62 protein-coding genes and 3 tRNA genes (1 of these 65 only partly in view) are annotated in these 55463 nt (G+C 52.1%); 36 read left to right on the top strand and 29 right to left on the bottom strand.

The features are described 5' to 3' along the window. Positions 1 to 691, top strand: partial view of an MFS transporter gene (locus OGV50_RS08415; protein ID WP_200090728.1) — the 3' portion only. It extends 521 nt beyond the left edge of the window; 691 of the gene's 1212 nt are visible here — the last part of the coding sequence; its start codon lies off the left edge, out of view; its stop codon occupies positions 689 to 691. A 15-nt stretch (positions 692 to 706) separates the two neighbouring features. Further along, on the top strand, positions 707 to 1603 hold the full coding sequence (locus tag OGV50_RS08410; protein ID WP_199972274.1) for a siderophore-interacting protein: 897 nt from the start codon (positions 707 to 709) through the stop codon (positions 1601 to 1603). Positions 1604 to 1667: 64 nt separating this feature from the next. Here the strand turns inward: OGV50_RS08410 and ompC are convergent, their stop codons facing one another. Beyond that, positions 1668 to 2849, bottom strand: a complete 1182-nt coding sequence (ompC, locus tag OGV50_RS08405) for a porin OmpC (protein WP_200090727.1) — start codon at positions 2847 to 2849, stop codon at positions 1668 to 1670. A 408-nt stretch (positions 2850 to 3257) separates the two neighbouring features. On the opposite strand from ompC, the gene OGV50_RS08400 reads away from it, so the two are divergent. The 3 genes from OGV50_RS08400 to OGV50_RS08390 all read left to right on the top strand — a co-directional run bounded on the left by OGV50_RS08400 (position 3258) and on the right by OGV50_RS08390 (position 5910). Continuing rightward, positions 3258 to 3953, top strand: a complete 696-nt coding sequence (locus OGV50_RS08400) for a phosphohydrolase (protein ID WP_200090726.1) — start codon at positions 3258 to 3260, stop codon at positions 3951 to 3953. Positions 3954 to 4025: 72 nt separating this feature from the next. After that, positions 4026 to 5459: a DNA cytosine methyltransferase gene (locus OGV50_RS08395; RefSeq protein ID WP_071258789.1), complete on the top strand. Its 1434-nt coding sequence runs from the start codon at positions 4026 to 4028 to the stop codon at positions 5457 to 5459. Continuing rightward, on the top strand, positions 5440 to 5910 hold the full coding sequence (locus OGV50_RS08390) for a very short patch repair endonuclease (RefSeq protein ID WP_200090725.1): 471 nt from the start codon (positions 5440 to 5442) through the stop codon (positions 5908 to 5910). Before OGV50_RS08395 ends, OGV50_RS08390 begins: the two co-directional genes overlap by 20 nt. Here the strand turns inward: OGV50_RS08390 and yedA are convergent. Beyond that, a complete protein-coding gene (gene yedA, locus OGV50_RS08385) occupies positions 5899 to 6819 on the bottom strand; it encodes a drug/metabolite exporter YedA (RefSeq protein ID WP_200090724.1) in 921 nt (306 codons plus the stop codon). The two genes, OGV50_RS08390 and yedA, sit on opposite strands and share 12 nt — an antisense overlap. Before the next feature lie 177 nt (positions 6820 to 6996). Between yedA and OGV50_RS08380 the strand changes: the two genes are divergently transcribed. The 3 genes from OGV50_RS08380 (at position 6997) to dgcQ (ending at position 9983) form a co-directional block, all read left to right on the top strand. After that, entirely contained in the window at positions 6997 to 7908 is a 912-nt protein-coding gene (locus OGV50_RS08380; RefSeq protein WP_071259069.1) for a DUF808 domain-containing protein, read from the top strand. Between the two features lie 78 nt (positions 7909 to 7986). Further along, the gene (locus tag OGV50_RS08375) at positions 7987 to 8169 is read left to right on the top strand and encodes a YodC family protein (RefSeq protein WP_024130230.1); all 183 of its coding nucleotides are present in this window, start codon (positions 7987 to 7989) and stop codon (positions 8167 to 8169) included. Positions 8170 to 8267: 98 nt separating this feature from the next. Then, complete coding sequence (gene dgcQ, locus OGV50_RS08370; protein ID WP_286488462.1) at positions 8268 to 9983, top strand: cellulose biosynthesis regulator diguanylate cyclase DgcQ; 1716 nt, start codon at positions 8268 to 8270, stop codon at positions 9981 to 9983. 170 nt (positions 9984 to 10153) lie between these two features. On the opposite strand, the gene yodD is transcribed toward dgcQ, so the two are convergent. Continuing rightward, positions 10154 to 10381 carry a YodD family peroxide/acid resistance protein gene (yodD, locus tag OGV50_RS08365; RefSeq protein ID WP_024130232.1) on the bottom strand — a complete coding sequence of 76 codons (228 nt, stop codon included), beginning with the start codon at positions 10379 to 10381 and terminating at the stop codon, positions 10154 to 10156. 130 nt (positions 10382 to 10511) lie between these two features. Here yodD and dsrB point away from each other — a divergent pair, with 130 nt between their 5' ends. Further along, entirely contained in the window at positions 10512 to 10700 is a 189-nt protein-coding gene (gene dsrB, locus OGV50_RS08360; protein WP_012131894.1) for a protein DsrB, read from the top strand. A gap of 55 nt (positions 10701 to 10755) precedes the next feature. Here the strand turns inward: dsrB and rcsA are convergent, their stop codons facing one another. The 14 genes from rcsA to fliF form a co-directional block, all read right to left on the bottom strand. After that, the gene (rcsA, locus tag OGV50_RS08355; RefSeq protein ID WP_047462896.1) at positions 10756 to 11379 is read right to left on the bottom strand and encodes a transcriptional regulator RcsA; all 624 of its coding nucleotides are present in this window, start codon (positions 11377 to 11379) and stop codon (positions 10756 to 10758) included. A 280-nt stretch (positions 11380 to 11659) separates the two neighbouring features. Further along, complete coding sequence (gene fliR / locus OGV50_RS08350) at positions 11660 to 12454, bottom strand: flagellar biosynthetic protein FliR (protein WP_012131896.1); 795 nt, start codon at positions 12452 to 12454, stop codon at positions 11660 to 11662. A 6-nt stretch (positions 12455 to 12460) separates the two neighbouring features. Beyond that, positions 12461 to 12730: a flagellar biosynthesis protein FliQ gene (gene fliQ, locus OGV50_RS08345; RefSeq protein ID WP_012131897.1), complete on the bottom strand. Its 270-nt coding sequence runs from the start codon at positions 12728 to 12730 to the stop codon at positions 12461 to 12463. A gap of 9 nt (positions 12731 to 12739) precedes the next feature. Then, on the bottom strand, positions 12740 to 13477 hold the full coding sequence (fliP, locus tag OGV50_RS08340; RefSeq protein WP_012131898.1) for a flagellar type III secretion system pore protein FliP: 738 nt from the start codon (positions 13475 to 13477) through the stop codon (positions 12740 to 12742). Continuing rightward, positions 13477 to 13851 carry a flagellar biosynthetic protein FliO gene (gene fliO / locus OGV50_RS08335; RefSeq protein ID WP_058669300.1) on the bottom strand — a complete coding sequence of 125 codons (375 nt, stop codon included), beginning with the start codon at positions 13849 to 13851 and terminating at the stop codon, positions 13477 to 13479. The genes fliP and fliO overlap by 1 nt, the downstream gene beginning before the upstream one ends. 2 nt (positions 13852 to 13853) lie before the next feature. Further along, complete coding sequence (gene fliN, locus OGV50_RS08330; RefSeq protein ID WP_012131900.1) at positions 13854 to 14267, bottom strand: flagellar motor switch protein FliN; 414 nt, start codon at positions 14265 to 14267, stop codon at positions 13854 to 13856. Beyond that, positions 14264 to 15268 (bottom strand): flagellar motor switch protein FliM, encoded by a 1005-nt coding sequence (gene fliM, locus OGV50_RS08325; RefSeq protein WP_012131901.1) that lies wholly within the window; start codon positions 15266 to 15268, stop codon positions 14264 to 14266. Before fliM ends, fliN begins: the two co-directional genes overlap by 4 nt. Before the next feature lie 4 nt (positions 15269 to 15272). After that, a complete protein-coding gene (gene fliL / locus OGV50_RS08320; protein WP_012131902.1) occupies positions 15273 to 15740 on the bottom strand; it encodes a flagellar basal body-associated protein FliL in 468 nt (155 codons plus the stop codon). Between the two features lie 104 nt (positions 15741 to 15844). Further along, positions 15845 to 17059 (bottom strand): flagellar hook length control protein FliK, encoded by a 1215-nt coding sequence (gene fliK / locus OGV50_RS08315; RefSeq protein ID WP_200090723.1) that lies wholly within the window; start codon positions 17057 to 17059, stop codon positions 15845 to 15847. After that, on the bottom strand, positions 17056 to 17499 hold the full coding sequence (gene fliJ / locus OGV50_RS08310; RefSeq protein ID WP_012131904.1) for a flagellar export protein FliJ: 444 nt from the start codon (positions 17497 to 17499) through the stop codon (positions 17056 to 17058). The genes fliK and fliJ overlap by 4 nt, the downstream gene beginning before the upstream one ends. Before the next feature lie 21 nt (positions 17500 to 17520). Continuing rightward, complete coding sequence (fliI, locus tag OGV50_RS08305) at positions 17521 to 18891, bottom strand: flagellar protein export ATPase FliI (protein WP_012131905.1); 1371 nt, start codon at positions 18889 to 18891, stop codon at positions 17521 to 17523. Beyond that, positions 18891 to 19595, bottom strand: a complete 705-nt coding sequence (fliH, locus tag OGV50_RS08300) for a flagellar assembly protein FliH (protein ID WP_047462909.1) — start codon at positions 19593 to 19595, stop codon at positions 18891 to 18893. The genes fliI and fliH overlap by 1 nt, the downstream gene beginning before the upstream one ends. Further along, a complete protein-coding gene (gene fliG / locus OGV50_RS08295; RefSeq protein WP_012131907.1) occupies positions 19588 to 20586 on the bottom strand; it encodes a flagellar motor switch protein FliG in 999 nt (332 codons plus the stop codon). Before fliG ends, fliH begins: the two co-directional genes overlap by 8 nt. After that, positions 20576 to 22252 (bottom strand): flagellar basal-body MS-ring/collar protein FliF, encoded by a 1677-nt coding sequence (gene fliF, locus OGV50_RS08290; protein ID WP_286488461.1) that lies wholly within the window; start codon positions 22250 to 22252, stop codon positions 20576 to 20578. The genes fliG and fliF overlap by 11 nt, the downstream gene beginning before the upstream one ends. 216 nt (positions 22253 to 22468) lie before the next feature. Between fliF and fliE the strand changes: the two genes are divergently transcribed. Beyond that, the gene (gene fliE, locus OGV50_RS08285; protein WP_012131910.1) at positions 22469 to 22783 is read left to right on the top strand and encodes a flagellar hook-basal body complex protein FliE; all 315 of its coding nucleotides are present in this window, start codon (positions 22469 to 22471) and stop codon (positions 22781 to 22783) included. 63 nt (positions 22784 to 22846) lie between these two features. Here fliE and yedF read toward each other — a convergent pair whose 3' ends face one another. Together yedF and yedE are read right to left on the bottom strand one after the other, a co-directional pair. Continuing rightward, on the bottom strand, positions 22847 to 23080 hold the full coding sequence (yedF, locus tag OGV50_RS08280; protein ID WP_000790504.1) for a sulfurtransferase-like selenium metabolism protein YedF: 234 nt from the start codon (positions 23078 to 23080) through the stop codon (positions 22847 to 22849). Continuing rightward, positions 23077 to 24282 (bottom strand): selenium metabolism membrane protein YedE/FdhT, encoded by a 1206-nt coding sequence (gene yedE / locus OGV50_RS08275; RefSeq protein WP_200090721.1) that lies wholly within the window; start codon positions 24280 to 24282, stop codon positions 23077 to 23079. The genes yedF and yedE overlap by 4 nt, the downstream gene beginning before the upstream one ends. Before the next feature lie 186 nt (positions 24283 to 24468). On the opposite strand from yedE, the gene yedD reads away from it, so the two are divergent. After that, positions 24469 to 24882 carry a lipoprotein YedD gene (gene yedD, locus OGV50_RS08270; protein WP_024130233.1) on the top strand — a complete coding sequence of 138 codons (414 nt, stop codon included), beginning with the start codon at positions 24469 to 24471 and terminating at the stop codon, positions 24880 to 24882. 80 nt (positions 24883 to 24962) lie between these two features. Here yedD and amyA read toward each other — a convergent pair whose 3' ends face one another. From amyA to fliD, 4 genes are all read right to left on the bottom strand, one after another. Beyond that, positions 24963 to 26450, bottom strand: a complete 1488-nt coding sequence (amyA, locus tag OGV50_RS08265; protein WP_200090720.1) for an alpha-amylase — start codon at positions 26448 to 26450, stop codon at positions 24963 to 24965. A 68-nt stretch (positions 26451 to 26518) separates the two neighbouring features. Then, positions 26519 to 26881, bottom strand: coding sequence for a flagella biosynthesis regulatory protein FliT (fliT, locus tag OGV50_RS08260; protein WP_012131914.1), 363 nt, complete (start codon positions 26879 to 26881; stop codon positions 26519 to 26521). Beyond that, a complete protein-coding gene (fliS, locus tag OGV50_RS08255) occupies positions 26881 to 27291 on the bottom strand; it encodes a flagellar export chaperone FliS (RefSeq protein WP_012131915.1) in 411 nt (136 codons plus the stop codon). The genes fliT and fliS overlap by 1 nt, the downstream gene beginning before the upstream one ends. Before the next feature lie 9 nt (positions 27292 to 27300). Then, positions 27301 to 28728 (bottom strand): flagellar filament capping protein FliD, encoded by a 1428-nt coding sequence (gene fliD, locus OGV50_RS08250; RefSeq protein ID WP_153257670.1) that lies wholly within the window; start codon positions 28726 to 28728, stop codon positions 27301 to 27303. 337 nt (positions 28729 to 29065) lie between these two features. Between fliD and OGV50_RS08245 the strand changes: the two genes are divergently transcribed. The 14 genes from OGV50_RS08245 to sdiA all read left to right on the top strand — a co-directional run bounded on the left by OGV50_RS08245 (position 29066) and on the right by sdiA (position 44653). After that, positions 29066 to 29938: a flagellin N-terminal helical domain-containing protein gene (locus tag OGV50_RS08245; RefSeq protein ID WP_058669293.1), complete on the top strand. Its 873-nt coding sequence runs from the start codon at positions 29066 to 29068 to the stop codon at positions 29936 to 29938. A 291-nt stretch (positions 29939 to 30229) separates the two neighbouring features. Beyond that, positions 30230 to 33472 carry an O-linked N-acetylglucosamine transferase family protein gene (locus OGV50_RS08240; RefSeq protein WP_286488460.1) on the top strand — a complete coding sequence of 1081 codons (3243 nt, stop codon included), beginning with the start codon at positions 30230 to 30232 and terminating at the stop codon, positions 33470 to 33472. Positions 33473 to 33538: 66 nt separating this feature from the next. Further along, entirely contained in the window at positions 33539 to 34549 is a 1011-nt protein-coding gene (locus tag OGV50_RS08235; RefSeq protein WP_286488459.1) for a hypothetical protein, read from the top strand. Further along, positions 34536 to 35816 carry an ATP-grasp domain-containing protein gene (locus tag OGV50_RS08230; RefSeq protein WP_200090717.1) on the top strand — a complete coding sequence of 427 codons (1281 nt, stop codon included), beginning with the start codon at positions 34536 to 34538 and terminating at the stop codon, positions 35814 to 35816. Before OGV50_RS08235 ends, OGV50_RS08230 begins: the two co-directional genes overlap by 14 nt. An 11-nt stretch (positions 35817 to 35827) precedes the next feature. Beyond that, on the top strand, positions 35828 to 36895 hold the full coding sequence (locus OGV50_RS08225) for an FkbM family methyltransferase (protein WP_052194485.1): 1068 nt from the start codon (positions 35828 to 35830) through the stop codon (positions 36893 to 36895). Continuing rightward, positions 36892 to 37581 (top strand): WbqC family protein, encoded by a 690-nt coding sequence (locus tag OGV50_RS08220; RefSeq protein ID WP_012131922.1) that lies wholly within the window; start codon positions 36892 to 36894, stop codon positions 37579 to 37581. Before OGV50_RS08225 ends, OGV50_RS08220 begins: the two co-directional genes overlap by 4 nt. Positions 37582 to 37625: 44 nt before the next feature. Further along, positions 37626 to 38798 carry a DegT/DnrJ/EryC1/StrS family aminotransferase gene (locus OGV50_RS08215; protein ID WP_200090716.1) on the top strand — a complete coding sequence of 391 codons (1173 nt, stop codon included), beginning with the start codon at positions 37626 to 37628 and terminating at the stop codon, positions 38796 to 38798. A 146-nt stretch (positions 38799 to 38944) separates the two neighbouring features. Further along, on the top strand, positions 38945 to 39664 hold the full coding sequence (gene fliA / locus OGV50_RS08210) for an RNA polymerase sigma factor FliA (RefSeq protein WP_024130237.1): 720 nt from the start codon (positions 38945 to 38947) through the stop codon (positions 39662 to 39664). Between the two features lie 60 nt (positions 39665 to 39724). Continuing rightward, on the top strand, positions 39725 to 40276 hold the full coding sequence (gene fliZ, locus OGV50_RS08205) for a flagella biosynthesis regulatory protein FliZ (RefSeq protein ID WP_012131925.1): 552 nt from the start codon (positions 39725 to 39727) through the stop codon (positions 40274 to 40276). An 87-nt stretch (positions 40277 to 40363) separates the two neighbouring features. Beyond that, a complete protein-coding gene (gene tcyJ, locus OGV50_RS08200; RefSeq protein WP_024130238.1) occupies positions 40364 to 41164 on the top strand; it encodes a cystine ABC transporter substrate-binding protein in 801 nt (266 codons plus the stop codon). A gap of 107 nt (positions 41165 to 41271) precedes the next feature. Continuing rightward, positions 41272 to 42258: a D-cysteine desulfhydrase gene (gene dcyD / locus OGV50_RS08195; protein WP_200090715.1), complete on the top strand. Its 987-nt coding sequence runs from the start codon at positions 41272 to 41274 to the stop codon at positions 42256 to 42258. Positions 42259 to 42279: 21 nt separating this feature from the next. Continuing rightward, entirely contained in the window at positions 42280 to 42948 is a 669-nt protein-coding gene (gene tcyL, locus OGV50_RS08190; protein ID WP_198447565.1) for a cystine ABC transporter permease, read from the top strand. Continuing rightward, positions 42945 to 43697: an L-cystine ABC transporter ATP-binding protein TcyN gene (tcyN, locus tag OGV50_RS08185; RefSeq protein ID WP_012131929.1), complete on the top strand. Its 753-nt coding sequence runs from the start codon at positions 42945 to 42947 to the stop codon at positions 43695 to 43697. Before tcyL ends, tcyN begins: the two co-directional genes overlap by 4 nt. Before the next feature lie 233 nt (positions 43698 to 43930). Then, positions 43931 to 44653: a quorum-sensing transcriptional regulator SdiA gene (gene sdiA / locus OGV50_RS08180; protein WP_012131930.1), complete on the top strand. Its 723-nt coding sequence runs from the start codon at positions 43931 to 43933 to the stop codon at positions 44651 to 44653. Between the two features lie 66 nt (positions 44654 to 44719). Here sdiA and OGV50_RS08175 read toward each other — a convergent pair whose 3' ends face one another. Next, positions 44720 to 44944 (bottom strand): DUF2594 family protein, encoded by a 225-nt coding sequence (locus OGV50_RS08175; RefSeq protein WP_012131931.1) that lies wholly within the window; start codon positions 44942 to 44944, stop codon positions 44720 to 44722. Between the two features lie 19 nt (positions 44945 to 44963). Continuing rightward, on the bottom strand, positions 44964 to 45011 hold the full coding sequence (locus tag OGV50_RS23630) for a hypothetical protein (RefSeq protein ID WP_418222342.1): 48 nt from the start codon (positions 45009 to 45011) through the stop codon (positions 44964 to 44966). Positions 45012 to 45407: 396 nt separating this feature from the next. On the opposite strand from OGV50_RS23630, the gene uvrY reads away from it, so the two are divergent. The 7 genes from uvrY to OGV50_RS08135 all read left to right on the top strand — a co-directional run bounded on the left by uvrY (position 45408) and on the right by OGV50_RS08135 (position 49800). Next, positions 45408 to 46061 (top strand): UvrY/SirA/GacA family response regulator transcription factor, encoded by a 654-nt coding sequence (gene uvrY / locus OGV50_RS08165; RefSeq protein ID WP_012131932.1) that lies wholly within the window; start codon positions 45408 to 45410, stop codon positions 46059 to 46061. Beyond that, positions 46061 to 47893, top strand: coding sequence for an excinuclease ABC subunit UvrC (gene uvrC / locus OGV50_RS08160; RefSeq protein ID WP_200075728.1), 1833 nt, complete (start codon positions 46061 to 46063; stop codon positions 47891 to 47893). Before uvrY ends, uvrC begins: the two co-directional genes overlap by 1 nt. Positions 47894 to 47949: 56 nt before the next feature. Beyond that, positions 47950 to 48498 (top strand): CDP-diacylglycerol--glycerol-3-phosphate 3-phosphatidyltransferase, encoded by a 549-nt coding sequence (gene pgsA / locus OGV50_RS08155; protein ID WP_012131934.1) that lies wholly within the window; start codon positions 47950 to 47952, stop codon positions 48496 to 48498. 151 nt (positions 48499 to 48649) lie between these two features. Continuing rightward, a tRNA-Gly gene (locus tag OGV50_RS08150) sits at positions 48650 to 48725 on the top strand. A gap of 52 nt (positions 48726 to 48777) precedes the next feature. After that, positions 48778 to 48851 (top strand) — tRNA-Cys (locus tag OGV50_RS08145). A gap of 12 nt (positions 48852 to 48863) precedes the next feature. Beyond that, positions 48864 to 48950: transfer RNA gene (locus OGV50_RS08140), tRNA-Leu, on the top strand. Positions 48951 to 49134: 184 nt separating this feature from the next. Then, positions 49135 to 49800 carry a YecA/YgfB family protein gene (locus OGV50_RS08135; RefSeq protein ID WP_110494117.1) on the top strand — a complete coding sequence of 222 codons (666 nt, stop codon included), beginning with the start codon at positions 49135 to 49137 and terminating at the stop codon, positions 49798 to 49800. 32 nt (positions 49801 to 49832) lie between these two features. Here the strand turns inward: OGV50_RS08135 and tyrP are convergent, their stop codons facing one another. Further along, entirely contained in the window at positions 49833 to 51044 is a 1212-nt protein-coding gene (tyrP, locus tag OGV50_RS08130) for a tyrosine transporter TyrP (protein ID WP_024130240.1), read from the bottom strand. A 228-nt stretch (positions 51045 to 51272) separates the two neighbouring features. On the opposite strand from tyrP, the gene OGV50_RS08125 reads away from it, so the two are divergent. Further along, positions 51273 to 51512, top strand: a complete 240-nt coding sequence (locus tag OGV50_RS08125) for a YecH family metal-binding protein (RefSeq protein WP_012131938.1) — start codon at positions 51273 to 51275, stop codon at positions 51510 to 51512. Positions 51513 to 51545: 33 nt separating this feature from the next. On the opposite strand, the gene ftnA is transcribed toward OGV50_RS08125, so the two are convergent. Both ftnA and OGV50_RS08115 read right to left on the bottom strand, forming a co-directional pair. Beyond that, positions 51546 to 52043 carry a non-heme ferritin gene (gene ftnA, locus OGV50_RS08120; RefSeq protein WP_012131939.1) on the bottom strand — a complete coding sequence of 166 codons (498 nt, stop codon included), beginning with the start codon at positions 52041 to 52043 and terminating at the stop codon, positions 51546 to 51548. Between the two features lie 194 nt (positions 52044 to 52237). Next, on the bottom strand, positions 52238 to 52573 hold the full coding sequence (locus OGV50_RS08115; RefSeq protein WP_047464021.1) for a YecR-like family lipoprotein: 336 nt from the start codon (positions 52571 to 52573) through the stop codon (positions 52238 to 52240). A gap of 259 nt (positions 52574 to 52832) precedes the next feature. Between OGV50_RS08115 and OGV50_RS08110 the strand changes: the two genes are divergently transcribed. Next, positions 52833 to 53471, top strand: a complete 639-nt coding sequence (locus OGV50_RS08110) for an RpiB/LacA/LacB family sugar-phosphate isomerase (RefSeq protein ID WP_049010098.1) — start codon at positions 52833 to 52835, stop codon at positions 53469 to 53471. A 111-nt stretch (positions 53472 to 53582) separates the two neighbouring features. Then, positions 53583 to 53834 (top strand): DUF2766 family protein YecJ, encoded by a 252-nt coding sequence (gene yecJ / locus OGV50_RS08105; RefSeq protein WP_012131942.1) that lies wholly within the window; start codon positions 53583 to 53585, stop codon positions 53832 to 53834. A gap of 62 nt (positions 53835 to 53896) precedes the next feature. On the opposite strand, the gene OGV50_RS08100 is transcribed toward yecJ, so the two are convergent. Continuing rightward, a complete protein-coding gene (locus OGV50_RS08100) occupies positions 53897 to 54400 on the bottom strand; it encodes a non-heme ferritin-like protein (protein ID WP_012131943.1) in 504 nt (167 codons plus the stop codon). A gap of 487 nt (positions 54401 to 54887) precedes the next feature. Between OGV50_RS08100 and OGV50_RS08095 the strand changes: the two genes are divergently transcribed. Next, complete coding sequence (locus OGV50_RS08095; RefSeq protein WP_047463114.1) at positions 54888 to 55445, top strand: DJ-1 family glyoxalase III; 558 nt, start codon at positions 54888 to 54890, stop codon at positions 55443 to 55445. Positions 55446 to 55463: the final 18 nt, after the last annotated feature.

Raw genomic sequence — 55463 nt, 5'->3', positions numbered from 1 at the left:
GGTAATTCACCCTCTGGCGCCGATGGGGCTGCTGATGGCAGCGCCATTGCTGGCGCTGGTGATGCTGCTGCGGTTGCCTGGCACGCCACCGCAGCCCGCAACGGAGCGCAAGAGCGCCAGCCTGAGGCTGGATTGCCTGCCTTATCTGCTTTGCGCGCTGTTATTAGCTGCGGCGGTGAGCATGATGCAGCTTGGTCTTTCGCCCGCCCTTACTCGTCAGTTCGCCACGGATACCGCCGCCATTAGCCACCAGGTGGCGTGGCTGTTGGGGCTGGCCGCGGTTGCCGCACTTACCGCACAGTTCGGGGTGCTCCGCCCGCAGCGCCTGACGCCGATGGCGCTGCTCTTGAGTGCCGGAGCGCTGATGATTTGTGGCCTGGCGATAATGCTCGCCGAACAGCTATGGTTGTTTTACCTCGGCTGTGCGGTGCTGTCGTTTGGGGCTGCTCTGGCAACACCCGCTTATCAGCTTTTACTGAATGATAAGCTGACAGACGGCGCGGGCGCGGGCTGGATCGCGACCAGCCACACGCTTGGCTATGGGTTTTGCGCATTGCTGGTGCCGCTGGTGTCGAAAACCGGCGCCGCAGCGGCGCTGATTGTGGCGGCTTTTTTCGTCGCTGTGTTATTTACCGTGGTGTCTGGCTTTATCTGGCACAGCTGCTACCGTTCACGTCATTCCGCGATTTAAGCGTAAGGAAAAGTTATGGCTGGAGTTCAGGGCTACCGCCTGTTCAACGTTCAACTGGCGCGTAAGACGGAAGTTTCCCCTTCGCTGCTGAGCCTGGTTTTCAGCGGGCAGGAGGTGGCGCAGATGAAATGCGACTCGCCGGATCAGCGCATTAAGATGTTGTTTCCGTCTGAAGACGGTACGCCGCCGTCGTTGCCTGCCGAAGGGCACTGGTATCAGCTTGTACTGGGGATGCCAAAAGAGAAGCGCCCGGTTATCCGCACCTATACGCTGCGACATGTCGATCCTGCTCGCCAGGAGGTTACCGTGGAATTTATCAATCATGGTACAGAAGGACCGGCTTCGGCATGGGCGATTAACGCCAGACCCGGCGACGCCATTCAGATGGTGGCGCCTGACGCGGCGTATGCTGAAGACAGCGGCGGCTATGAATGGACGCCTCCCCAGGGACTGCGGAATGCGTTAATCATTGCTGATGAGACGGCGCTCCCCGCCGCGCGCGGTATCCTTGAGATGCTGGCGAGACAGACCAACCCGCCACAGGTTCAGGCGTTCTTTGAAGTTCCTGAACAGGGCGACTGCGCGAATTTAAGCGAGTTTAAGTTCGCCGACATTTTTTGGTTGCCGCGTAACCCCGCAGCGACGAAGCACGGTGAATGCCTGATTCAGGCCGTGAAAACGCATGCCAGAGTACCCGAAAGTCGCCATCCCGATACGGTGGATACGGTGAAAGAAGAAGCCGAAGGGGAGCTTCTCTGGGATAAGGCCACGACCAGCAGCACGGCGTTTTATGGATGGGTGGCCGCAGAGTCCACCGTCGTCAAACTGCTGCGCCGCCATTTAATTGGCGAGCGTGGCGTTGAGCACAAAGCGATTAACTTTATGGCATATTGGTCTAAAGGGCGCGCGTGATAATAAAAAGCCCGCATCATGAAATTATTCCATTATGCGGGCTTAGTGCAGTATCTAATGAATATTAGAACTGGTAAACCAGACCGACGGCTACGATATCATCGGTTGCGATACCGTTGTCTGCGTAGAAGCTATCGTCTTCATCCAGCAGGTTGATTTTATAATCAACATAGGTGGACATATTTTTGTTGAAGTAATAGGTCATACCTACATCAACATATTTCACCAGATCTTTATCGGTGTAACGCCAGTTGCCGTGTCTTACTTCCTGACCACCTAAGTCTTTGCCTTTAGATTGCAGGTAGGCAATAGACGGGCGCAGACCGAAATCAAACTGATACTGTGCAACAACTTCAAAGTTCTGCGTTTTGTTGGCGATACCGCCATTAAGTTCGCTGTCGCCATTGCCATAGTAAGTCATATTACGGGTTTCAGCGTACATGGCGGCGAGGTAAACATTGTAGGCGTCATATTTAGCACCAACGGTCCAGGCTTCAGCTTTATCGCCACCAGCATAGTTATTACGCTGGTTCATGCCGTCACCGTAACCACGAGCAACCTGAGCATCGGTACGATCGGAATTGGCGTATGCCGCACCCAGGCTTAAACCGAAGTCGAAGTCGTAGGAGGTGGACATACCGAAGCCGTCGCCGTTTTCTTTGGCCAGCTTGCGACCTGCGCTATTGCCGGAACCTTCCTGACCAAAATCGGTGCCTTCATTATTACCCTGATACTGGAGCGCAAAGTTCAGACCATCAACCAGACCAAAGAAGCCGTTATTACGGTAGGTTGCTACGCCGTTAGTACGGCCTAACATATAAACGTCAGTCTGAGTGTAAGTATCGCCGCCGAATTCTGGCAGCATATCGGTCCAGGCTTCTACGTCGTAAACCACGCCGTAGTTACGACCGTAATCGAAAGTACCGTTTTGACCAAAACCTAAACCAGCGAAGCCGAGACGAGTCCAGGAGTCACCTTTATCACCTTCAGTACCGTTGGCCTGAATGTTGTATTCCCACTGACCGTAACCGGTTAACTGCTCGGCAATTTGCGTTTCGCCTTTAAAACCCAGACGGGCATAGGACATGTCGCCGTCGCTGCCTGCATCGTCAGAGAAATAACGCAGGCCATCAACTTTACCGTACAGGTCCAGTTTATTGCCGTCTTTATTATACACTTCAGCCGCATTTGCAGCGCCTGCAATTAATAGAGCAGGGACAAGCATCGCCAGAACTTTTCTTTTCATTATGTATTCCCTATAATAATAATTGATATGAATAAGTGATCGAATCCTGAAGATCACTGTTGAATACTATTCCAGGAAGTTCATTATTTTTTAAATATTACATGTAACAAATGTATTTAAAATATTTCTAATTATTTCTTTGGGTGTGATTATAAATAATTTAATATATATTTATTGCTTTATATTTAACTGTATTATGTTTTTCTTTTAATAAATTATGGTTTGCGTTTTTAGAATTTATTTTGTGAATATTTTATCGTGATTAGCGCTATTTTAACGTCGTTCGGATTTGCTTTTTATTCCATTTATTGCCTTCGTCAACCTGTCTGATACCTCCTCCCGTAATCATTGAGCGTGAAGACAAGGCGGAATATTGCTAATGTTGCTTTCTGATTCAGAGGAGGCAGCGTGGATTTACACTACTGGCAATCGCAGTTCGAAGCGTGGTTGGGCAAAAATCACCACGAGCAGGATAGCGCCCATGACATTTTTCATTTTCGTCGCGTCTGGGGAACGGCACAAAAGCTGTCTACGGATGAGGATGTTGACTGGCTTGTTGTGCTGACCGCGTGTTATTTCCACGATATCGTCAGCCTGCCGAAAAATCATCCCGATCGCCATCGTTCATCCGTGCTGGCCGCTGACGCGGCTCGTCGCATATTAATGAACGATTTCCCTGCGTATCCTGAAGAGAAATTAGCGGCAGTCAGTCATGCGATTGAGGCGCACAGTTTTAGCGCCCACATTGCGCCAATGACCAGCGAGGCGAAGATTGTGCAGGATGCCGACCGGCTTGAAGCACTGGGCGCAATCGGTCTGGCGCGCGTGTTTGCCGTTTCCGGCGGGCTGGGCGTTTCGCTATTTGATGCTGAAGATCCCTTCGCGCAACGTCGCCCGCTTAACGATAAGCAATTCGCCCTCGACCATTTTCAGACAAAACTTCTGACCTTGCCGCATACCATGCAAACCGCGCGGGGAAAGCTGCTGGCAGAGCATAACGCCGACTTCCTGGTGACCTGGATGGCGAAGCTAAGCGCGGAGCTAAGGGGGGAGTACGACTCGTTGGATCAGACGGTAATTCAGGCTTTTAGCCGCGATAAGTAGCGACCATACCCAAAACGTAAACGCGTTCATTTTGTGTTAACCTGTCGAATATCAATTTCGCCGGTTAAATGTATGCAGGAAAATCTTTCAGTAACAGGTTTCCAGGATCTGATGACGGACAATGCCGGGGCTGCCGTACAGGCGTTGCTGGGCAAACTGCTGGAAATCTATGATGTGAAAACGCTGGTGGCGCATCTGAATGGCGTTGGGGAGAACCACTGGAGCCCGGCTATTTTTAAACGCGTCGTGGCGAACGCAACGGCGTGGCATCGTTTGAGCGAGAGTGAATATACGCACCTCAGGACATTGTTGCCAACGCCTCCGGCACACCATCCGCATTATGCCTTTCGTTTTGTCGATCTCTTCGCCGGGATCGGCGGAATTCGCCGTGGCTTTGAAGCGATAGGCGGGCAGTGCGTGTTTACCAGCGAATGGAATAAACACGCGGTACGCACCTATAAAGCCAATTATTACTGCGATCCGCAACGGCATCATTTCAATGAAGATATTCGCGATATTACGCTGAGCCACCGCGACGGCGTGAGCGATAGCGAAGCGGCGGAGCATATTCGCCAGCACATACCGGAGCACGATGTTCTACTGGCTGGTTTTCCCTGCCAGCCATTCTCTCTGGCAGGCGTATCAAAGAAAAACGCGATGGGACGGGCGCATGGTTTCGCCTGCGATACGCAGGGGACGCTCTTTTTCGATGTCGTGCGGGTTATTGACGCCCGACGCCCGGCGATTTTTGTGCTCGAAAACGTCAAAAACCTGAAAAGCCACGACCAGGGAAAAACGTTTCGCATCATTATGCAAACGCTTGACGAACTGGGGTATGACGTCGCTGATGCTGCGGATAACGGGCCGGACGACCCGAAAATTATTGATGGCCGCCATTTTTTACCCCAGCATCGGGAGAGGATTGTGCTGGTGGGGTTCCGCCGCGATCTTAATCTGAAAACCGATTTTACGCTGCGGGATATTGCCACACGCTATCCGCAGCAGCGCATCACGCTGGCGGAACTGCTTGAACCGGCGGTTGAAGCGAAATATGTGCTGACGCCGGTATTGTGGAAGTATTTGTACCGCTACGCGAAAAAGCATCAGGCCCGGGGTAACGGTTTTGGCTATGGAATGGTCTATCCTGCGAATCCCGGCAGCGTAACGCGCACATTGTCGGCGCGTTACTATAAAGATGGCGCGGAGATACTGATTGACCGTGGCTGGGATATGGCCGCAGGAGAGGCGAATTTCGACGATCCGGTGAATCAGCAGCACCGTCCACGCCGGTTAACGCCCAGAGAGTGCGCGCGGTTAATGGGATTTGAATCGCCGCAGGGATATCAGTTCCGCATTCCCGTTTCAGACACCCAGGCCTACCGTCAGTTTGGTAACTCCGTCGTGGTTCCGGCATTTGCCGCAGTAGCAAAACTGCTGGAGTCGAGAATTAAACAGGCCGTTACATTGCGCCAGAAAGAGAGCCAGCATGGCGGACGTACACGATAAGGCGACGCGCAGCAAGAATATGCGGGCGATAGCCACGCGCGATACGGCGATAGAAAAACGCCTTGCCGGTCTGTTGCAGGAGCAGGGGATGGCGTTTCATGTGCAGGACGCCACGTTGCCCGGACGCCCGGATTTTGTCGTGGATGAGTATCGCTGCGTTATCTTCACGCACGGCTGTTTCTGGCATCATCATGACTGCCACCTGTTCAAAGTTCCCGCCACGCGTACCGAGTTCTGGCTGAACAAAATCGGTAAAAATGTGGAGCGCGATCGGCGAGACATGCTGAGGCTTCGCGAGCTTGGCTGGCGTGTGCTGATTGTCTGGGAGTGTGCTTTGCGTGGCCGGTTGAAACTCAGCGACGCCGCACTGGCGGAACGGCTTGAAGAGTGGATCTGCGGCGGTGGCCCCACCGCGCAGATCGACACGAAGGGTATTCATTTACTGGAGTGATTTCTCCGATTCGCTCACTGCGGTCGCGGGTCTGGCGGGAAACAAATATTTCCCCAGCGTCACCAGGACGACAGCGAAAACAATTACCCCTAATGCCAGCCACTCGACGGAAGAAAGGCTTTCTCCCCCCAGACCTGTTCCCAGCAACACCGCCACTACCGGGTTGACGTAGGCGTAACTGGTTGCCAGCGCCGGGCTGACATTACGGATCAAATACATATAGGCGTTAATGGCGATAATGGAACCGAATAGCGCCAGATAACCTACCGCCATGAAGCCGGAGAGCGTCGGCATCGTCGTCAGCTTTTCCCCGGCGATAAAGGAAGCGAACATCAGCACAACACCGGCAGCCAGCATTTCAATCGCTCCGGCCATCATGCCTGTCGGCAACGCGATGCGGGCGCCGAACACGGAGCCGAATGCCCAGCTCATCGAGCCAATCAGGATCAACAGCGCGCCCCAGGGGTTGCCGCTCAAATTTCCGCCGCTATTGAGCATGATGATCCCCGCCAGGCCGATGGCGATGCCTGCCCACTCCAGTTTTCGCGTTTTAATGCCAAAGAAATGGCTGAAGCATAGCGTGAAGAGTGGAACCGTCGCGACCACCACGGCGGCGATGCCGGACGGTACATCCTGATGTTCCGCTACGGTAACCAGACCGTTCCCCACCGCCAGCAGCAGAATGCCAATCAGCGCGGCATTGAGTAATTGACGCAAAGGGGGCAGTTTATGCCCACGAAGAAGTAAGAATGTTGTTAACAAAATCCCCGCAGACAGAAAACGGACGCCCGCCATCATCAGCGGCGGCCAACTCTCAACGCCAATACGAATAACGAAGTACGTGGAACCCCAAATGATATACAGCGCGAAGAGTGCGCTAAAAAGTGGTAGTAACTGCCTGAAACGCATAATCCCTCACGGCGGAAATAAAAAGGTGCAACATAGTAAACGTCAAAACTATCGCGCTGGCGAGCGTTATAATTGCACTCTTTTGTTAAATTTTTGTTGACGATTGCTACCCGTTTCGGCATTACGTTTTTTACTTCATACTTACCTCTTCAAAAGAAAAATATTGAGGGATTTATTTTGGCAGGAAGTAGTTTGCTGACGTTGCTCGATGACATCGCCACGCTGTTGGATGATATCTCGATGATGGGAAAACTGGCCGCGAAAAAAACGGCAGGCGTATTGGGTGATGACCTGTCGCTAAACGCGCAGCAGGTGACGGGCGTGCGGGCGAACCGCGAACTGCCGGTCGTCTGGAGCGTGGCGAAAGGGTCGTTGATCAACAAGGTTATCCTGGTGCCTCTGGCGCTGCTGATCAGCGCTTTTATCCCGTGGGCGATTACCCCGTTGTTGATGATTGGGGGCGCTTTTCTCTGTTTTGAAGGCGTAGAGAAAGTTTTACACACGCTTGAGGCCCGAAAGCACAAAGAGAGCCCGGAGGCGCGTCAGCAGCGTCTGGCCGCGATCGCCGCACAAGATCCTCTCACGTTTGAGAAGGAGAAAGTGAAAGGGGCCGTGCGCACCGACTTTATCCTTTCTGCGGAGATCGTCGCGATTACGCTGGGAATTGTCGCGGACGCGCCGTTGCTCAATCAGGTTCTGGTGTTGTCCGGTATCGCGCTGGTGGTGACGATTGGCGTTTATGGTCTGGTGGGACTCATCGTAAAACTGGACGACATGGGGTACTGGCTGGCGGAAAAACGCAGCGTACTGGCTCAGGCGGTGGGCAAAGGGCTACTGGTTACGGCGCCCTGGCTTATGAAGGCGCTGTCCATTGTCGGCACACTCGCGATGTTCCTGGTGGGGGGCGGGATCGTGGTGCACGGCATCGCGCCATTACACCACGCGATCGAACATTTTGCTCAGCAGCAGAATGGTCTTATTGCGCTCACGCTTCCCATGTTGATTAATCTGGTGCTCGGTTTCATCATCGGCAGCGTGGTGGTGGGGCTGGTAAAAACTGTTGCCAACGTTCGCGGTGGTTCGCACTAATTTATGCCTCGCCGGATTATGCAAAAAAGGCCATCGTCGTCTAAGGTGAAAAAGTTTCACTGGATACAGGAGGCAGGTATGGTCTTTTTTGTCAGTGAGGAAGTTATCGCAAAAGAAGGTGGTCCACGCATGATCGTAACCGGTTATTCCAGCGGCATGGTGGAGTGCCGTTGGTATGACGGTTTTGGCGTCAAACGGGAAGCATTCCACGAGAATGAACTTATGCCCGGTGATGGCAGGCGGTTGCGGGAAGATGTCTGATAAAGGAACGCCCGGTTAATGCCGGGCGTTTTGTTACCCCAGAAAATAGCCGTTGAGTCGCGACACATAGTTCAGGAATAAAAGTAGGGAGCCGTCAGGTGCCGCATGAAACAACGCCAGGAAACTGGAGCTGGCTGAGAACATTAGCACGACGCTTTGGGCCAGGCCATGTCGTAAATATCTGTTTTCTGGTTGTGATGATTTGTTCAACATTGCTGACCTGGCGTGAAGTGGTCGTGCTGGAGTCGGCATACCGGGCCAGTCAACGTAACCATCTGGAAAACGTTGCTAATGTGCTGGACAGACAGCTGCAATTCAGCGTGGATAAACTCTTGTTTCTGCGCAACGGTATGTACGAAGCGCTGGTCACGCCGCTCGATTTTGCCGACCTGCACGATGCGGTGGCGCAATTTGCGCAACTGCGCGGCAAAAGTTTCTGGCAACTGGAGCTAGACAGACGGCGAACGTTACCGCTTAACGGCGTCTCTGACGCGTTTGTTAACCGTACAACGCTTCTCACGCGGGATAACGATGCGCTGGCAAACGAGTTAAGCGCCGCGCTGGAACTGGGGTATTTGTTACGGCTGGCGCATTCTTCTACCATGCTGGCGCAGCGGACAATGTATGTTTCGCGTTCAGGCTTTTATGTCTCAACTGAACCCACAACCAATGGCGGCGACATTATGTCCCGCTATTACCAGTATGTGATCCAACCCTGGTTCAGCGGACAATCCCAACGACAAAATTCAGCGCGCGGCGTGCGCTGGTTTAGCTCGCCGGTGCCGGGCGGCGAAGTGCAACAAAAGGTCACCGTGAGCCTGTCGCTGGATAACGAAAGACACTGGTATGGCGTGCTGGCAATGGATATTCCGGTGTCATCCATGAAGCGTTTCCTGGAGGATGCGGTCGAAAAAGATTCCGAAGGGGAGTACCAGCTCTACGACTATCAGCTCAGGCTACTGGCGACCTCAACGCCGGAAAAGCGTCAGGTTAATACCTTTGATGACCTTGAACTGGCGTTGCTCGCGAATGACATCGAACATGATACGCATGGCGGTATCCGTATGGGCAGCCGCTATATCAGTTGGGAAAGGCTGGATCATTTCGATGGCGTGCTTTTGCGTGTTCATACCCTGAGAGAAGGCGTGCAGGGGGCTTTTGGCAGTATCAGTATTGCGCTTGGTCTCCTGTGGGCGCTTTTCACGATGATGTTGCTCATCTCATGGGTTGTTATCCGCAAGATGGTCAGCAATATGTTTGTGCTGCAAAGTTCCCTGCAATGGCAGACCTGGCACGATCCTTTGACGCGGCTGTATAACCGTGGCGCATTGTTTGAGAGAGCGCGCGTACTGATACAGCGCTGCCATGAGCAGCGGCAGCCGTTTTCCGTTATTCAGATCGATTTGGATCACTTTAAGAGCGTCAATGACCGTTTCGGCCATCAGGCGGGAGACCGGGTGCTCTCCCATGCCGCCGGGCTTATTAGCGGCACAATACGTTCGCATGACCTTGCCGGGCGTGTAGGCGGCGAAGAGTTCTGTATTGTCTTACCGGGGACGACGCTGGTGCAGGCAGCACAGATCGCAGAGCGGATACGCCAGCGCGTGAACGACAAAGAAATCCTGATCGCAAAAGGCACGACTCTGCGCATTAGTGCATCGCTGGGCGTAAGCGGGGCGCAGGAGAACGGAGACTACGATTTTGAACAGTTGCAGTCGCTGGCGGATCGCCGGTTGTATCTGGCAAAACAGGCCGGGCGCAATCAGGTTTGTGTCCGTGACGACCATCCCGCGCCGTCGCCTGATACACGCTGAACCATTAGCTGTATTAATCATTTCTGCGAGAAATATTTGCTTGTCATACAAAAAAATTGCAGATAAGGTAAAACGCACATCAGATTTTCTGGTGTAACGAATTTTCAAGTGCTTCTTGCATAAGCAAGTTTGATCCCGGCTCTGCGAGCCGGGATTTTTTTCACCCCAGATCAGCGATTGATTTCCGTGACGCTAAAATCATGAATATCGAGTTCAAACGCATCCGCTAATTCATGCCATGTATGATAATCGCGGCCATCCACACTGACTTTCTCAGGATCATCAGCGCTGCGATGAATTTCGCTCTCGCTGATTTCATTGATCGCCGCGAGCAGGGCGTCAACATCAACGCTGACTTCGCGCTTGGCCGTTTCGCTGTACTCTTTCGCGGTTTTCATCTTCAGTACCTCATTTAACCGTGGCATCTGTAAGTATAGACCGTTGAGAAAACCAGCAATCACGCGCGGCAGACGCTGCCAGAAAAAGGAATTTGTTCTACACTGGCACAAAGCCACAGGAGGATAATTGATGAAGGTGAATGATCGGGTAACAGTCAAAACAGACGGCGGCCCTCGTCGGCCAGGCGTGGTATTGGCGGTTGAAGAGTTTAGTGAAGGTACGATGTACCTGGTTTCGCTGGAAGACTACCCGCTCGGTATCTGGTTCTTCAATGAGTCAGGCCATCAGGATGGGATCTTTGTGGAAAAAACAGAGTAATGTGATTTTCGTCGCTTTTACCCTGACTGGTGGAATATCCACCAGTCAGGGGGCCTCATCGCATGTTAACAAAAATTCCGTTTGTCACGTTATCCGTCAGCCGCACGACATGATAGATAACCTGTTTATTATGCGTTTTTATCTTCCGTTTAATATTCCCTTTGTGGGATGACACCGTCTTTGCCTTGATATTCATTTGATCTGAAATCTGTATTGTTCCCTGTCCATCCATCCACATTCGCAACATACTGGATTCAGTACGGCTTAAAGATAACGTAGGTAAATTTACTACTCCTACAATATCCGTCTCTTTTTTCAGAATATCGCCAAGAATATCATCCAGAGAATCTGGCTTAATTGATTTTGAACTAATCAATAAGTTTTTTCTTACTAATAAGTATTCATCAAAATGCACATTAGCAATTGCCATAAAAACAATAAATAACGTGTTGGGATGCTGATTAATGATCTGCTTTATTTGCTGACTGTTAGATGGATCATGGATGAAACAGTCCTCATTAATAAACACCACAGAAGGCTGCTGTGAGTCACAAGCGATGGCGAGTTCGTCAACGGTCTCAATGTCGTTGATTTCCCTTTTTTTCACCCCTCTGCTTACCAGATACCCGGTCAAACCTAGCCGGGTGTAACTGCATAAATCCATAATAATCGTTGACATGGCATACCCTCACTCAATGCGTAACGATAATTCCCCTTACCTGAATATCTCATCACAACCCAACGGAACAATAATAGTGACCTAAGATGACGCTTTCGCTGTTTTCAGGCGAACTTACTATCCCGTAAAGTTACGTATAATTTGCCAGGAATCTTCTCAAAGTAAAGTAAATGTTATGTTATGTGAGTAAGGTAAAAACAAATAAAGCGCAGCAGATATATCCTGGTAGATGTTTTTAGATTTTAAATTTAGGAAAATCCTTAGTAAGACAGGATAAAAATTATGGGTTATTGGTTGTCGGCATTTCGCTAACGATATCAGCAAGCAAATTGAAAATTTCACCGAATAAGTGTTCACAGAAAGGGGCAATTAATGGCATGAGCGCGGTTATTAACAAAATGCCGACGGATAAGGTTAGCGGGAAGCCAATAACAAATACGGATAACTGCGGAGCCATACGGTTTAATAGCCCGAGCGACAGGTTGAGGGTGAGCAGTAACGTAATGACCGGCAAGGCTAACATGAGTCCGTTGAGGAAGATCAGTCCGCCTGCCCGGGCAAGCGCCAGAAACGCATTGCTGTTGACCGGGTCGCCGCCGATAGGCAGCGTATGGAAGGTGTCTACCAGCAGCGAGATCAGCCACAGATGGCCGTTAAACGTAAGAAACAGCAGCATGGCGAGCATGTCGAGGATTCTGGCGAGTACCGGCATATTGAGGCGGCTGCCCGGGTCAACAAACGTGGCGAAAGAGAGACCCATTTGCAGACCGATGAATTCCCCCGCCGTACGCACCGCAGCAAAGGCAAACTGCATGGTAAACCCTAGCGCAATGCCGATCATGATTTGCTGCATGGCGAGCCATAAGGCTTCGGTGGAAAAAACAGGCACATTATTCGCCGGGAGTGAAGGGGCGATAATGAGAGTGATCATAAACCCCAGCCCCAGCTTTACCCGTTTGGGAACCGTGCGTTCACTGAGGATCGGCGCGGTAGAGATCAGCGCCAGTACACGTAACAGCGGCCAGAAGTAGAGGTTAAGCCAGTATAACCATTGATCGCTTGTGACCTGCAACATCGCGTCTTATCCGATGATATACGGCAAGTTACTGAACAGCGTACGCACGTAATCCAGCAGCAGGTTAAGCATCCAGGGGCCCGCCACAATAATCGCCGTAAATACCGCCACAATTTTCGGGATAAATGACAGCGTCATTTCGTTGATCTGGGTGGCGGCCTGTAAAATACTGATGATAAGGCCGGTAAACAGCGCAACCAGCAGAAGAGGCGCGGCAAGCGCAAGCGCGACCTTCATTGCCTCCGTGCCTATCATCATGACCGATTCGGGTGTCATTTCGCGCCTCTAACTGTAAAAACTTTGGGCAAGAGAGCCAACGAGCAACTGCCAGCCGTCGACCAGGACAAAAAGCATAAGCTTAAACGGCAGCGCAATGGTGGCCGGCGGCACCATCATCATCCCGAGCGCCATCAACACGCTGGCGATAACCAGATCGATAATCAGGAAGGGGATGAAAATCGTAAAACCGATCTGAAAAGCGGTTTTTAACTCGCTGGTGACGTAGGCCGGGAGCAAAATTCGCATCGGCACGGCTTCCGGCCCCTGTAGCGGGCCGCTGTTTGCCAGACGCGCGAACAGGCCCAGGTCAGCCTCACGGGTCTGCCGCAGCATAAACTCCCGTAGCGGCTGAGCGCCTTTTTCCAGCGCTTCCTGCATGGAAATCTTCTCTTCGCTGAAAGGCTGCCAGGCATCCACGTAAATTTTGTCGATAACCGGCGACATAATAAAAAACGTCAAGAACAGCGCCAGCCCGAGAAGCACCTGGTTTGGCGGCGCAGAGGGCGTTCCCAGCGCGTTTCGCAGCAAGCCGAAGACGATAATGATGCGGGTAAAGCTGGTCATCATCAGCAAAATGGCGGGCAGGAACGTCAGTGACGTAATAAAGACCAGTGTCTGTACCGGCAGGGACCAGCTTTGCCCGCCGCCGGGTAGCGGTTGGCTGACCAGTCCGGGTAATTGTGCGAACGCGGCAGGGCTGATAAACCACAAAGCCATCAGCGTGAGGGATAACAAACGGCGCATCAGGATCTCCCGGAACGCTTCAACAAACTCTTCATCATGGCCTGGAAATCCGCAGGGGCGGCCGGTTTTTCTTCTGCAACGACAGGCGCAGGGGGGAGGGTATGCAACACATTGACGTGCGTGGCCGTGACGCCCAGTACCAGCCGAGCGTCTTCAACATCGACAATGACCACGCGCTCACGCGGGCCCAGCGAGGTGCTGGCTGACACTTTCAACCCTCGCGTACCGGCGCCTTTGGGCGCAAACCCCAGGCGTTTAATGACCCAGGCTGCGACCAGAATCAACACGATGATCCCAAACAGCGCGCCGCTCACCTGAACTAACGGCGAGCCTGATACGGCAGAGGGCTGTGAAACGGTAGCCTGGGTTTTCATGCTTAACGGCTCAGACGACGCATACGTTCAGACGGCGTGATGATATCCGTGATGCGCACGCCGTATTTATCGGCGACCACCACGACTTCACCCTGGGCAATCAGGTAGCCGTTAATCAGAATATCCAACGGCTCGCCTGCCAGTCCGTCCAGCGCGACCACTGAACCCTGCGTCAGGCGCAGCAGCTCTTTGATGGTCATGCGCGTGCGACCCAGCTCCACGGTCAGCTTGACCGGAATATCCATGATTAAATCGATATCCTGTAGGTTTCCACTGACGTCGCCGCCGCCCAACTGCTGGAAGACGGCATCGGCCGCGCTTTTGCTGGTCGTTGTTTTTTGCTCGTTTAACGCGTCAGCCCACAGATCGTCCAATGCGCCGGTATTCTCATCGGACGGATTATTCATGTCACTCATTTGGGCTGTTCCTCATTCAGCGAATTCAAAATCGGGTTGATCAAATGCTCTACGCGCAACGCATACTGACCGTTCACGGTGCCATACTGGCTGGTCAGTACAGGTACGCCGTCCACATGAGCAATAATGCGGTCGGGTTTTTCAATCGGCAGCACGTCGCCGGGTTTCAGCTTTAATATCTGGGAAAGGCGCAGCGGGATGTCCGCAAAGTTCGCCACCAGCTCCAGCTCTGAATGCTGAACCTGACGCACCAGATTGTCGCGCCAGTTCTGATCTTCATGACGCGAGTTTTCCAGCGGCGGGTTCACCAACAGCTCCCGCAGCGGCTCAATCATGCTGAAAGGCAGGCAGATGTTGAACTCGCCTGTCAGGTTGCCAATTTCGACGTGGAACGGCGTGTTCACCACAATGTCGTTCGGAGAGGTGGTGATATTGGTGAATTTCACCTGCATCTCAGAGCGAACGTACTCCACTTCCAGCGGGTTAATCGCTTTCCACGCGTCGCTGTAGCTTTCAAGCGCCAGCTTCAGCATGCGGTTGATAACGCGCTGTTCGGTATGCGTAAACTCACGACCTTCCACTTTGGTCGGAAAACGCCCGTCGCCGCCAAACAGGTTATCCACGGCGATAAACACCAGACTCGGCGAAAACACCACCAGACCCGTACCGCGCAGTGGCTTCAGATGGATCAGGTTCAGGTTGGTCGGTACGGGTAAATTACGCGCAAATTCGTGATATGGCTGAATGCGGATCGCGCCTACGGTAATATCCGGGCTGCGACGCAGCAGGTTAAACAGTCCCATACGGAATTGACGCGCGAAACGTTCGTTAATGATCTCCAGCGCCTGCAAGCGCTCGCGCACCACGCGACGCTGTGTATTGGGATCATAAGGACGAATATCATTGTCGCCCACGCCGCCAGGGGTGGGTTCGTCTTTGGCCTCGCTGTCGCCGTTGAGCAGCGCATCGATTTCAGCCTGAGAAAGAATACTATCGCCCATGTCTTTACCGCAGAATGAAAGCTGTATAAAGAACGTCGGTGACTTCCTGTTTCGGTTGTCCAGCAACGAGCGGAGTAGAGAGCGTTTCTTTGATTGCCGCGATCAGCGTCTGCTTCCCGGCTTCCGTCGAAAGCGCAGTGGCATCCTGACGCGAAAACAGCAGCAACAGACGGCTGCGCACTTCTGGCAGATATTCGCTCAGACGCGCGCGCGTCACTTCGTCCTTCAGGCGCAGCGTAATCCCGATATACAGCACGCGATCGGCATCGCCCAGATTGACGGTAAACGTATCCAGCGCGAAAAATACGGGCGCTGGCGGCGGTGGCGGGGCCGCGGTAGCGCTGGCGGTCGGGTGCTCCTGCATCCGCCAGTAGCTATAGCCAGCGGTTGCGCAGGCGGCAAGAGTAATCAACACCAGCAAAGGGATCCAAATTGAGCGTTTGCTCTTTCTGTTAATCGCGGAGTCAGTCATCAGATACGGGCTTCCTGTTTCGGTACAGCTTATTGGCTGATTATCCCGTGTCCTGTCCACGGCAAAGCGTGGAAAAGACGCGGATAATCATGCTACCTCTGGCGTTAGGCGAAGATATCCACCGCGCCATCGCCGCGAGCGGCAGCCTGGAGCGAGCCCGGCGTCGTCAGTGCGATGTCATCTTCGGCGGCAAAAGCCTCTTGTCCCTGCGCGCGGGAAGCGTGCTGCTGCTGGGATGACGACTGCTGCTGTCCGGCGAAACTTTCACTGCTGATACTGCTTTGTCCCAGCTGGATGCCGTTTTCCGCCAGTTGGGTACGCAGTACGGGTAACGCGGCTTCCAGCGCGGCGCGAACGTGGCTATGCGCTGACACCATTTGCAGTTGCGCCTGGTTATCATCCATTTTGAGGGAGATTTGAATCTGCCCCAGTTCCTCCGGGTGCAGACGCAGTTCCGCGCTCTGTTGCCCCTGGCGGGTAAACAGCGTCACATGCTGGCTTAATGACTGCTGCCACTCATGGCTGCCCAGCGGCGCGCTGAGTACCGGGGCGGCTGCGACAGGCGCGGGTTGTGTCTGCGTCGTCATACCGCCAGGCGTGGTCATGGCGCCAATGGTCGTGACCGGAGAAGGCGTGCTTTCCATGTCGGCTTTAGCGGTAGCGGCGGCGACCAGCGGCGTTACCGGCTGGTTGCTTGCTGAGTTTGCGGTGACGTCAGGCGCGGCATCGACTTTCCCTTTTCTCAGCTCGCCAGTCGTCAGCCCGGCAACCACATCCTGCATAGCGGCGCGCGTATCGCCACGCAGCGATGCCGAGGCGGAGAGTGCGCCTTCAGCCGACGCAGTTCGCGTGGTTGGCGTCAGCGCCGGCTGGCCCGGTAACATGGCGAAGAGCGCGCTCAGATTCGCGAGGTCTTCATCGCTCAGCGCCGGTGCGTTGTCGTCCTGCCGGGCAGTCTTACTTAACGCGTTCAGGGCGTTGCTTTTCAGCGAAGGCGTCAGCGTGGACAGCAACTGCTGTGCCTCGGTCAGGTCTGCTGTGGCGTCATCCGTCAGCAGATCCTGGCGCGCCAGAAGATCGGCCAGCGCTGTCGTCTGCGGCGTATCGGCATTTTTTTGCAGCAATCCTTTTTGCAGTTTGCCGCCTGCCGCCTGGAGATCGGCAAGCGAAAGCGGGGCATCTTTACCCTGCGCGTCGCCTGCGCCCAAAGCACCGGCTAACAGCGCCAGAAAATCCTGGGCTGAATCGGCTGTTTTACCAGCCTGAAGGCCTGTCGTTACGTCTGTGTCGGTCGTGATCAGTTGGGGCAAGGTGATCATTCGGTTTTCCTCATTGCAGCACGCTGAGCAAATTCATCCATTTTTTTCTGGTCCAGGCGGTTTTCAGCCAATAACGCTGCCGCACTTTGTCTGTCCTGTAAGGTCTGCCAGGCCTGAAGCCGTTGTTTCTTTTCACGCCAGCTGTTCAGCGCCACGTCCACTTTTTGTGTCCACTGCGTCAGCTGCTGGCGATGCTGCTCAATGGCCTTCTCCAGCGTCTGAATAAATTGCTGATAGTTAATCCAGCGGTTGCTGGCAATCCCCTGGCCCATATCGGCATTGAGATTGTTGCGATACTCATGCTGATAATCGATCAGCATTTTCAGTTGTTCTTCCGCCTGCTGGAATCCGCGTCGCATTTCCCCTAATAAGAGAGCGGCATCATCCACTTCTTTCTCGGCCAGATCTTTTAATGTCGCCAGCGCACCATGTTGTGCCATGACCTATGCCCTCCTGCTTCATCACACCGTCGGGAAAATCAGTTCCAGCGCCTGGAGAGAATCTTCCCAGTCGGCTCGTTCGAAAATACCTTGTTGCAAAAACGCCTCCAGCTGCGGCCACAGCGCGATGGCTTTATCCAGCATGGGATCGCTGCCTTTGGCATACGCGCCGACGCTCACCAAATCGCGGTTACGCTGGAAACTGGACAGCAACTGTTTGAAATTCCGTACGCGTGCATAGTGTTGCTCGGTGATCAGCGACGTCATTGCACGGCTGATCGACGCTTCAATATCAATGGCCGGGTAGTGACCGGCTTCGGCCAGACGACGGGATAACACAATGTGTCCATCCAGGATCGCACGCGCCGAGTCGGCGATCGGGTCCTGCTGATCGTCGCCTTCGGTCAATACCGTATAAAACGCGGTGATGGAGCCGCCGCCGTGAATGCCGTTCCCCGCACGTTCCACCAGCGCAGGTAATTTTGCGAAGACCGAAGGCGGATACCCCTTGGTCGCAGGTGGTTCGCCGATCGCCAGCGCAATCTCACGCTGCGCCATCGCGTAGCGGGTCAGGGAGTCCATGATCAGCAGTACGTGCTGCCCGCGATCGCGGAAATCCTCGGCAATACGCGTGGCATAGGCCGCTCCCTGCATTCGCAGCAGTGGCGAGACGTCCGCAGGCGCGGCAATCACCACCGAACGCGCGCGCCCGTCAGCGCCCAGAATGTTTTCGATAAAATCTTTAACTTCGCGGCCACGTTCGCCAATCAGCCCGACGACGATAACGTCCGCGCGGGTATAGCGCGCCATCATGCCGAGCAGAACGCTTTTACCCACGCCGGAACCGGCAAACAGCCCCATACGCTGTCCGCGTCCGACGGTAAGCAGCGCGTTGATGGGGCGGACGCCGGTATCCAGCACATGCTCAATAGGCGTTCGCTGCAAGGGGTTGAATGGTTGAGTGATTAACGCGCCGGTTTCCGTGGTGTCTGGCGCGGGAAGACCATCCAGCGGCTTGCCGCCGCCGTCCAGCACGCGCCCCAGCAGGGCAGGGCCGAGCGGCAGCTGTTTTCCGCTTTGCAGACCTTCCCCGGCAATATTTTTTGCGTAAACGCGTGCGCCGGGAAGAATGCCTTCGACCTCTTCCAGCGGCATTAAAAACAGACGCTGGCCATTAAAGCCGACGACTTCACTTTCCACTTCGCGTGTTTCCGTCCCGTCCTGCCGTTCAATGACGCAGGTCGCGCCGAGCGGCAGCTGCAAGCCGGTGGCTTCCAGCACCAGACCGGTGGCGCGGGTCAACCGCCCGTAGCGACGTACCGCCGGGAGCTGCGCCATTTTGGCTTCGAAGTTATCCAGCGTATTCAGCCAGCGGGTCAGGCGCGTAGTCATCAGACGACTCCGGGAGCCGCCAGGCGGCAGAGTTCTTGCCAACGCGTGGCGACGCTGGCGTCCAGATCGCCTTCATCGGCGGACACTTTACAGCCGCCATGATGCAGCGTGGGATCGCCGCGCAAACGCCAGCCGTGCAGGCTGAGCGTGGCCCCGAGCATCTCTTCGACGCGCTGTAAATCATCCGGGTGAACGCGTAATTGCGGTTTCCCGCTGAACAACGGTTCCTGTTGCAACAATTGCTGGATCTGTTTAATGAGCGCGGAGTTGTCCACCGCTGGCGTCTGGCCGATCACCTGACGAGCGGCTTCCAGCGCCATTTGCATCAGGCGCGAGGCAATCACGCTGTCCAGCGCGTCCAGCGTATTCTGAAACTCGCTGACCAGTTGCTGCATTCGGGCATTCAGCGGTGCCTGTTGAGCGCGCGCCTGTGTCTGGCCTTGCTCCAGCCCTTGCGCTAATCCTTCCTGATAGCCCTGTTCGTGGCCTTTCTGGCGGCCTTCGGCGAGGCCCGCGTTATACCCTTGCTCGTGCGCCTGCATTTTCAGCTGCGCCAGTTGCTGCTCAAGCTGCTGTTCGGCACTCAGCTCCGGTTCGTCATCGATGGCTATCGGTTCGTCGCGGTGCTCCATTGGCACAAACTCGGCCAGGGGAGGGACGAGATCGTCCGGTGTCCAGACCTGCCACGGCAATTCGTTAGACATAGGTATCCTCGCCGCTGCCGATTACCATTTCGCCGGTTTCCGCCAGACGACGCACAATAAGCAGAATGGCTTTCTGTTCGTTCTCCACCTGAGACAGACGTACCGGGCCACGGTTGGCGAGGTCGTCGCGCAGAATATCGGCAGCACGCTGCGACATGTTGCGCAGGAATTTCTCGCGTAGCGGCGGCTCGGCGCCTTTCAGGGCGATCAGCAACGACTCGGAATCCACTTCCTGCAACAGACGCTGGATGCTGCGATCGTCGACTTCCACCAGATTTTCGAACAGGAACATTTCGTCGATAATTTTCTGCGCCAGTTCGCCATCGAATTCGCGTACGGCGCTGATAACCGCTTCTTCCTGCTGGGTTTTCATCAGGTTGATGATTTCTGCCGCGGTTCTCACGCCGCCCATTTTGCTGCGCTTGAGGTTCTGACCGTCGAGCAGGCCATTCAGCACTTCGGTCAGTTCCGCCAGTGCGGCTGGCTGTACGCCGCCGAAGGTCGCGATACGCAGCATGACATCGTGGCGCAGACGTTCGTCGAACAGCGCCAGAATATCGGCGGCCTGGCCGCGTTTGAGATGCACCAGGATGGTGGCGATAATCTGCGGGTGTTCGTCGCGGATAAGGTCGGCGGCGCTTTGCGGCTCCATAAAGTTGAGCGTTTCAATACCGCTGGCGGTATCCCGCGTTTCGAGGATATCTTCCAGCAGGCTGGCGGCACGCTCTTCACCCAGCGCTTTAACCAGCACGGAACGCAGGTATTCGTTGGCGTTGATGTTGAGTGCGGCAAACTGTTCGGCTTCTTGCTCAAATTCCGCCAGCACATCGGTCAGCTGTTTGTTGGAAATCTGGCGCACGTTCGCCATTGCCGAACTCAGGGTTTGCACTTCGCGCGTGGAGAGGTGCTTAAAAACCTCTGCCGCACGGTCTTCGCCAATGGTCATCAGCAGGATGACGCTTTTATCGGTGCCGGTAAGTTTATTGCTCATGATCGTTATTCATCCACTGGCGAATGACCAGCGCCACGACGCGCGGATCGTTATCTGACATTTCGCGAATACGCTGGCTCATCACTTCTGCGCCCAGACGCTGGTTCGCCCGGCGCTGCTGGGTCTGTTCGTCTTTGCTGAGGCGAACTTCTACCGCTTCTTCGGTTTCCTGACGAACCTGCGCCTGTTCCTGCGCGACTTTCGTCTCTTCAGCGCGGCGAGCAAGCTGCGGTCGAATCGCTTTGCGCCACAGAATCCAGGCAACCAGCAGAACCAGGAGCCAGCGACCTGCGGAGAGCAACTGCTCAATAAAGGCTTGCTGTTTCCAGAATGGCAGCTCGCCGCCCAGGTCGTCCGTTGCGGTAAACGGTGAGTTCACCACGTTAAGGGTATCGCCGCGTTTGTCGGAGAAGCCCATCGCTTCGCGGGTCAGATCTTCGATCTGCTTCATCTGTTCCGTGGTTAACGGTAGCGGTTTGCCGTCCGGCAGGGCGCGGTAGTTCACCACGACCGCCACGGAGAGTCGCTGCACATCGCCCACGTTCAGTTTGGTGTGGCGAATGGTGCGATCCACTTCGTAGTTACTGGTTTCGTTGCGCTGCGTATTGCGCGGCACATTGCTGTTCGTATTGTTGGTCGTCTGCGTGTTCTGCGCGTTTTGCTGATTAGCAGGCGGTGTGCTGATCGGCGCAGCATTCGCCGGCGCAGGCTGATTCGACAGCGCACCCGGTACGCCGCCCGGATAGCCGGAGCCGATTTGCTCGCTTTCATTAAGCTGGCGTGAGCGCAGCACAGCCTGCGATGCGTCGCCGTTCGGACGGTATTGCTCTTCCGTCTGCTCTTTGTTGGCAAAATCCAGCTGCGCAGTAACCTGAGCATGGACGTTGCCGTTGCCGACGATTGGCGAAAGAATCGATTCGATACGGCGCTGAATGCGTCCTTCCACATCGCTGGCGTATTTCAACTGCGCGTCGTTCAGATCGCGGCTACTGGTATTGGACTGAGTCAACAGATGACCGCCCTGATCGACCAGCGTGACGTTACCTGGCGGCAGACCCGCAACGGCGCTGGATACCAGATGCACCACCGCGCTGATTTGCCCTTCATCCAGCGCGCGGCCTGGTTCAAGATTGACCGTCACGGAAGCGGAAGGGGATTTCTGCTCGCGCACGAACAGAGAAGGTTTCGGCATCGCCAGGTGGACACGGGCGCGTTTTACCGGCCCCAGGGTTTCGATAGTGCGGGCCAGCTCGCCTTCCAGCGCGCGCTGGTAATTGACCTGCTCGCTGAACTGGCTGATGCCGAATTTTTCCTGGTCTAACAGCTCGAAGCCGACAGCGCCGCCTTTTGGCAATCCCTGTTGCGCCAGGCGCAGGCGAAGCTCATGCACTTTATCGGCAGGCACTTCAATCGCCCCGCTTCCTTCGGTGAAGCGGTAAGGGATGTTCATCTGGGTCAGCTGCGTGACAATGGCCCCGCCATCCTGATCGGAAAGGTTGCTGAACAGCGTGCGATAATCTGGTGCTTTCGCCCACAAAACCATAGCAACGATGATGGCAACGGCGGCTGATCCCGCCACAATCAGAGGAATTCTGGGATTCGCGCGCAGGCGATTAAGCCACTCGAGAGGTTTAGGTTGGGTTGCAGTCGATGCAGTCGCACTCATCTCGCACCTCGTGACTGATCGTGGACGGCGTTTTTTGCAAAGTGGAACAAGACTCACTCCCGGGTCAGCAAACTCGAAAAATTGACGGTCTCATTATTTGCGGTTTCGAATTTTTCTATGCGCCAAAAACCGAGGTTTTTTATCGCTATTTAGCGCCTTTATCTTATTGACAAACTGGTAATCTCTGCTGTGTAAAAAATCATCCAGGGGATTAGCATGTCAGCAATACAGGGGATTGAAGGGGTTATCAGCCAGCTACAGGCAACGGCGATGTCCGCACGGGCGCAAGACGCGCTGCCGCAACCAACCGTAAGTTTTGCCGGTCAACTGCATGCGGCACTGAATCGCATCAGTGACACGCAAACCACCGCGCGCGTACAGGCAGAAAAATTTACTCTGGGTGAGCCAGGCATTGCGCTTAATGATGTGATGACCGATATGCAAAAAGCGTCTGTCTCAATGCAGATGGGCATTCAGGTGCGCAACAAACTGATGTCGGCGTACCAGGAAGTGATGTCGATGCAGGTGTAGCCAGACCTGCTGAATGCATCATACAGGCCGGATAAGGCGCTTGCGCCGTCATCCGGCAAATGATTACTTCTGAATCAGATAGCGAATCGTTGGGCCATCCTGCTGAATATCCAGCACCGTATAGCCGTGATTGCGCGCATCCAGCGGAATATTATTGATGGATTGCGGGCAGTCGCTCACCACTTCCAGAATTTCTCCCTTTTTTAACTGCGGCATCGCTTCCAGCGTGGCGACGGCCGGGTAAGGGCAGGGCTCGCCGACCATATCAAGACGGTAATCAGGAACGATATTTTTCATGCGGATTCCTTAGCAGGGATTAACCCGGAGCGACGGAAGAAACGTTTTTCCCAACCGATTATCAGCATCAGCGCGGCAAACAGCAGCAGATAAGTGACCAGCAGGCCGCCCAGAGGGCCGAAGGTGTCGAGCAGATTCACTTTGTCCCAACGGGTTGCCAGCGCCGGGGCAAAATCATCCCAGTAATATGCCAGAATAGTGGAGCCGATAACGTTGCCGAGGCCCACCCACCAGTAGTGCACCTGACCTTCCACGGCGCGGTACATCCAGCCGGTTTCACACCCGCCCGCCAGCACGATGCCAAAACCAAACAGCAGACCGCCGATAACGGCGTTCGGGCCAGCCCACATAATCTTCGCTTCCACGCCTAACTGCACGTAGCTGAAAATTCCGATAGCGCTCACCGCCATCCCGAAGATGATGGCTTTCGCCATATGGGTGCGACCGGTGATCCACAGGTCACGGAAGGCCGAGGTGAAACAAATTTGCGCACGTTCAATTAGCAGACCAAAACCCACGCCGAACAGCATGGCCAGCCCCAGTTTTGGCTGGTTCATCGCCGTCAGCAGCGCCCAGCCGATCATGCCGATAAAGACCAGCATCCCCAGACGGAAACGGCGGCGCGCCTGATCCGGCTTCTGCGTCAGCGGCGAGGCCGCGGAGACTTTCTGCATTTTGACCGGGATACGGAATATGGGCAGTAGCGTGAAGCGCGCGCCGAACCAGGAGCCGATGGCGGTTGCCAGCGCAAAGAACCAGGCATGAAGAGAAAACTGCGGAATACCGGTGAAGAAGGCCGCCAGATTGCAACCCATCGCCATGCGCGCGCCAAAACCGGCAATCATCCCGCCGATAATCGCCTGCATAATGCGGATACGGCTGCGCGGCATACGTAATTTAACGTTGTTGGCCCACAGTGCCGCGGCAAAGCAGCCGCCGAACATGCCGAGGATCATCATCCCGTCGATGCGGGTAAGAGGGGAACCTTCCAGATGGATCAGCTTGTAGTAACCCCACTCTTCAGCATGAACGCCAAACAGCTGGAGGATTTGTCCACCCCAGCGGGTGAATTCGCCCGTAACAGCCCAGAACGTACCGGTGATACCGAAATAATAAGTGGAGAGAATACCTGCTGCGATGACCGCAGGGACAGGCGCCCAGAATTTAACTAACCAGGCTTGTTTGAATTGTTGCCATGACATGCTTTCTTAGCCTCTGAACTCAGAAGGAAAATAAAAGAAGAGCGGATAGTACACCGATCAGATTTTTTGCCTACTACTAATAAGAAGTAATATCGACTGGATCAATATTACTTGTTGGCCCTGAAAGGCTGGCGACATCAGGGCTTTAATGCCACAATCCTGTTTTCTTCGCATGCAGGATGAATGATGAAAAAAATAGCGATCGTTGGCGCATTTCTGGTCCTTACCGGGTGTGCAGAGGTACAGAATTATAACGATGTGGTGAAGACGCCAGCGCCAGCCGGACTGGAAGGATACTGGCAGTCAAAAGGCCCTCAGCGCAAACTGGTAAGCCCCGAGGCGATAGCCAGTCTGGTGGTGACCAAAGAAGGAGATACCCTGGATTGCCGTCAGTGGCAGCGGGTGATTGCCCTGCCGGGTAAACTGACGCTGCTTTCCAGTGATTTAACCAACGTTACGGTGAAGCGCGAACTCTATGAGATTGAGCGTGAAGGGAACACGCTGGAATATGATGGTATGACGCTGCAACGCGTGGATCGACCCACGACCGAATGCGCCGACTATTTATCGAAACATCCGCTCGCGAGTCAGTTACCGTAAACATTTTCGGTAAACGCTGGCGGTAATTATGTTGATGCCGGGGGCGCTAACGCTTACCCGGCCGATGTTCTCTCCTGAACTTACAGCACATCTTCAATGACCCATACGCTGACGCAGTCGCCGTTGCAGGTGAACGTGGCTTCACCCTGTTCATCGGTGGTTACGCGCTCTTCCCGATTGCCTAAAAAATCACGCCAGGTCTTGTTGGCGTAATTTTCACCTAACGTAATGGTCTTCTCGCCGTCATCGCCGTTGGAAAGTACGACCACGCAGCCAGGATCGTCGTCTGTACCGCTACGGCTAAAGGCAACGCAGTTGGGGTGGTCGAAAAAGAGCGTCTGGATGCCGTGGGCAAAACGCTGGCGCGCGAGAATCAGTTGATCGAGCTGTTCGATAACGGGCATATCAATGGTGTAGGTTTCGCCGTCGCCACCCGTATCTTCGTAATGTGCGCCGTAGAGATCAGGGTAGAACACTGACGGTACGCCGTTCTCCCGCAACAGGATCAACGCATAGGCCAGCGGCTTAAACCAGGCTTCAACGGGCGCTTCAAGCGCCTGTAACGGTTGGGTATCGTGATTTGCTACGAGCGTTACGGCATGGAAAGGATCGGCTTCCACCAGCGTGTCGGTGAAAATCTGGCTCATATCGTAATCACGCCCCTGACGAGAGGCTTCGTGGAAGTTCATCTGTAGCGGCGCGTCGAACAGCATGGTTTTTCCATCCACCTGATCGATATAGGCTTGTAGCTTGTCCACTTCATGAGACCAGTACTCCGCCACAATGAACAGCGGCTTTGGCGCCACTTCCTGGACGTGTTCTATCCACTCTTTATAAAACCAGGCCGGAATGTGTTTGACCGCATCCAGGCGGAAGCCGTCGCAATGGGTTTGCGCCATGACCCAACGCGCCCAGTATTTGATCTCCTCGGTGACCGCATGGTTGCGAAAGTCGATGTTTTCGCCCATCAGATAGTCGAAATTACCCATTTCATCATCGACCTGGTCGTTCCAGCCGTCGCCAGTGTAGTCGTTGACGATCTTAAAGATGCCGTCTTCGTCCGGGTTTTCGATGTGATCAATACCGCTGAAGCATTTGAAATCCCAGATAAACTGCGAATATTGACCGGCGCGGGCAGGGAAGGTGTAACGCGTCCAGCCTTCACATTCGATGATCTCGTCATCGATTTGCGTGCGATCATCTTCATTGACCCGCTGTACGCGAATGGCCTCTTTTTCATCCGCGCCCATTTTGTGGTTGACGACCACGTCGAGCAAAACCGCAATGTCATTTTGCTTTAGCGCCTCAATGGCGGCCAGCAGCTGCGCTTTGTCGCCATATTTCGTGGCGACAGATCCTTTCTGATCAAACTCACCCAGATCAAACAGGTCATACGAATCATAACCTACGGAATACCCACCGGACGCGCCTTTATAGGCGGGCGGTAACCAGACCATATTAATGCCGATATCATTGAGGCCGCCAGCGCGCTCAGCCAGCTCTGGCCAGAGCTTGCCGCCGTCAGGGTAATACCAGTGGAAGTACTGCAATAGCGTGGGGTTTTTCATCTTCCGTGCTCCAGAAGCCGTCAGGCCAACTTCTGGAGTATGGATGATTTTTCACAGGTGGATAAAAATTATTGATTCAGGTTACTGGGGAACAGAATATTTCCCGCCAGGTTCCCGTATGTCGTGGAGACGGACTGCTGTTTTCCGGTCTGGTCTATAAGCTGACGTAGCTCTTCCATACGGTGCTGCAACAGCGTTTTTAACTCAGCCTCGTTACGGAGTACGGCATTCAGGATCTCTTTTGCCTGGTTTATCAGAAATGTATTGCCGGGAGAGATGGGGTTACGTGCAATACCTTCTACCAGTTGCACATAATTCATCTCCTGCTCAATCAGTTCATCCCATTTCCCTGAATGAGCGAGATCCAACATTGTGATACTAAGGGCATGCAGGGCATGCCAGTCGGTAAGTGACGGGATGAAGTTAGTCATCAAAGGGTATCCTGAACGGGTGAAACCGGTGAGCCAATCTGTTTCCAGGCATCAGCGATATTGGTTAGCAATCCCTCTACTTCAATGATAGCTTCGACGTCGTTATGTAAGTTGGCCAGTAACAAACGACGTATCATGTAATCGTAAAGTGATGCCAGATTGCGGGAAAGGTCTCCTTCAACGTCCATGTTGAGTCCCGCCTTGAGGCCGTTATCAATAATATTGATCGCTTTTGACAGCGCTTCACCTTTCGATAACAGTTCTCCCTGCTCCAGGAATAGTCGTGCCCTGACGAGAGCGCTTAGTGCTCCGTCAAAAAGCATAACAATCAGTTGGTGTGGGTCGGCACTCATTACCGCACTTTCCACCCCGACTTTTTGGTAGGAAAGAACACCACTTTTACTATACATATCAGTTCCTTAACTGCTGGATGAGCTAAACTGCTGTGTCAGGTAGTTTGCAGTATTGTTCATCTGACTGATCAACTTATCCAGTGAGGTGAACTGTGCTTTGTAGCGCGCCATAGTTGCTTCTATGGAGGCTTCCATCGCGTCATAGCGCTGTTCTAATGTCTTGAGCGTTTTGTTGATGCCATCCTGCGCGTTTTTAATAACCCCGGATTGATCGACGGAGGTATCCAGCATTTTGGTCAACATATTGTTCATTTCTGTAGCAAAACCTGTCGTTTTGCCATCGCCGATAAAGTATTCCTGAACCGCCTGTGGGTTATCAGTTAATGCTTTCGTTAGCTTAGTGCTGTCTATTTTCAGGTTACCTGTCGAACCGTCGGCGCCGGTCACCGGATCCTGAGTAATACCCAGTTGAGATATAATGGCGTAAGCGCCGCCTTGTACATCCGTCAGCAGACTGCGTAATTGCGATTGAATGGAACGCACGTTGGTGTCGCCCATTAACGCACCGTTAGTTGCTGACTGATCTTTGCCCTGCTCAACTTTGACGTACTTCGTCACGCTGGCGATGGTTGACTGTAGCGCATTATAGGCTGTTACCCAGTCATTTATTGCTTTGCTGTTCTCTTCTGTTGCACGGGTTAATTCCAGCGTTTCGTCGGCGGTGCTTTTATTCTTCAACGTCAACGTGACGCCTGGCAGCGCATCAGAAATGATATTACTTGAACGTTCAAGTTCGACGCCGTTCACTGTCAGTTTTGCGTTCTGCGATGCGGTCTGCTCGGTTAGCGCATTTGTTGAAGCATCGTGACCGATAACCTGCTGGAGCGTGTCGTCACCGGTTACCGTTACGGTCATGTCTGAGTCCGTACCCGTCGTTTTTGATGTCAGCATCAGACGATAGTCGCCGTCAGAAGCCTTCATTACCGTGGCGGAGACGTTACCATTGGCATTATTAATGGCTTTCGCAATACCGTTCAGGCTGGTGTCGGAATCCGACAATGTAATTTCTAAAGGATCTTTGGTTCCCGGCTGCGTAATCGTAATTGTGCGCGTACCGTTCGTCGTTGTTTCGCCCAGTTTTGTTGTGTTGCTGTCAATCTTGCCGGACATCAATACCTGTGCTTTGGCAACCTGACTCACGTTGACTGTGTAGCTTCCGGCAGTAGCTTCACTGGTTGTTGTGGCAGTGAATGCCGTGTTAGTGCTGCTAACGGTTGTCGAGTTCCAGGTTGTTGTTTTACCCAATGCCGCAGTGGCAGTCTGCAGATTGGTTAATGCGCTTTGTAACTTACCGTACGCGCTCAACTGGGCGTTATAGTTTGTCTGCTGAGTTGTAATTGATGTTAATTTTGTTTTTTCAGCAGCTTCCAATTGGTTGTAGAGCGTCGTCAGATCCAGATTAGAGCCAACCCCCAGGTTACTAATAGTAGGCATGTCTTTTTTCCTTAAAGTCTTGGGTGTACAGCTCTCTGTATCGGCAACTTTTGGTGAAAGTTTACATTGACCGTAAAAAAATAATCGGCAGAAAAGGGCGGGGTGAGAAGGGCATATAGAGGGATTGTTTTTGTTTTATTTTTATACCAAACAATCGTGTTCTTGATTCTAAAAAATGTGAAAACTGCATTTAATTACCTTTAAAAATAATTAGTTAAAAGTTTTTGTCGTTTATTTCTAAAGTACTGTGAAGTTGCGCCGATACCCTTGTTGACGGTGAGAGACGCCGTGAGTGTTCGGCACCGAACTTAGAACCCATTTTTGAAGGAATTAAATTATGGCAGTTATCAATACTAACCTGATGTCACTGACCACTCAGAACAACCTGAACAAATCTCAGTCTGCTCTGGGCACGGCTATCGAGCGTCTGTCCTCTGGTCTGCGCATCAACAGCGCTAAAGACGATGCTGCTGGTCAGGCGATTTCTAACCGTTTCACTTCTAACATCAAAGGCCTGACTCAGGCTGCGCGTAACGCTAACGACGGTATCTCCATTGCTCAGACTGCTGAAGGTTCTCTGAACGAAATCAACAACAACCTGCAGCGTATCCGTGAGCTGGCTGTTCAGGCTCAGAACGGCACCAACTCTGGTTCTGACATCGACTCCATTCAGTCTGAAGTTAACCAGCGTCTGGACGAAATCAACCGTGTTGCCAGCCAGAGCCAGTTCAACGGCATCAAAATCCTGGCAGGTACTAGCTCTGCTACAACTATCTCTATCCAGGTTGGCGCTAACGACACTCAGAAAATCGACATCACCATTAATGGCAACAGCGGTTGGAACAAATTTGATTCAACCGGTACTGCTGGTGTTACTACGGGTCTTGCTTCTGGTGAAACGCGTAGCGTTACCACCAAAGGTTTCGACGTTCTGGCTACTGACGTGCTGTCCTCTATCGATACTGCACTGAAAGCTGTTGATACTCAGCGTTCTGACCTGGGTGCGATTCAGAACCGTTTCGAATCCACCATCTCTAACCTGAACAACACCGTAACCAACCTGTCTGCTGCACAGTCTCGTATTCAGGATGCTGACTACGCAACTGAAGTTTCCAATATGAGCCGCGCGCAGATCCTGCAGCAGGCTGGTACTTCTGTACTGTCTCAGGCAAACCAGGTTCCGCAGACTGTTCTGTCCCTGCTGCGTTAATCGCACGGACCAGCCTCTTTATAAAACCAGTCTTCGGACTGGTTTTTTTATTCCCGCGCAGATACCACGAATAAAGCAAAAATTAAGTCTCTTCTTACGCCATTAAAAATATCCCACTCCTGTACTGTAAATCTGGTCATTACTGTAAAGAGATTACCGGCGGGAGCATTAATTTTGGGATTGCCTACAGAGTCAGATAAGAGCTACAGCATTTGCTATTCCACCCCGGGCCATATCAGGGCTGTTAACCATTTGTATGGCGTGACAACGCCTGTCCTTGATACCGCCAGAGTGCTTGAACTGGGCGCAGGGGAAGGTTATACACTGTATTCGCAGGCGCTGATGTATCCCAACTCGCGCTTTGTCGGCGTGGAGCTTGAGAGCGAAAACTCTCTTTCGTCGCAACAGGCTCTACTGGGCAGTGCGCCGGATAACCTGGCACTTTTTTCACTTTCTCTTGATGACTTACTCAGCCAGGATATCGGTGAATATGATTATATTATTATTCATGGCAGCTTTAGTTGGTTGAGTAATGATATTCGCGACCAACTCCTTGCGTTTTGCCAACAGCATTTAAGCCCTCAGGGTTGTATTGCCATTGAATGGGAATGCCATCCTGGTGCAAAAATAAACGAGATTATTCGCGACGCGGTACAAATTCATAGCAGTCTGGCGAATGATATCGAAACGCAAATCGCCAGTTCCCGGGCAATGTTAAGCTGGTTAAAGCTAAACGGCGTCACCGGAGAGGCTGCGTTTTTAAAAAATAGCGATACATTATCAGATTTGCTGATTAGCCATAGCCTTTTGCAAACACCAAACGAGTACCGTTACTTGCTTGAGTTTGCGGGTGTGATCGAGACTTTTGGCCTGGCTTATGTCGGCGACTTACTACCATGGACAGAGCTTGCGGCGCATTATGATGAAAAGATCCAACATCTACACAATGTGCTCAGTCCACTCAATAACAAAATTCTGATCCAACAGTATCTTGATTTTGCAGTGAATCGCGGCACGCGTTTTAGCCTGTTGACCCATAGCGACAATGCGCAAACGGTGTCTGTGTTGCCGGACCTGACGAAACTGAAAGATCTGCGTTGGGCAGGAAGTTTTCGCCGTCAGTCTCTGCAAGGAAGGATTCTCAACACGTTAACCGCAAATAGCGAAACGCCTGTCTCTACGGATGATATCGCTACGCTGGCTCTCCTTGATGCTCTCGGCGACGGCTGGCCCTCAAGCCTCACTTTCGAACAGCTCGTTTATAACGTTCGTCAGCCCGACTTAGAGGATAAAGCATGGCGGGAGGATATCAGCCAGTCACTGTCGGCTCTTTTTTTGAAAGGGTTACCTGACTTACATTTCTCTCTGGATAAGAGCGTTTACGATACCTGCCAGGCGGCGCCGGCACAGTGGGTGGCGGCGACAAGAGGTAAATATGCCATTAACCGCTGGCATGAAACTGTAGAACTGAATGACGAAGAGCTGTCGGCGATGTCTGCTCCGACGCCGGTGGTAACGGCGCAGAATGCGCAAATCTTGTTTAGTCTGGTTAAGAAGGGGATGGTGGCGGCTGCTCCCAAAGCCTGGCGGGCTTTTTTGCAGCAGCTTATCGGCCATTTTCCGGCTGAAGAAACCTGGCCCCTTGTTTTCTCGCTGATTCTTTATTCCGGTACGGAGGCCAACGGCGGCTTTTTACCTTCCGCCATAGCAACGCCGGGCAAGAAAAAGACATCCATGCCGGCTTTGGCCCCGGTGGAAGAGGCTTTTCATCGACAGTTAGAAAAGTTAATGCAGGAAGGCAGATTCCAGCAGGCGCGTGCGAACATTGAGCGGTTGGTTGCACAGAGACCAGATAATGTCCATGTGCACTATCTTCTGGCGAATTTTTATTTGCGTACTTCCGATTATGACGCCGGGCTGAAAGCCAGTATGTCGTTGCTTTCGTTGCAGTCGAGTAGCTGGCGTATTTTTTATGAGCTCTCCGCTATTTTTTATCGTAAAAACTGGCGTTGGCAAGCAGGGCGCCTGGCACGGGCGATCTTGCGCGCCGAACCTGGATATGCTGCGGCATGGGATCTTCTCAGTTCTCTTCATCGTGAAATGATGGAATATACGCTGGCGGAAATGTGTTCGCGTAAAGCAATAGAGATAGAACCGCGTTCTGCGGGCATTATTGAGAATCTGGGAACGATCCTTGGTGATCAGTCAAAAATGAGCGAGGCGATCCCTTATTTACGCCGTGTGGTCGAGCTGGAGCCGGGTAATTTTAATGCCTTCACCAACTTACTGTTTGGACTGACGCACAGCACAGAGCTTACAGCGCAGGATCTGCTGGAAGAACATAAGCAGTTTGGCCTGGCCGCTGAACGTTGGGCGAGTAAACAGCCGTTTACTATCACTCATACGCGCGAAGAGAAATCTCGCTTACGTATCGGATTTGTTTCTGGAGATTTTGGCCGCCACCCGGTGACGAATTTTCTCGCGCCGGTCTGGTATTCGCTGGATCGCGATCGCTTTGAAATATACGGTTACCAGAACTCTTCACTACAGGATGAGGTAACCGAGCGACTGATGGAGAGTGCCTGCGTATGGTCAAAAGTCACACATCTAAGCCACCTCGAATTTGCTGAGCAGGTTAAAAGGGATGGAATTGATATCCTTGTCGATCTCTCCGGGCACACTGGTTATAACCGTTTGCCGGCTTTTGCGTTAAAACCAGCACCTGTCCAACTTTCCTGGATCGGTTATCCCGGAACCACGGGAATGGCGACGGTAGATTATTACCTTATTGATAGTCGTTTTGCGGAACCGGGCGTTCTGGATCCTGCCTTTGTTGAAAAATTAATTTATCTTCCAGCGGTTCAGCAGTTCCATCCGAATAAAGAGAGCCCTGATGTTGGTCCATTGCCTGCGCTGAAAAATGGCTTTATCACTTTTGCCAGCTTTAACCGCCCGAAAAAAATCAATGATGAGGTTGTTCGCGTCTGGAGCAAGATCTTGCACAGCATACCTGATGCGCGTTTGCTTATCGGCTATATGTCTGACAGCAATATGGTTAACCATTTCAGAATGTTGTTTAAGGAGCAGGGCATTAATGAGGAACGGTTGCTATTCAGGCAAAAGATGTCGCTGCATGAGTATCTGGCATTACATAACGACATTGATGTTTTGCTGGATACCTTTCCTTATACCGGGGGAACGACGACCTGGCATGCGATCTGGATGGGTGTTCCTACATTAACTATTGCCGGGGACACCATCGCTTCCAGGCAGTGCAGCGCCGGGCTGAATTTTTGTGGGCTGCAGGATTTTGTGGCCGTTGACAAAGAACAGTACATCGCTAAGGCGGTTTTGTTGTCTGAACAAACCCATGCGTTGGCTGAGTTGCGCCAGTCGCTGCGCTCTCGCCTGAAAGAGAAGAGTGTATCTCAGGTGCGAGAAGCCATTTATTTCGAGCGGGCGCTGGAGATTATCTGGCAGCGTTATTGTCAGGGGTTACCGCCTGCGCCAGTGGTGATTAATAGCGATACATAATGGGCGAACTGGTGTGAGTGAGGCATTTACGGCGAAGAGGTTATGTAGGGCTGGTGGGGGAAGAGAGTGAATAACACATTGACTGATGCTATAGGTGGATATTTCCCCCTCGAAACGGCGTTAATCAGCCAGACGTTGTATTCTGATGCACAGTGTTTCAGTTCTGCGCGTGCGGCCTTTTATGCTCTATTGAAAAAAGGGCAACCTTCAGCACTCTGGATGCCGCGCTGGATCTGCAATGCAATGTTATCGCCTGCCGAAACGTTAGGCATTCCCGTACGTTTTTATTCTCTGGACGCCGCGTTTGCTCCTGCGGACGATCTTCAGCCAGAAAACGGTGACTGGGTACTTGCGGTTAACTATTTTGGCCTCGTCGATAACCTGGCTCAGCCGCTCATGGAACGGTTTAATCCACAGCAGATCGTCTGGGATCACTCTCAGGCCTTTTTCTCCGCGCCGCAACCCGGTCTGGCAACGATCTACTCACCCAGGAAATTTTTCGGCGTTCCCGATGGCGGGATGCTGGCTGGTGCAATACAGGTGGATATCCCTCCGACAGAGGAATCAGCTTCTCTTCAGCGCACTGGGCATCTTCTTATTCGCCTGGCGCAGGGCGCAGAGGCTGGTTACACCGCCTACCGACAGGCAGAGCAAACGCTGGAGGAACTACCGGGGGAAGGCATGTCTATGCTGACTCATCGTTTATTAGCCGGGATCGATTATCAAGCCTGTGAGCAGCGACGCCTTGAAAATTACCATTACCTGTATCAGCGTCTTGCCTGTATCAATGCGCTAAATTTACCTGCCAGGCCAGAATGCGGCCCGCTTTGCTACCCACTACTGACTGAAAATGAAAATCTGCGCGAAGCGCTTCGTCAGCGCCGAATTTTTATTCCTGTTTACTGGCTTGATGCCTTGCAAAGAGTGAGTGTCGATTCGATTGAACACCGTTACATCAGACACATCCTACCGTTGCCTGTGGACCATCGTTATGGGCTGGATGAAATGCAATCTCTTGCAGATTTTGTGATTGCGTATCTCTCATATACCGGGGAAGGTTCTGATGAAAAAAATTAATGTCCTTATTTTCCCTTGCGGTGCAGAGAATGCGGGTGAGATTTATAGCGCGCTGCGCTATTCCGTCCATATTGGTCTGCTGCTGGGGGCATCAAGCGTAAGCGATCACGGGGAGTTTCGTTTTCCCGATTATGCCGGTGATATGCCCAATATTCATGCTGACGACTTCGACGCGCAATTTCTGCGACTGGTGAAAGAGAAGCAGATTGATGTCGTTTTCGCTACGCATGATTCTGTCGCGTTAAAACTTGCACAACTTAATGAACCCCGGCAGCACTACTTTTTGGTTAATGGCGATCGTCAGGTAACGGAGACGCTACGTTATAAAAGCGCTACCTATGCCCTATTTGACGATTGCCACTGGGTTCCTCATCGATACTGCGATCTTGCAACAATTGACGACTGGCCGGCGATCGTAAAACCAGACTGTGGACAGGGGGGAAATGGTGTACAGCGAGTAAATAATCGCCTGTCTCTGGAACAGGCGATTGAATCCGTCGCGCAGGCGATCGTGGTGGAATATCTGCCGGGAGAGGAGATCACCGTCGACTGTTTCACTGACCGAAACCGCCGTTTGATTTGGGCTGGGCCTCGTACCCGTGAACGTGTTCGGGCGGGTATCAGCATGCGTTCACGAGAGGTCGTTCTTGACGATGAAATAACCGACATTGTCGAAACGATAAATGCGCGACTGGCGCTTCGTGGCCCTTGGTTTGTACAGCTAAAACGCGACAGAACAGGGAAATGGAAACTTCTGGAGGTGGCCTGCAGGATTGCTGGCGCAATGGTTTTTCAGCGTGCCAGAGGGGTGAATTTACCGCTTATGGCTATTCATGACTTTATGGGACGCGATGTTATCGCTCTCCCGGAAATGAGTGTCGGTATCGTTGATCGGGCCATTGTGTCCCGAACGCGAAGTGAACTCAACTATCAGCGAATCTATGTCGATCTTGACGACACCCTCATTATTGATGGTTTTGCGGTACCTGCCGTCATGGCGTTTTTATACCAGAGTCGGGCGCAGGGAAAAGTCATTACGCTGATCACTCGCCATGCACAGAAACCTGAAGAAACCCTTATGTGCGCAGGGGTTGCGTTGAACCTTTTCGATGAGGTCATCCATCTGACTTCTGGAGAGCGAAAGTCAGAATATATACAGCCAAACAGTTTGTTTATTGATAACTATTTTCCTGAGCGGATGGATGTCCGAACGCTGAAAGATGTGCTCGTTCTGGATGTTGATGCCGTTGAGTTTTATTTGCGCTAAGAGAGCCTGTTATGTTGACTGACGAGCAAATTGCCGATTTTTGCCATGCGTTTATCGAGAAAGCCTCACCTCGTTATATCTTTGGGCTGACGAGTTATGGTATTGAAATGGCTAAGGTATTTAACGTTGAGGGCATCATTGATAATAAAACAACGCAAACTCAGATTGACGGGTTTCCGATTATCTCTCTAAGTCAGGTTCCTTCGGACGCGTTGATTGTTTCTTCGATTATGGATGGCCGCCCGGTATCGGCATGGCGAACGCTGTCGGCAGCGGGACATAAACAGATCGATTACTTCAGCTTTTATCGCTATTTCAGCCACCTGTTAAGCAAGCCGACCTGGTATCATCAACCCGAATTTGTGCGCGACTACGCCGAGAACCGTGAAGCCTATGAGCGTATCCGTGCGCTCCTTGCGGATGATATTTCAAAGCGCACTTTTGACGATATCATCAACTTCAGGCTTACCAACAAGCTACAGTTTCTTGCGCAGTATAATATTTGCCTGAACGATCAGTACTTCGATCTGCCCTTTATTGGCGAATATGCCGAACATTTTATTGATTGCGGTAGTTTTGACGGCGCCACTTCCGTTGAGTTTATGCGTCGATTTCCCAGCTATAACACAGTATGTATCTTTGAACCAGAACCGCGCCAGGCGCAGAGTATTCAACAGGCGATGCAGGGCAGGGAAAATGTTTATGTTTATCCCTGTGGCGTCTCGCACAGCCAGCAGAAGCTGAGTTTTTCTTCCTCGGGGTCGACTTCGCATGCGAGCGAAGACGGGGGGATCGATGTTGAAATGGTGGCCCTTGACGATGTGTTAAAAGGGCGAGTGACGTTCATCAAAATGGATATCGAAGGTTTTGAGTCACAGGCTCTGGAGGGAGCAAAACGGATTATTCGTCAACAGCATCCACTGCTTGCCGTCTGTTGCTATCACAAACCTGATGATTTCAGAACCTTGCCTGAGCAGGTATTGGGTTATCGTGAGGACTACGACATCTACCTGCGTCACTATACGGAAGGGCTACTGGAAACCGTTTACTATTTTGTCCCCAGAAAAGGTGCACAATGAAAATCGGCATTATGCAGCCCTATCTATTCCCTTACCTGGGATATTTTCAACTGATTAATGCGGTCGATCAGTTTGTAATTTATGATGACGTAAATTATATCCGTCAGGGCTACATTAATCGTAATACCATTTTGATGGGGAACTCTCCTCAGCGCTTTACCGTTGCTGTGCCGGGCGCTTCATCTTTCAAAAAAATAAATACGTTAAGCTTTGACGTTAATGTTGCTAAGGTGCTGAAAACAGTTCATCAGGCTTATCATAAAAGGCCATATTTTGAACCAGTTTTTAGTATTGTTGAGAAGGTGTTGACCGCCGAGCAGCGCCAGATTCCCACGCTTTGCCAGTATGCGTTTAAAGAAATATTTGCCTGGCTTGGCATTGAAGTGTCACTTCACATGGCTAGTGATTTGAATTATTCATGTGATGAAACTGCAAGCGGGAAGGTGATGAACATTTGCCGAACTCTCGGTGGAGACCATTATATCAATAGTCCTGGTGGGCAGCATCTTTATCATTCTGATGAATTTGTCGCTCAGGGGATGAAACTGTCATTTATTAAAATGGATGATGTCCATTACCCTCAGGGTGGGGGTAAATTCCATGCCGGATTGTCAATTATTGATGTGCTAATGAACTGCTCCCCCTCTGAGGTGAAAGTGTTATTGGGGCAGTATCAGTTAATTTAATGCGGTGCGATGCGCTTTCGTTTATCGGTGCGGGCGGAGAAATTATGGATAAGAACATTTTTGTTACCAGTCCTTTATTGCCACCTCTTGATGAGTTTATTCCTTATCTGGAAGAAATATGGCAAAACAAACAATTAACCAATGCAGGTCCATTTCACCAGCAACTTGAAGAGGCGCTGGCGGAATATCTCGGCGTTGAACATTTGTGCCTGTTTGCAAACGGTACGCTGGCGTTGCTAACTGCATTTCAGGCGTTACGCATCACAGGTGAAGTGATTACCACGCCGTATTCCTTTGTGGCAACGTCGCATTCGCTACTGTGGAATGGCTTAAAACCGGTTTTTGTCGATATTGACCCTGTCACCTGTAATATGGACCCACGGAAAATTGAAGAGGCAATCACACCGCAAACTACCGCTATTTTGCCTGTCCATTGTTATGGCATCCCCTGTGACACAACGCATATTCAGCAGATTGCTGATATTTATGGTCTGAAAGTGATTTACGATGCAGCGCACGCTTTTGGTGTTAAGCGGGAAGGGACAACCATTTTGCGCGAAGGCGACCTATCTGTCTTGAGTTTCCATGCCACGAAAGTATTCAATACGATAGAAGGTGGAGCGATTATCTGCCATGATAAAAAAACGAAACAACGCATTGATTATTTGAAAAACTTTGGTTTTGCCGGGGAAACCACCGTTGTGGCGCCTGGCATAAATGGCAAAATGAATGAAGTTCAGTCAGCGTTTGGTTTATTGCAACTTCGCCATATCGATAAAGCATTAGCTGAGCGCGCGGCGCTGTTTGATAACTATAAAACACTCCTGGCTGATATTCCTGGTATCTCACTGCTGATCCCGCCGGATAATATTGCATGGAATCATGCTTATTGCCCAATTATGGTTTCGGATGCATTTCCTGTTTCGCGAGATGGGGTCTATGATTTATTAAAGTCCCACAATATTATGCCCCGCCGTTATTTCTACCCATTAATTAGTAGCTTCCCAATGTATCGTGCACTGGAGAGCGCCAGACAAGATAAACTTAAAATTGCGCAATTACGTGCAGATGAAGTCCTTTGTTTGCCTCTCTATCCTGGCCTTGAAAAAGAGGTACAGGTAGAAATTGCTTCATTGTTAAAAGGAGTGAGCGAAAATGTGAGTAGTGACTCATCAGCGTTGAAAACTGATGAGATTTTTGCCGAGCGCGTTGCCTGATTTTTAGATCCCCTGAGGGGAATTGGGGGTTATAAATAACGGTAACCCCCAAATAACCCCTCATTTCACCCACTATTCACCCGATTAAAACCCCTCCAGAATCGGATAATCATGCCGATAACTCAACTAACGCAGGGCTGTTTATCGTGAATTCACTGTATACCGCTGAAGGTGTAATGGATAAACACTCGCTGTGGCAGCGTTATGTACCGCTGGTGCGTCACGAAGCATTGCGCCTGCAGGTGCGTTTGCCGGCGAGCGTGGAACTGGACGATCTGCTACAAGCGGGCGGTATCGGGTTATTGAATGCAGTTGACCGATATGACGCTCTGCAAGGAACGGCATTTACCACTTACGCAGTGCAGCGTATTCGTGGAGCGATGCTGGATGAACTACGCAGCCGTGACTGGGTGCCGCGTAGCGTCCGGCGCAATGCTCGCGAAGTGGCGCAGGCGATGGGGCAACTGGAGCAGGAATTAGGGCGCAACGCGACGGAAACTGAGGTGGCGGAGCGGCTGGCTATTCCTGTGGAAGAGTATCGTCAGATGTTGCTTGATACCAATAACAGCCAACTCTTCTCTTATGACGAGTGGCGGGAAGAGCATGGCGATAGCATTGAGCTGGTGACGGAAGAACACCAGCAGGAAAACCCGTTACAACAGCTCCTTGAGAGCAATTTACGCCAGCGTGTGATGGATGCGATTGAATCGTTGCCAGAACGCGAACAGCTGGTGTTGACGCTGTATTACCAGGAAGAGCTCAATCTGAAGGAGATTGGCGCGGTGCTGGAAGTCGGCGAGTCACGGGTAAGCCAGTTGCACAGCCAGGCCATCAAACGTCTACGCACCAAGCTGGGTAAGTTATAAAGGGCGATCGTCGTCGCCCCTTAATAGTGCCGCACAACGTATTGACTACCAGGAGTTCTCATGACGGTGCAGCAATCTAAAAGACGGCCACTAAGCCGCTACCTCAAAGACTTTAAACACAGCCAGACGCATTGCGCTCATTGCCATAAATTGCTCGACAGGATCACGTTGGTTCGCCGGGGGCAGATTGTCAATAAAATCGCGATTTCCCGCCTGGATACGCTGATGGACGACGCACAATGGCAGGAGGAGCAGAAGGAGTGGTCGGCGCTGTGCCGTTTCTGCGGCGATCTGCACTGCAAAGAGCAGAGTGACTTCTTTGACATCATCGGTTTTAAACAATTCTTGTTTGAGCAAACCGAAATGAGCCACGGCACCGTGCGTGAATATGTCGTGCGTCTGCGTCGCCTGGGCAACCATCTCACCGAACAGAACATTTCTCACGACCTGCTACAGGAAGGTTTTCTTGATGAAAACCTGGCCCCGTGGTTACCCGAAACCAGCACCAATAATTATCGGATCGCGCTGCGTAAGTACGAACAGTATAAAACGCATACGCATGCCGGACAGATGCAGAAATCATCCCGGATGGCTACTTCTGATATATATTAAAAATGAATAACATGTAGCGGAGTCGTGTTTGTGATTAGCAGCAAACCCTCTACACTACGGTCATTAATGACAACATTCGGGGTAACTATGAAATTAGCACTTCTGGGACGTCAGGCTCTGATGGGTGTGATGGCAGTTGCACTTGTCGCCGGGATGAGCGTGAAGAGTTATGCAGATGAAGGTCTGTTAAACAAAGTAAAAGAGCGCGGCACGCTGCTGGTAGGCCTGGAAGGGACTTACCCGCCGTTCAGTTTCCAGGGTGATGATGGCAAACTGACCGGGTTTGAAGTGGAGTTCGCAGAAGAACTGGCGAAACACCTCGGCGTAAAAGCCTCGCTGAAACCGACCAAATGGGACGGTATGCTGGCGTCGCTGGATTCCAAACGTATTGATGTGGTTATCAACCAGGTCACCATCTCCGACGAACGTAAGAAAAAATACGACTTCTCAACACCTTATACTATTTCTGGTATTCAGGCGCTGGTGAAAAAAGGCAATGAAGGCAGCATCAACACGGCGGCTGACCTGAAAGGTAAGAAGGTCGGCGTCGGTCTGGGAACAAACTACGAAGAGTGGTTGCGCCAGAACGTACAGGGTGTAGACATTCGCACCTATGATGACGATCCGACGAAATACCAGGATCTGCGCGTAGGCCGTATTGACGCTATTCTGGTGGATCGCCTGGCCGCATTGGATCTGGTGAAGAAAACCAAAGACACGCTGGCCGTTACCGGCGAAGCGTTCTCCCGTCAGGAAGCCGGTGTGGCGCTGCGTAAAGGCAATGAAGATCTGCTGAAAGCGGTAGATGGCGCCATTGCCGATATGCAGAAAGACGGCACGCTGAAAGCGCTGTCTGAGAAATGGTTTGGCGCAGATGTGACTAAATAATCGTCATAATTGCAAAAAAAGGCGCTTTAATACGGCGCCTTTTTTATTTCATCCGTTTGAACGTGCATAATAAAAAGAACATCACAACAATGAATACCGGAGGCTTTATGCCACTGCATAATTTAACGCGGTTCCCACGCCTGGAATTTATTGGCGCGCCAACGCCACTCGAATACCTGCCGCGTTTATCTGATTATCTGGGTTGCGACATTTTCATTAAACGCGATGACGTAACGCCGATGGCAATGGGCGGGAATAAACTGCGTAAGCTTGAATTTCTGGCTGCCGATGCGCTGCGTGAAGGCGCGGATACGCTGATTACGGCGGGCGCCATCCAGTCGAACCACGTTCGCCAGACGGCGGCGGTAGCGGCAAAACTGGGATTACACTGCGTTGCGTTACTGGAAAATCCCATCGGTACGACGGCGAAAAACTACCTGACCAACGGCAATCGTCTGCTGCTGGATCTTTTTAACACGCAAATTGAGATGTGCGACGCGCTGACCGATCCTGACGCCCAGCTACAGGAACTGGCGACCCGTATTGAGGCGCAGGGTTTCAGGCCGTATGTGATTCCGGTCGGCGGCTCCAGCCCATTAGGCGCAATGGGATACGTGGAAAGCGCGCTGGAAATCGCCCAGCAGTGCGAGGGCGCGGTACAGCTGTCCTCCGTGGTGGTGGCGTCGGGAAGCGCCGGTACGCACGCCGGGCTGGCGGTAGGTCTGGAACAATTGATGCCAGATGTTGAGTTGATCGGCGTGACCGTGTCGCGCAAGGTTATCGATCAGAAGCCTAAAGTGGTTACGCTGCAACAAGCGATTGCTAAAGAGCTGGAACTGACCGCCTCGGCGGACATCCTGCTGTGGGACGACTATTTCGCGCCGGGATACGGAACGCCGAATGAAGAGGGGATGGAGGCCGTGAAGCTGCTGGCGCGCCTGGAAGGCATTCTGCTTGACCCGGTCTATACGGGGAAAGCGATGGCGGGCCTGATCGATGGCATCAGCCAGAAGCGCTTCAAAGATGAAGGTCCGATTCTCTTTATTCATACCGGTGGGGCGCCAGCGCTGTTTGCCTACCATCCTCACGTGTAACTTCCGGGTAGAAAAACACTCATGCAAGAAAGTATCCAACTGGTGATTGACTCGCTGCCGTATCTGCTTAAAGGTGCGGTGTTTACGCTACAGCTGAGTATTGGCGGGATGTTTTTCGGCCTGCTGCTGGGCTTCATTCTCGCGCTGATGCGTATGTCGCCCCTGCTGCCTGTCCGCTGGCTGGCGCGTTTTTATATCTCCATTTTTCGCGGTACGCCGCTGATTGCCCAGCTTTTTATGATCTACTACGGCCTGCCGCAGTTTGGCATTGAGCTGGACCCGATCCCGGCGGCGATGATTGGCCTGTCGCTGAATACCGCAGCCTACACTTCGGAAACGCTGCGTGCGGCGATCTCTTCTATCGACAAAGGTCAGTGGGAAGCCGCGGCAAGTATCGGTATGACGCCGTGGCAAACGCTGCGTCGCGCGATTTTGCCGCAGGCCGCCCGCGTGGCGTTGCCGCCGCTGAGCAACAGTTTCATCAGCCTGGTGAAAGATACCTCCCTGGCCGCCACGATTCAGGTGCCGGAACTGTTCCGTCAGGCGCAGCTGATTACCTCGCGTACGCTGGAAGTCTTTACCATGTATCTGGCGGCATCGCTGATCTACTGGGTGATGGCGACGGTACTTTCCGCGCTGCAAAACTATTTTGAAGAGCAGCTTAACCGCCAGGAGAGAGAGCCAAAATGAGTGCGATTGAAGTTAAAAACCTGGTGAAAAAGTTCCACGGTCAGACGGTGTTGCACGGCATCGACCTGGAGGTGAAACCTGGTGAGGTGGTGGCGATTATCGGCCCCAGCGGTTCCGGTAAAACAACGCTGTTGCGCAGCATTAATTTGCTGGAGCAGCCTGAGGCGGGCACCATCAAAGTGGGCGACATTACCATTGATACCGCAAGCTCGTTAAACAAGCAAAAAGGGCTAATTCGCCAGTTGCGTCAGCATGTGGGGTTCGTATTCCAGAACTTTAATCTGTTTCCGCACCGTACCGTACTGGAGAACATCATTGAAGGGCCGGTGATTGTGAAAGGCGAGCCCAAAGCCGAAGCAACGGCATTAGCGCGGGAACTGCTGGCGAAGGTAGGACTGGCCGGGAAAGAGACCAGCTATCCGCGTCGTCTGTCCGGTGGGCAGCAGCAGCGTGTGGCGATTGCCCGCGCGCTGGCGATGCGCCCGGAGGTGATTTTGTTTGATGAACCGACTTCCGCGCTCGACCCTGAGCTGGTGGGGGAGGTGCTCAGTACGATACGCCAGCTGGCGCAGGAAAAGCGCACGATGGTCATCGTGACGCATGAAATGAGCTTTGCGCGCGACGTGGCTGACCGGGTGATATTTATGGATCAGGGGCGCATTGTGGAGCAGGGCGCGGCCAAACCGTTATTTGCCAATCCTCAGCAACCACGCACGCGTCAGTTTCTTGAGAAGTTCCTGATGCAATAAGTGTTTTCGCGCACTCGCCTGAAATAATCCCGTTTTGGGCGAGTGTATTTAAATAAATATCAATAATACCCGCCTGATTATAGCCGTAATCCCTTTGTGTTCTCCCGCCGGGTGAAACACACCTCAAGTAATTCGCCATCTGACCGATATTTTCTACATATAAACTTCATTTATGTGTTAGCTTGTTTTAAACATTATAATGATTATCAATCTCAGGGGTGTTACCGTTTAGTATGCAGGAAAATGATTTCTTCACCTGGCGACGGAGTATGCTGGTACGCTTTCAGGAAATGGCGACGGCAGAAGATGTCTACACTGAATTACAACATCAGACACAGCAGCTTGAATATGATTATTATGCGCTGTGTGTTCGCCATCCCGTCCCGTTTACGCGGCCAAAAATCTCCGTTCACACCACGTACCCGCAAGCGTGGGTGGCGCATTATCAGTCTGAAAACTATTTCTCTATTGATCCGGTATTAAAGCCGGAAAATTTCCGCCAGGGGCATCTGGCATGGAATGATGCCTTATTTAGCGAAGCGCAGTCGCTATGGGACGCGGCGCGCGCTCATGGTCTACGCCGGGGGGCGACGCAATGCCTGATGCTGCCGAATCGGGCGCTGGGCTTCCTCTCTGTCTCCCGGGCGAGCGCCCGCCATGCGCCGTTTGCACATGATGAAATTGAACTCCGGTTGCAACTGCTGGTGCGTGAGAGCCTGTCGGCGCTGACGCGGCTGGAGGATGAAATGGTGATGACGCCAGAAATGCGCTTCAGTAAGCGAGAGAAAGAGATCCTGAAGTGGACGGCGGAAGGAAAGACGTCATCAGAGATCGCGATGATTCTGTCCATCTCAGAGAACACCGTTAACTTTCATCAGAAAAACATGCAGAAAAAGTTTAACGCGCCGAATAAAACGCAGATTGCCTGCTATGCGGCCGCGACGGGCCTGATCTGAAAAAACGAATGTTCTGCGTGCCAGACGCAAAACCGGCTGAAAGTTTCACTCTCAGCCGGTTTCCTGTTACTGGCGGTAAGCTTGTTTAATTTGCTTAACAGTACTGGAAAATACCGCGGCCTGCGTTTCATCTTCAATCTGCGCGATCTGTTTTTCCATCTTAAGAATCACGCGCCCTGCGTCGGCTTGCCCCATTGCCTGTAGCATCAGGGTCAACATGGCTTTCAGGCAGGTGACTTCATTGGCCAGTTCTTGATTATTCTCGGCAGTGGAAAAATCAGGCGTACTCATTTATTTTCCTCGTTATGTTTCAGTGAAAAAGTGCGATGGCAAATGTTAAGGCGGCGGAGTATACCATAAGCTGCGCCAAAAATAGCAGTGGTTGTTTTTTGATCGCAAATCAAACCAGCGCCATTAAAATAAACAACGCCTTGCGAGGCATATATTTTCCTCATTTTTTTGTTTACCTCGCGTATTTCGCGCGTTAATTATTGTTACAAAGTTACTTGCCTATTTAGCATTTCGACGGAAGTGAGTGAATTTTTTGTCACTATTCTGAAACTATTATGCAGAAATAGAGGGTAAAAAAAGGCCGTTAGCTGTGGGAGTTTCCACGAAGCGTACAATCTAATTTCCAAAAACGAGAGCAAAATCGAATGCCCCACGTTTTTTACGTTTCAAAGTTGAGATAAAACCCGCTAATATAGGGCTGATTAACTATCAGTAGCGTTATCCCTATTCTGGAGATATTCCTTTGATCAACGTTCTTCTTGTTGATGACCACGAACTGGTGCGCGCAGGGATACGACGCATTCTGGAAGATATAAAGGGCATAAAGGTTGTCGGTGAAGCCTGTTGTGGCGAGGACGCCGTAAAGTGGTGCCGCGCGAACGCCGTCGACGTTGTGCTGATGGACATGAACATGCCCGGAATCGGCGGTCTTGAGGCGACGCGCAAAATTGCCCGCTCAAGCGCTGATATTAAAGTGATCATGCTGACGATCCATACGGAAAACCCGCTACCGGCGAAAGTCATGCAGGCCGGAGCCGCAGGGTATCTGAGTAAAGGCGCTGCGCCTCAGGAAGTGGTCAGCGCGATTCGTTCGGTTTTTTCCGGGCAGCGTTATATTGCTTCAGATATCGCTCAACAGATGGCGCTGAGCCAGATTGAGCCTGAGAAAACAGAAACGCCTTTTGCCAGTTTGTCTGAACGCGAGTTGCAGATTATGCTGATGATCACCAGGGGCCAGAAGGTTAATGAGATCTCGGAACAACTGAATCTCAGTCCTAAAACGGTGAACAGCTATCGCTACAGAATGTTCAGTAAACTAAACATTCATGGTGATGTTGAGTTGACTCACCTGGCAATTCGCCACGGCCTGTGTAATGCGGAGACGTTAACAAGCTAGTGAGTGTTCTGTTTGATGCGAAAGCATTTTTAAAAACCGTGACCAGCCAACCCGGCGTTTATCGTATGTATGATGCCGGTGGTACGGTTATTTATGTCGGTAAAGCGAAAGACCTGAAAAAACGGCTTTCCAGCTATTTCCGCAGCAACCTTGCTTCGCGAAAAACCGAAGCATTGGTTGCGCAAATTCAGCAAATTGATGTCACGGTGACGCATACCGAGACCGAAGCGCTATTGCTCGAACACAACTACATCAAATTGTATCAACCGCGCTATAACGTGTTATTGCGCGATGATAAATCCTATCCTTTCATCTTTCTTAGCGGTGACACTCATCCACGCCTGGCAATGCATCGCGGGGCGAAACATGCCAAAGGTGAATACTTTGGCCCGTTCCCGAACGGGTATGCCGTGCGTGAAACCCTGGCCCTGCTGCAAAAAGTCTTTCCCATTCGTCAGTGCGAAAACAGCGTCTACCGCAACCGCTCGCGTCCTTGTCTGCAATATCAGATTGGCCGCTGCCTCGGGCCGTGCGTAGAAGGACTGGTGAGTGAAGATGAGTATGCGCAGCAGGTGGAGTACGTTCGGCTGTTTTTATCCGGGAAAGACGATCAGGTTCTGACCCAATTGATCGCCCGAATGGAAAAAGCCAGCCAGAATCTGGAGTTTGAAGAGGCCGCGCGCATACGCGATCAAATTCAGGCTGTGCGCCGCGTTACTGAGAAACAGTTTGTCTCCAATACCGGCGACGATCTGGACGTTATCGGCGTGGCGTTCGATGCGGGTATGGCCTGTGTGCATGTGCTTTTTATCCGCCAGGGCAAGGTGCTGGGCAGCCGTAGCTATTTCCCGAAAGTGCCGAACGGGACGGAACTGGGCGAAGTGGTGGAAACGTTCGTCGGCCAGTTCTATCTGCAAGGCAGCCAGATGCGCACGCTGCCAGGAGAGATCCTGCTGGATTTCAACCTGAGCGATAAAACGCTGCTGGCGGATTCTTTGTCCGAACTGGCCGGGCGGCGCATTAATGTGCAGACCAAACCGCGCGGCGATCGCGCTCGTTACCTGAAGCTGGCGCGAACCAATGCCGCGACGGCGCTGATCAGCAAACTGTCGCAGCAATCGACGATCACGCAGCGTCTGACCGCGCTGGCAAGCGTGCTGAAGCTGCCTGCGGTGAAGCGGATGGAGTGTTTTGACATCAGCCACACGATGGGAGAACAGACGGTGGCCTCCTGCGTGGTTTTTGACGATAACGGGCCGCTGCGTACGGAGTATCGTCGCTACAACATTACCGGAATTACGCCGGGCGATGATTATGCGGCGATGAATCAGGTTCTGCGCCGACGCTATGGTAAGGCGATTGAAGAAAGTAAGATTCCCGACGTTATTCTGATTGATGGCGGTAAAGGCCAGCTTGGTCAGGCGAAGGCCGTTTTTGCTGAACTGGATGTGCCGTGGGATAAAAATCATCCTTTATTGTTGGGCGTTGCTAAAGGCGCCGATCGTAAAGCCGGTCTGGAGACGTTGTTCTTTGAACCCGAAGGGGAGGGCTTTAGCCTGCCGCCGGATTCGCCTGCGCTGCACGTTATTCAGCATATCCGCGATGAATCGCACGATCACGCCATCAGCGGGCACCGCAAAAAACGGGCGAAGGTGAAAAACACCAGCACGCTGGAAACTATCGAAGGCGTCGGGCCAAAACGTCGACAAATGCTGTTGAAATATATGGGCGGTTTGCAAGGACTACGTAACGCGAGTGTTGAGGAAATTGCAAAAGTGCCGGGTATTTCGCAAGGTCTGGCAGAAAAGATCTTCTACTCGTTGAAACATTGAGGTCTCTGTAGCAACATAGGGGTAATTTCTCTGACAACAGATAGTTACCCGTCACTATGCAATTTAATATCCCTACGTTGCTCACGCTGTTTCGCGTCATTCTGATCCCATTCTTTGTATTGGTGTTTTATCTGCCATTTACATGGGCTCCCTTCGTTACCGCGCTAATCTTCTGTATCGCCGCCGTGACCGACTGGTTCGACGGTTTTCTGGCGCGTCGCTGGAACCAGAGTACGCGTTTTGGCGCGTTCCTTGATCCGGTGGCGGATAAGGTGCTGGTGGCGATCGCCATGGTGCTGGTGACGGAGCATTATCACAGCTGGTGGGTGACGCTGCCTGCCGCGACCATGATTGCGCGTGAAATTATTATTTCCGCGCTGCGTGAATGGATGGCCGAGCTGGGCAAACGCAGCAGCGTGGCGGTCTCCTGGATCGGCAAAGTGAAAACCACCTCGCAAATGGCGGCGCTGGCGTGGCTGCTGTGGCGTCCAAACATTTGGGTGGAATATGCCGGGATCGCGCTTTTCTTCGTTGCTGCCGTGCTGACGCTGTGGTCTATGTTCCAGTATTTGAGCGCTGCACGCGGGGATTTGCTTGATCAGTGATCGTTTCGCCGCAAATTTCAGCAAACGATCGTGGGTGGCGAAAAATATCGTTGACTCGTTGCGTCAGGTAAGTAGAATGCAACGCATCGAACGGCGGCGCAGGTTGCCAGACGATAACAAAATCAAGTGATTAACAAAGTTACTTGATGATGCGGGAATAGCTCAGTTGGTAGAGCACGACCTTGCCAAGGTCGGGGTCGCGAGTTCGAGTCTCGTTTCCCGCTCCAGTTTAAAGACATCGGCAATAGCGGGTGTCTGGCTGAAAAGCCTGAAGAATATGGCGCGTTAGCAAAGCGGTTATGTAGCGGATTGCAAATCCGTCTAGTCCGGTTCGACTCCGGAACGCGCCTCCACTTTCTTCCCGAGCCCGGATGGTGGAATCGGTAGACACAAGGGATTTAAAATCCCTCGGCGTTCGCGCTGTGTGGGTTCAAGTCCCACTCCGGGTACCATGGGAAAGACAAGAATAATCAAAGCAATAAGCAGTGTCGTAAAACCACCTCCGGGTGGTTTTTTTGTGTCTGTTATCTGTTCGCTGATGATCTTGTCTGCCATTCCTTCCCCAATAAGTATCCCTTACTTCGCCAGCCATGTAAGATAATTGCGGGCGAGAGTATTTCACTGAGGAAAAGCGTTATGAAAACAGGACCGTTAAACGAAAGCGAGCTGGAATGGCTGGACGATGTACTGACAAAGTACAATACCGATCACGCGATTCTGGATGTGTCAGAGTTGGATGGTTTACTGACGGCTGTACTCAGTTCGCCGTATGAGATTGAGCCAGAGCAATGGCTGGTCGCGGTATGGGGTGGGGCGCAATATGTTCCGCGCTGGTCCTCTGAAAAGGAGATGACGCGTTTTATGGAACTGGCGTTTCAGCATATGGCGGATACGGCAGACAGGCTTAATGAGTTCCCGGAACAGTTTGAACCGCTGTTCGGTCTGCGTGAAGTCGAAGGTCATGAGCTGACCATCGTGGAAGAGTGGTGCTTTGGCTATATGCGCGGGGTCGCGCTCTCTGACTGGTCCACCTTACCGGATACGCTACAACCCGCGCTGAAAGCCATTGCGCTGCACGGTACGGAAGAGAACTTCGCCGTGGTTGAAAAAATGTCACCAGAAGCGTTTGATGAGAGCGTTAACGCGATTCGTCTGGCCGCCCTGGATTTACACGCGTACTGGATGGCGCACCCGCAGGAAACGCCGGTGCAGGTGCCGGTAAGAGCGGAAGTAAAGGTGGGGCGCAACGATCCTTGTCCCTGCGGCAGCGGTAAAAAATATAAACAGTGCTGTCTGCACTAAACACAAAAAAGGGGCTTAACGCCCCTTTTGTTTTATCCCACTTCAGGCAGCAGCCCGGCGGCGATACAAAACTGTACGCCGATCACCACTATCCCACAGGTAAAGACGAGGGCTAATGCCGGAACGCCGCCCGCTACGCGATACGTTGCCTGCGGATTATGCTTCCTGCTTTGCCACGCGAGCAGGGAAGGGATCAGCAACGCCAGCACCGCCAGCGCGACGCCAGCGTATCCCAGCGCCATCACAAAGCCGCGCGGGTAAAAGAGTGCGAACGCCAGTGGCGGCAGGAAGGTAATCGCGCCGGTTTGCAGACGCCCGGCGACGGTGTTGCGTCGCTGGAACAGATCTGCCAGATAATCAAACAATCCCAGCGCCACACCCAAAAACGATGTCGCCAGCGCCAGGTCGGCAAACAGATGTACCGCCAGTTCAACGTGCGGCGAGGCAACCACCTCACGCAAGGCCTGCAACAGGCCATTTAACCCGGCATGATCGGCCAGCAAGCCCATAAAGGTAGAAGAGTTGATACTGCCGAGCGTGGCAAGTTGCCAGAAAATGTATGCCACCAGCGGGATTGCGCTACCGGTGATAAATACCCATCGCAGTTTGCGAATATTACCGTTCATATAGCTGACGATGCTGGGTACGCTGCCGTGAAAACCGAACGACGTAAAAATGACCGGAATTGCTGATAACGCCAGACCCTGTTGCAGCGGCAGCGTAAGCAGATTCACTTTATGAATATGCGGCATCAGCAGCGCCAGCATGGCGATTAGGAAGATAATTTTGGCGCTGAAGAGAAAGCGGTTGAACAGATCGACCAGCGAGGTTCCGACGCACACGACGCCACCGGCAACCACGGTGAACAGCAAAACGCCCATCGCCGGAGACATATCGGCGCCCGTCCAGTCGCTGATGCTTGAGGCCAGCAGTTCGCCGGCCCCGCTGATATAGGCCGCTGTGAGCGCATACATCAGAAACATCATGCTAAAGCCGGTGATCCATTGCCCATAACGTCCGAGGTAGCGTTTTGCCAACGTTCCTAACCCGGTATCTGCCGGAACGTGCTGATATACTTCCAGGAGCAACAGCGCGGTGTAGCACATCAATGCCCATAACCCAATCAATAACGCCAGTGTGACGCTGAAACCAACGCCAGCGGCGGCCAACGGCATCGCCAGCATACCGGCGCCGATAGTGGTGCCCGCCACGATAAAAACACTACCCAGAGTTCTATTTTTCACGCTTTCCTCTGTCCCAGAGATAATCAACGGTTATATCTGCGGCGCAGGGTAAGGCATAACATTATTTTCGTCAAATGACCGTTACAACATGTGTATACCATTGTTTACGAAAATTGGCATGAAGGCATGCGCCACCACGATTGCATCGGCTGTGCATGTAAACCTGCGTTAGCGCAAAGCGGTATTCACCGGCTCCCGGTAGGCTACAGGCTTTATTGAGGAGGATGTATGGATTCTATTCACGGCCACGAAGTGCTGAATATGATGATTGAGTCAGGCGAGCAGTATTCGAATGCCAGCCTGGAAGCGGCGATTACGGCGCGTTTTGGTGAACAGGCGCGTTTTCATACCTGTTCGGCTGCTGATATGACGGCGGCGGAGCTGGTGGCGTTTCTGGCGGCGAAGGGGAAGTTTATTGCGAAGGATGACGGCTTCTCTACGCACGAAAGCAAGATCTGCCGTCATTGAGCGTAAACGGTGAGGGGGACTCACCGTTTAATTTTAGTTTTGGGTATCAAGCGTAGACAGTTCTTTATCGATGAAGTACAGACCTTCACCGCTTTTCCCTGCCAGCGTTAATTTATCAATAATAGATTTAAATAACTTCTCTTCTTCATGCTGTTCAGCGACATACCATTGCAGGAAGTTGAATGTCGGATAATCCTGGTTGGTCATCGCGGCATGCGCCAGTTCATTAATTTTCTGCGTAATTAATTGTTCGTGTTCGTAGGTGGCGCGGAACAGTTCATCCAGTGAAGCATATTCGGCAGCAGGCGAAGAGATCGTATTGATGCACGGTAAGCTACCGGTATCGGTCAGATAATCGAACAGGCGCTGCATATGCGTCATCTCTTCCTGCGCGTGACGACGCAGGAACGCTGCCGCCCCTTCAAAGCTATGGTAGCTGCACCATGCGCTCATCTGTTGGTAGAGCAGAGAAGAATATAATTCAAGGTTCATTTGCTCATTCAGTTTGTCGATCATTTCTGTTTTCAGCATGGTTCCGCTCCACAAAGAATCATTATACGTTGATGTGGCGTCACTATAATTTGTTATTTAATTATTTGCAAAAGGTAAAATAATAAATTTAATTATTAAAAATGCGAATGGGAATAAAACGCATTAACGCTATTAAATATAAAAATATACAATGAGAATAATTAAAGCCAGCAGCGTCATGCTGGCTAAAGATATTAATACCCGCCAGCGGATATTGGCTGGATGGCTACGCCCTGACACTGATAAGACAGCGTGATTCTGGTGTTCATGCACAGCGAACCGGCATAAACGCTACAGGTTGACACTGGCTGACCGAATGCGATGGCGTTGGCGTATCCCATCTGCTGACATTCGCGTGTCGCCGTACCGTGCGCAACATAGTCATCCGCGCGCGCCGTTTGCATCATCGCCTGGTTATAACTGAGGCGGACAATCCCGCTTGTCGGGTTGGTTTCACTGACCTGCGCTTGCTTGGTGAGGGTACATCCCGTCAGGGCTATGAGTGAGAGGCCAAGGATAAAGGTTTTCATAATATCGCTCTGAGAATCCGGTGACAGCACATCCTATCTTGAACAGTAGACATTCAATGGCCTGAATAGCTTAAGAATTGCCCATGATTAATCCCAACGACACCGGCTCTTTGTGCGATACGGGAAAAGTGTGAGCACATCTTAATTTTTTAAAACCATTTTTCACTAAATTTGAAAGTATGTTTGCGAGATAGTAATGTGACGTATACGTCAACGACTCACGGCGGGATTTCCCGCGACGCATTCAGGAGAAGACAGAATGAAAATTGCACTGATGATGGAAAACAGCCAGGCAGGTAAAAATGCCATCATTCATCGCGAGCTTAAAGCGGTAGCGGATGAAAAGGGATTCCCTGTTTTCAACGTCGGGATGAGCGATGAAAACGACCATCATCTGACTTATATCCACCTTGGTATTATGGCCAGCATTCTGCTTAACGCCAAAGCGGTGGATTTTGTTGTGACGGGTTGCGGCACCGGGCAGGGCGCGCTGATGTCGCTGAATATTCATCCGGGCGTGGTGTGCGGCTACTGCATCGACCCGGCGGATGCGTTCCTGTTTGCGCAGATTAACAACGGTAATGCGCTTTCTCTGCCATTCGCAAAAGGCTTTGGCTGGGGTGCGGAGTTGAATGTGCGTTTCATCTTTGAAAAAGCATTCACCGGCCGTAACGGGGAAGGGTATCCACCAGAACGTAAAGAACCGCAGGTACGTAACGCGGGCATTCTGAACCAGGTGAAAGCGGCGGTGGTGAAAGAAAACTATCTGGATACGCTGCGCGCCATCGATCCTGAACTGGTGAAAACGGCGGTCTCCGGCCCACGTTTCCAGCAGTGTTTCTTTGACAATTGCCAGGATAAAGAGATCGAAGCGTTCGTTCGCGACATTCTCGGTTAATGTGTCATGCCAGCCGGATAACGCGGCGTTTATCCGGCTGGCCGCGTTTGCTTTGCTACCGTTTCTTCTCCTGAATGGGTACTATGGCGGCCTTTCTATAAGGAGCTTACTATGTCCCAACCACTGAACGCCGATCAGGAACTGGTCTCTGACGTTGTTGCCTGCCAGTTAGTTATCAAACAGATACTGGATGTTATTGACGTTATTGCCCCGGTTGAAGTTCGGGAGAAGATGTCCAGCCAGTTGAAAAACATCGATTTTACCAGCCACCCTGCCGCTGCGGACCCGGTTACTATGCGGGCCATTCAAAAGGCGATTGCGTTGATTGAGCTGAAATTCACGCCGCAGGACGAAGCGCACTAAAGTAAAGCGACTGCGTAACAGCCTCCCGGTACGGGAGGCGTAACGTCGTGGCAATATAGCGGTTAGTGGTGTTGATAGTTGACGACGTTGAGTAAGTGTTTGTCCGTTTGCACCATACACAATCCCGCGCGTTTTGCGCTGCGAACTTCATCGAGAATCGTCTGTAACAGAACGCCGTCCTGCTGCTGATCTTTTTCCAGGTCGTGGAGAAAGTTGAGCGTTGGCGCGTCATTCATTGCTTTGGCTTCGTCGGTTAAGCGTGAGAGCGTACTGGCGCGTTGCTGATACTCATCCAGCGTTTTTTGAAATAACTCTTCAAGACAGGTTAACTCTTCGCCGGGAACATCAATGGCTCTCACGATGGGGTTGGCGCCTGCGTTCTTCATAAAATTGAACATGCGCATCATCTGGGTCACATTTCCCTGCGCCTGGGTACGAAGAAAAGTCGCCGTGCCGGTCAGACTGTGGTCAAAACACCAGTCGCTCAGGTGGAGGTAGAGGTTAGATGCGTAAAACTCAAGGTTCATTTGGGTGTTGAGCTTATGAACCATTCCAGCTGTCGCCATATCAATATCCTTATTTCCAGAAAGGGTGATGCGCGTTACTCATGTATGCGCAATGAATACTGTTAGCAGAATAAATCCGTTCTGCCGGTCCTTTATGTGATCAAAAAGCTGATTCCGTTGCCGATCGAAAATAAGCATAGCGCCAGTACGGCTATAAGAAAATCCTTAAATCCCAATGTTTATATTTTTTTACAGTTTGCTGAAGGTATATCGCTGACGGAGAATGTAAGAATATAACGGATGTTGATATACATGATTGATTTTACGTGATTTTAAATTGATATTTATTTTTGAAATGATGTTTCATATCACAAAAGAAAATACACCGGCGTGTTAGGATCGAATAATTAGCGGGCGAAACAGTTCTGGCCGAAATTATCGACAACGTTTTTTGCGCCAGATCATTTTTGCCCATTATTTTAAATATAACCGAATGAACAATTCGTCATTTCGGTGTGATTAACACGAGTAAAGCGAGGAGTCGTAAATGAAAAAGGTCGCTGTCCTGCTGGCGCCAGGATTCGAAGAAGCAGAAGCCGTGGTCACTATTGATATTCTGCGTCGCCTGAATATTGATGTTGAAACGCTGGCCTGCGCGGAATCTCGCGCGGTAGTGAGTTATCACGATATTCCAATGGTTGCGGACAACACCCTCGCCGGGCGTCTGGACACGTTGTATGATGCCATCGTCTTGCCCGGCGGCCCGCAGGGGAGCGCTAATCTGGCCGCCAGCGCGCAGGTGATCGACTTCGTTTCCCGCCATGACGCTGCGGGTAAATTGATCTGTCCGGTCTGCTCCGCCGCAGCGCGGGTGCTGGGGGGCAATGGTCTGCTGAAAGGGCGCCGTTACGTCTGCTCTGGCGATCTATGGGAAAATGTGACTGACGGTGAATATGTTGATGCGCCGGTCGTGGAAGATGGCAATCTCTTGAGCGGCAAAGGGTTAGGGCATATTTTTGATTTTGCGCTGACGCTGGCTGCTCGTCTGTCAGGGGATGACGCTTCTGTTCGCGATCATGCCGATCATATTTACTATGCCTGGTAAAGCATATTTCCCCGGATG

It is taken from the genome of Citrobacter sp. CK180 (genome assembly GCF_030333655.1).
Classification (GTDB): Bacteria; Pseudomonadota; Gammaproteobacteria; order Enterobacterales; family Enterobacteriaceae; genus Citrobacter_B; species Citrobacter_B koseri.
Note: the sequence above shows the minus strand (reverse complement) of the source record. Positions and strands in the feature narration are given on the sequence as shown.

Bases quoted from the DNA above. Each gene is read 5' to 3' on its own strand.
- fliD (WP_153257670.1), bottom strand. From the start codon at position 28,728: ATGCCTACTATTAGTAACCTGGGGGTTGGCTCTAATCTGGATCTGACG.
- OGV50_RS08100 (WP_012131943.1), bottom strand. From the start codon at position 54,400: ATGGCGACAGCTGGAATGGTTCATAAGCTCAACACCCAAATGAACCTT.
- fliI (WP_012131905.1), bottom strand. From the start codon at position 18,891: ATGACTACGCGCCTGACCCGCTGGCTGAATACGCTGGATAACTTCGAA.
- rcsA (WP_047462896.1), bottom strand. From the start codon at position 11,379: ATGTCAACGATTATTATGGATTTATGCAGTTACACCCGGCTAGGTTTG.
- OGV50_RS08095 (WP_047463114.1), top strand. From the start codon at position 54,888: ATGAAAAAGGTCGCTGTCCTGCTGGCGCCAGGATTCGAAGAAGCAGAA.
- dsrB (WP_012131894.1), top strand. From the start codon at position 10,512: ATGAAGGTGAATGATCGGGTAACAGTCAAAACAGACGGCGGCCCTCGT.
- fliL (WP_012131902.1), bottom strand. From the start codon at position 15,740: ATGACTGACTCCGCGATTAACAGAAAGAGCAAACGCTCAATTTGGATC.
- OGV50_RS08110 (WP_049010098.1), top strand. From the start codon at position 52,833: ATGAAAATTGCACTGATGATGGAAAACAGCCAGGCAGGTAAAAATGCC.
- OGV50_RS08375 (WP_024130230.1), top strand. From the start codon at position 7,987: ATGGTCTTTTTTGTCAGTGAGGAAGTTATCGCAAAAGAAGGTGGTCCA.
- OGV50_RS08175 (WP_012131931.1), bottom strand. From the start codon at position 44,944: ATGAGTACGCCTGATTTTTCCACTGCCGAGAATAATCAAGAACTGGCC.
- fliT (WP_012131914.1), bottom strand. From the start codon at position 26,881: ATGACTAACTTCATCCCGTCACTTACCGACTGGCATGCCCTGCATGCC.
- ompC (WP_200090727.1), bottom strand. From the start codon at position 2,849: ATGAAAAGAAAAGTTCTGGCGATGCTTGTCCCTGCTCTATTAATTGCA.
- yedE (WP_200090721.1), bottom strand. From the start codon at position 24,282: ATGTCATGGCAACAATTCAAACAAGCCTGGTTAGTTAAATTCTGGGCG.
- fliQ (WP_012131897.1), bottom strand. From the start codon at position 12,730: ATGACACCCGAATCGGTCATGATGATAGGCACGGAGGCAATGAAGGTC.
- OGV50_RS08225 (WP_052194485.1), top strand. From the start codon at position 35,828: ATGTTGACTGACGAGCAAATTGCCGATTTTTGCCATGCGTTTATCGAG.
- yodD (WP_024130232.1), bottom strand. From the start codon at position 10,381: ATGAAAACCGCGAAAGAGTACAGCGAAACGGCCAAGCGCGAAGTCAGC.
- fliR (WP_012131896.1), bottom strand. From the start codon at position 12,454: ATGTTGCAGGTCACAAGCGATCAATGGTTATACTGGCTTAACCTCTAC.
- tcyN (WP_012131929.1), top strand. From the start codon at position 42,945: ATGAGTGCGATTGAAGTTAAAAACCTGGTGAAAAAGTTCCACGGTCAG.
- yedF (WP_000790504.1), bottom strand. From the start codon at position 23,080: ATGAAAAATATCGTTCCTGATTACCGTCTTGATATGGTCGGCGAGCCC.
- fliO (WP_058669300.1), bottom strand. From the start codon at position 13,851: ATGAAAACCCAGGCTACCGTTTCACAGCCCTCTGCCGTATCAGGCTCG.
- OGV50_RS08135 (WP_110494117.1), top strand. From the start codon at position 49,135: ATGAAAACAGGACCGTTAAACGAAAGCGAGCTGGAATGGCTGGACGAT.
- sdiA (WP_012131930.1), top strand. From the start codon at position 43,931: ATGCAGGAAAATGATTTCTTCACCTGGCGACGGAGTATGCTGGTACGC.
- fliM (WP_012131901.1), bottom strand. From the start codon at position 15,268: ATGGGCGATAGTATTCTTTCTCAGGCTGAAATCGATGCGCTGCTCAAC.
- OGV50_RS08230 (WP_200090717.1), top strand. From the start codon at position 34,536: ATGAAAAAAATTAATGTCCTTATTTTCCCTTGCGGTGCAGAGAATGCG.
- OGV50_RS08125 (WP_012131938.1), top strand. From the start codon at position 51,273: ATGGATTCTATTCACGGCCACGAAGTGCTGAATATGATGATTGAGTCA.
- OGV50_RS08410 (WP_199972274.1), top strand. From the start codon at position 707: ATGGCTGGAGTTCAGGGCTACCGCCTGTTCAACGTTCAACTGGCGCGT.
- pgsA (WP_012131934.1), top strand. From the start codon at position 47,950: ATGCAATTTAATATCCCTACGTTGCTCACGCTGTTTCGCGTCATTCTG.
- fliE (WP_012131910.1), top strand. From the start codon at position 22,469: ATGTCAGCAATACAGGGGATTGAAGGGGTTATCAGCCAGCTACAGGCA.
- OGV50_RS08115 (WP_047464021.1), bottom strand. From the start codon at position 52,573: ATGAAAACCTTTATCCTTGGCCTCTCACTCATAGCCCTGACGGGATGT.
- fliG (WP_012131907.1), bottom strand. From the start codon at position 20,586: ATGAGCAATAAACTTACCGGCACCGATAAAAGCGTCATCCTGCTGATG.
- tcyJ (WP_024130238.1), top strand. From the start codon at position 40,364: ATGAAATTAGCACTTCTGGGACGTCAGGCTCTGATGGGTGTGATGGCA.
- yecJ (WP_012131942.1), top strand. From the start codon at position 53,583: ATGTCCCAACCACTGAACGCCGATCAGGAACTGGTCTCTGACGTTGTT.
- dcyD (WP_200090715.1), top strand. From the start codon at position 41,272: ATGCCACTGCATAATTTAACGCGGTTCCCACGCCTGGAATTTATTGGC.
- OGV50_RS08245 (WP_058669293.1), top strand. From the start codon at position 29,066: ATGGCAGTTATCAATACTAACCTGATGTCACTGACCACTCAGAACAAC.
- fliJ (WP_012131904.1), bottom strand. From the start codon at position 17,499: ATGGCACAACATGGTGCGCTGGCGACATTAAAAGATCTGGCCGAGAAA.
- fliZ (WP_012131925.1), top strand. From the start codon at position 39,725: ATGACGGTGCAGCAATCTAAAAGACGGCCACTAAGCCGCTACCTCAAA.
- tcyL (WP_198447565.1), top strand. From the start codon at position 42,280: ATGCAAGAAAGTATCCAACTGGTGATTGACTCGCTGCCGTATCTGCTT.
- yedD (WP_024130233.1), top strand. From the start codon at position 24,469: ATGAAAAAAATAGCGATCGTTGGCGCATTTCTGGTCCTTACCGGGTGT.
- fliH (WP_047462909.1), bottom strand. From the start codon at position 19,595: ATGTCTAACGAATTGCCGTGGCAGGTCTGGACACCGGACGATCTCGTC.
- fliP (WP_012131898.1), bottom strand. From the start codon at position 13,477: ATGCGCCGTTTGTTATCCCTCACGCTGATGGCTTTGTGGTTTATCAGC.
- fliK (WP_200090723.1), bottom strand. From the start codon at position 17,059: ATGATCACCTTGCCCCAACTGATCACGACCGACACAGACGTAACGACA.
- fliS (WP_012131915.1), bottom strand. From the start codon at position 27,291: ATGTATAGTAAAAGTGGTGTTCTTTCCTACCAAAAAGTCGGGGTGGAA.
- fliF (WP_286488461.1), bottom strand. From the start codon at position 22,252: ATGAGTGCGACTGCATCGACTGCAACCCAACCTAAACCTCTCGAGTGG.
- yedA (WP_200090724.1), bottom strand. From the start codon at position 6,819: ATGCGTTTCAGGCAGTTACTACCACTTTTTAGCGCACTCTTCGCGCTG.
- fliN (WP_012131900.1), bottom strand. From the start codon at position 14,267: ATGAGTGACATGAATAATCCGTCCGATGAGAATACCGGCGCATTGGAC.
- OGV50_RS08390 (WP_200090725.1), top strand. From the start codon at position 5,440: ATGGCGGACGTACACGATAAGGCGACGCGCAGCAAGAATATGCGGGCG.
- OGV50_RS08395 (WP_071258789.1), top strand. From the start codon at position 4,026: ATGCAGGAAAATCTTTCAGTAACAGGTTTCCAGGATCTGATGACGGAC.
- ftnA (WP_012131939.1), bottom strand. From the start codon at position 52,043: ATGCTGAAAACAGAAATGATCGACAAACTGAATGAGCAAATGAACCTT.
- OGV50_RS08215 (WP_200090716.1), top strand. From the start codon at position 37,626: ATGGATAAGAACATTTTTGTTACCAGTCCTTTATTGCCACCTCTTGAT.
- OGV50_RS08220 (WP_012131922.1), top strand. From the start codon at position 36,892: ATGAAAATCGGCATTATGCAGCCCTATCTATTCCCTTACCTGGGATAT.
- amyA (WP_200090720.1), bottom strand. From the start codon at position 26,450: ATGAAAAACCCCACGCTATTGCAGTACTTCCACTGGTATTACCCTGAC.